This window comes from Mediterranea sp. ET5 (genome assembly GCF_023337025.1).
Lineage (GTDB): Bacteria > Bacteroidota > Bacteroidia > Bacteroidales > Bacteroidaceae > Phocaeicola_A.
The window spans coordinates 1-56,611 of sequence record NZ_JAMBLN010000005.1 but is presented as its reverse complement, the minus strand read 5'-3'; the positions used below and the strand labels follow the sequence as shown (position 1 = coordinate 56,611).

General features: G+C 48.9%; 60 protein-coding genes (1 of these 60 cut by a window edge). 38 read left to right on the top strand and 22 right to left on the bottom strand.

Features of this window, described 5'->3' with window-relative positions:
• The 6 genes from M3087_RS04700 to M3087_RS04675 form a co-directional block, all read right to left on the bottom strand.
• Positions 1–2,466: the 5' portion of a SusC/RagA family TonB-linked outer membrane protein gene (locus M3087_RS04700; RefSeq protein WP_249094062.1), read on the bottom strand. Its footprint begins 399 nt before the window's first position; the window shows 2,466 of its 2,865 coding nt (coding positions 1–2,466); its start codon is at positions 2,464–2,466; its stop codon lies beyond the left edge, outside the window.
• Positions 2,467–2,514: 48 nt separating this feature from the next.
• On the bottom strand, positions 2,515–4,458 hold the full coding sequence (locus M3087_RS04695) for a RagB/SusD family nutrient uptake outer membrane protein (RefSeq protein WP_106483697.1): 1,944 nt from the start codon (positions 4,456–4,458) through the stop codon (positions 2,515–2,517).
• 12 nt (positions 4,459–4,470) lie between these two features.
• Positions 4,471–7,635 (bottom strand): SusC/RagA family TonB-linked outer membrane protein, encoded by a 3,165-nt coding sequence (locus M3087_RS04690; protein ID WP_249094060.1) that lies wholly within the window; start codon positions 7,633–7,635, stop codon positions 4,471–4,473.
• Positions 7,636–7,790: 155 nt separating this feature from the next.
• Positions 7,791–8,432, bottom strand: a complete 642-nt coding sequence (locus tag M3087_RS04685) for a hypothetical protein (RefSeq protein ID WP_249094058.1) — start codon at positions 8,430–8,432, stop codon at positions 7,791–7,793.
• Between the two features lie 150 nt (positions 8,433–8,582).
• Positions 8,583–8,933, bottom strand: a complete 351-nt coding sequence (locus M3087_RS04680) for a hypothetical protein (protein ID WP_249094056.1) — start codon at positions 8,931–8,933, stop codon at positions 8,583–8,585.
• Between the two features lie 145 nt (positions 8,934–9,078).
• Positions 9,079–9,414, bottom strand: coding sequence for a hypothetical protein (locus M3087_RS04675; RefSeq protein ID WP_249094055.1), 336 nt, complete (start codon positions 9,412–9,414; stop codon positions 9,079–9,081).
• 477 nt (positions 9,415–9,891) lie between these two features.
• Between M3087_RS04675 and rpsL the strand changes: the two genes are divergently transcribed.
• The 36 genes from rpsL to M3087_RS04495 all read left to right on the top strand — a co-directional run bounded on the left by rpsL (position 9,892) and on the right by M3087_RS04495 (position 35,064).
• Entirely contained in the window at positions 9,892–10,296 is a 405-nt protein-coding gene (rpsL, locus tag M3087_RS04670) for a 30S ribosomal protein S12 (protein WP_022384885.1), read from the top strand.
• 70 nt (positions 10,297–10,366) lie between these two features.
• Positions 10,367–10,918, top strand: coding sequence for a 30S ribosomal protein S7 (gene rpsG, locus M3087_RS04665; RefSeq protein WP_249094053.1), 552 nt, complete (start codon positions 10,367–10,369; stop codon positions 10,916–10,918).
• 35 nt (positions 10,919–10,953) lie between these two features.
• Positions 10,954–13,071, top strand: a complete 2,118-nt coding sequence (gene fusA / locus M3087_RS04660; RefSeq protein ID WP_022384883.1) for an elongation factor G — start codon at positions 10,954–10,956, stop codon at positions 13,069–13,071.
• Positions 13,072–13,171: 100 nt separating this feature from the next.
• Positions 13,172–13,477: a 30S ribosomal protein S10 gene (gene rpsJ, locus M3087_RS04655; RefSeq protein WP_005941888.1), complete on the top strand. Its 306-nt coding sequence runs from the start codon at positions 13,172–13,174 to the stop codon at positions 13,475–13,477.
• Between the two features lie 24 nt (positions 13,478–13,501).
• Positions 13,502–14,119, top strand: coding sequence for a 50S ribosomal protein L3 (gene rplC / locus M3087_RS04650; RefSeq protein WP_022384882.1), 618 nt, complete (start codon positions 13,502–13,504; stop codon positions 14,117–14,119).
• Complete coding sequence (gene rplD, locus M3087_RS04645) at positions 14,119–14,745, top strand: 50S ribosomal protein L4 (protein ID WP_022384881.1); 627 nt, start codon at positions 14,119–14,121, stop codon at positions 14,743–14,745. Before rplC ends, rplD begins: the two co-directional genes overlap by 1 nt.
• 13 nt (positions 14,746–14,758) lie before the next feature.
• Positions 14,759–15,049, top strand: coding sequence for a 50S ribosomal protein L23 (gene rplW, locus M3087_RS04640; RefSeq protein WP_022384880.1), 291 nt, complete (start codon positions 14,759–14,761; stop codon positions 15,047–15,049).
• A 7-nt stretch (positions 15,050–15,056) separates the two neighbouring features.
• Positions 15,057–15,878, top strand: coding sequence for a 50S ribosomal protein L2 (gene rplB, locus M3087_RS04635; protein ID WP_022384879.1), 822 nt, complete (start codon positions 15,057–15,059; stop codon positions 15,876–15,878).
• A gap of 23 nt (positions 15,879–15,901) precedes the next feature.
• Positions 15,902–16,171: a 30S ribosomal protein S19 gene (rpsS, locus tag M3087_RS04630; RefSeq protein ID WP_013618002.1), complete on the top strand. Its 270-nt coding sequence runs from the start codon at positions 15,902–15,904 to the stop codon at positions 16,169–16,171.
• 38 nt (positions 16,172–16,209) lie between these two features.
• Positions 16,210–16,620, top strand: a complete 411-nt coding sequence (rplV, locus tag M3087_RS04625; protein WP_022384878.1) for a 50S ribosomal protein L22 — start codon at positions 16,210–16,212, stop codon at positions 16,618–16,620.
• 5 nt (positions 16,621–16,625) lie between these two features.
• Positions 16,626–17,357: a 30S ribosomal protein S3 gene (gene rpsC / locus M3087_RS04620; RefSeq protein ID WP_022384877.1), complete on the top strand. Its 732-nt coding sequence runs from the start codon at positions 16,626–16,628 to the stop codon at positions 17,355–17,357.
• A gap of 21 nt (positions 17,358–17,378) precedes the next feature.
• On the top strand, positions 17,379–17,813 hold the full coding sequence (gene rplP / locus M3087_RS04615) for a 50S ribosomal protein L16 (RefSeq protein ID WP_022384876.1): 435 nt from the start codon (positions 17,379–17,381) through the stop codon (positions 17,811–17,813).
• A gap of 2 nt (positions 17,814–17,815) precedes the next feature.
• On the top strand, positions 17,816–18,013 hold the full coding sequence (gene rpmC / locus M3087_RS04610; RefSeq protein ID WP_022384875.1) for a 50S ribosomal protein L29: 198 nt from the start codon (positions 17,816–17,818) through the stop codon (positions 18,011–18,013).
• 8 nt (positions 18,014–18,021) lie between these two features.
• A complete protein-coding gene (rpsQ, locus tag M3087_RS04605; RefSeq protein WP_022384874.1) occupies positions 18,022–18,279 on the top strand; it encodes a 30S ribosomal protein S17 in 258 nt (85 codons plus the stop codon).
• A gap of 2 nt (positions 18,280–18,281) precedes the next feature.
• The gene (rplN, locus tag M3087_RS04600; protein ID WP_022384873.1) at positions 18,282–18,647 is read left to right on the top strand and encodes a 50S ribosomal protein L14; all 366 of its coding nucleotides are present in this window, start codon (positions 18,282–18,284) and stop codon (positions 18,645–18,647) included.
• Between the two features lie 20 nt (positions 18,648–18,667).
• Entirely contained in the window at positions 18,668–18,991 is a 324-nt protein-coding gene (gene rplX / locus M3087_RS04595) for a 50S ribosomal protein L24 (RefSeq protein ID WP_022384872.1), read from the top strand.
• The gene (gene rplE / locus M3087_RS04590) at positions 18,991–19,548 is read left to right on the top strand and encodes a 50S ribosomal protein L5 (RefSeq protein WP_022384871.1); all 558 of its coding nucleotides are present in this window, start codon (positions 18,991–18,993) and stop codon (positions 19,546–19,548) included. The genes rplX and rplE overlap by 1 nt, the downstream gene beginning before the upstream one ends.
• A gap of 6 nt (positions 19,549–19,554) precedes the next feature.
• Positions 19,555–19,854, top strand: a complete 300-nt coding sequence (rpsN, locus tag M3087_RS04585) for a 30S ribosomal protein S14 (protein WP_022384870.1) — start codon at positions 19,555–19,557, stop codon at positions 19,852–19,854.
• A 59-nt stretch (positions 19,855–19,913) separates the two neighbouring features.
• The gene (rpsH, locus tag M3087_RS04580; RefSeq protein ID WP_022384869.1) at positions 19,914–20,309 is read left to right on the top strand and encodes a 30S ribosomal protein S8; all 396 of its coding nucleotides are present in this window, start codon (positions 19,914–19,916) and stop codon (positions 20,307–20,309) included.
• Between the two features lie 14 nt (positions 20,310–20,323).
• Positions 20,324–20,893, top strand: a complete 570-nt coding sequence (gene rplF / locus M3087_RS04575) for a 50S ribosomal protein L6 (RefSeq protein ID WP_022384868.1) — start codon at positions 20,324–20,326, stop codon at positions 20,891–20,893.
• 21 nt (positions 20,894–20,914) lie between these two features.
• On the top strand, positions 20,915–21,256 hold the full coding sequence (gene rplR, locus M3087_RS04570; RefSeq protein WP_022384867.1) for a 50S ribosomal protein L18: 342 nt from the start codon (positions 20,915–20,917) through the stop codon (positions 21,254–21,256).
• A gap of 5 nt (positions 21,257–21,261) precedes the next feature.
• Positions 21,262–21,777 (top strand): 30S ribosomal protein S5, encoded by a 516-nt coding sequence (gene rpsE, locus M3087_RS04565; RefSeq protein ID WP_022384866.1) that lies wholly within the window; start codon positions 21,262–21,264, stop codon positions 21,775–21,777.
• 10 nt (positions 21,778–21,787) lie between these two features.
• Positions 21,788–21,964 carry a 50S ribosomal protein L30 gene (rpmD, locus tag M3087_RS04560; protein ID WP_106483687.1) on the top strand — a complete coding sequence of 59 codons (177 nt, stop codon included), beginning with the start codon at positions 21,788–21,790 and terminating at the stop codon, positions 21,962–21,964.
• A 30-nt stretch (positions 21,965–21,994) separates the two neighbouring features.
• Complete coding sequence (gene rplO / locus M3087_RS04555) at positions 21,995–22,441, top strand: 50S ribosomal protein L15 (RefSeq protein WP_022384865.1); 447 nt, start codon at positions 21,995–21,997, stop codon at positions 22,439–22,441.
• Between the two features lie 4 nt (positions 22,442–22,445).
• Positions 22,446–23,795, top strand: a complete 1,350-nt coding sequence (gene secY, locus M3087_RS04550) for a preprotein translocase subunit SecY (protein ID WP_022384864.1) — start codon at positions 22,446–22,448, stop codon at positions 23,793–23,795.
• Positions 23,796–23,806: 11 nt separating this feature from the next.
• Positions 23,807–24,604, top strand: coding sequence for a type I methionyl aminopeptidase (gene map, locus M3087_RS04545; protein WP_022384863.1), 798 nt, complete (start codon positions 23,807–23,809; stop codon positions 24,602–24,604).
• 8 nt (positions 24,605–24,612) lie between these two features.
• Positions 24,613–24,831, top strand: coding sequence for a translation initiation factor IF-1 (infA, locus tag M3087_RS04540; protein WP_022384862.1), 219 nt, complete (start codon positions 24,613–24,615; stop codon positions 24,829–24,831).
• Between the two features lie 11 nt (positions 24,832–24,842).
• Positions 24,843–24,959, top strand: a complete 117-nt coding sequence (gene ykgO, locus M3087_RS04535) for a type B 50S ribosomal protein L36 (RefSeq protein ID WP_002558051.1) — start codon at positions 24,843–24,845, stop codon at positions 24,957–24,959.
• A 32-nt stretch (positions 24,960–24,991) separates the two neighbouring features.
• The gene (gene rpsM / locus M3087_RS04530) at positions 24,992–25,372 is read left to right on the top strand and encodes a 30S ribosomal protein S13 (protein ID WP_022384861.1); all 381 of its coding nucleotides are present in this window, start codon (positions 24,992–24,994) and stop codon (positions 25,370–25,372) included.
• 11 nt (positions 25,373–25,383) lie between these two features.
• Positions 25,384–25,773 (top strand): 30S ribosomal protein S11, encoded by a 390-nt coding sequence (rpsK, locus tag M3087_RS04525; RefSeq protein ID WP_007567382.1) that lies wholly within the window; start codon positions 25,384–25,386, stop codon positions 25,771–25,773.
• A 124-nt stretch (positions 25,774–25,897) separates the two neighbouring features.
• A complete protein-coding gene (gene rpsD, locus M3087_RS04520; RefSeq protein WP_022384860.1) occupies positions 25,898–26,503 on the top strand; it encodes a 30S ribosomal protein S4 in 606 nt (201 codons plus the stop codon).
• Positions 26,504–26,514: 11 nt separating this feature from the next.
• Positions 26,515–27,507: a DNA-directed RNA polymerase subunit alpha gene (locus M3087_RS04515; protein WP_022384859.1), complete on the top strand. Its 993-nt coding sequence runs from the start codon at positions 26,515–26,517 to the stop codon at positions 27,505–27,507.
• 3 nt (positions 27,508–27,510) lie between these two features.
• A complete protein-coding gene (gene rplQ / locus M3087_RS04510; protein WP_022384858.1) occupies positions 27,511–28,014 on the top strand; it encodes a 50S ribosomal protein L17 in 504 nt (167 codons plus the stop codon).
• Positions 28,015–28,999: 985 nt separating this feature from the next.
• Positions 29,000–30,232 carry a thioredoxin family protein gene (locus tag M3087_RS04505; RefSeq protein WP_249094050.1) on the top strand — a complete coding sequence of 411 codons (1,233 nt, stop codon included), beginning with the start codon at positions 29,000–29,002 and terminating at the stop codon, positions 30,230–30,232.
• 38 nt (positions 30,233–30,270) lie between these two features.
• On the top strand, positions 30,271–33,540 hold the full coding sequence (locus tag M3087_RS04500) for a SusC/RagA family TonB-linked outer membrane protein (RefSeq protein ID WP_249094048.1): 3,270 nt from the start codon (positions 30,271–30,273) through the stop codon (positions 33,538–33,540).
• Between the two features lie 12 nt (positions 33,541–33,552).
• A complete protein-coding gene (locus M3087_RS04495) occupies positions 33,553–35,064 on the top strand; it encodes a RagB/SusD family nutrient uptake outer membrane protein (RefSeq protein ID WP_249094046.1) in 1,512 nt (503 codons plus the stop codon).
• Between the two features lie 927 nt (positions 35,065–35,991).
• Here M3087_RS04495 and M3087_RS04490 read toward each other — a convergent pair.
• From M3087_RS04490 to M3087_RS04460, 7 genes are all read right to left on the bottom strand, one after another.
• Positions 35,992–37,332 (bottom strand): outer membrane insertion signal domain protein, encoded by a 1,341-nt coding sequence (locus M3087_RS04490; RefSeq protein ID WP_022384854.1) that lies wholly within the window; start codon positions 37,330–37,332, stop codon positions 35,992–35,994.
• A gap of 31 nt (positions 37,333–37,363) precedes the next feature.
• Positions 37,364–38,797, bottom strand: a complete 1,434-nt coding sequence (locus M3087_RS04485) for a glycerophosphodiester phosphodiesterase family protein (protein ID WP_249094043.1) — start codon at positions 38,795–38,797, stop codon at positions 37,364–37,366.
• Between the two features lie 90 nt (positions 38,798–38,887).
• Entirely contained in the window at positions 38,888–40,225 is a 1,338-nt protein-coding gene (gene glpT, locus M3087_RS04480) for a glycerol-3-phosphate transporter (RefSeq protein ID WP_249094041.1), read from the bottom strand.
• A 67-nt stretch (positions 40,226–40,292) separates the two neighbouring features.
• Complete coding sequence (gene glpC, locus M3087_RS04475) at positions 40,293–41,540, bottom strand: anaerobic glycerol-3-phosphate dehydrogenase subunit GlpC (RefSeq protein WP_249094040.1); 1,248 nt, start codon at positions 41,538–41,540, stop codon at positions 40,293–40,295.
• Between the two features lie 7 nt (positions 41,541–41,547).
• The gene (gene glpB, locus M3087_RS04470) at positions 41,548–42,798 is read right to left on the bottom strand and encodes a glycerol-3-phosphate dehydrogenase subunit GlpB (RefSeq protein ID WP_249094038.1); all 1,251 of its coding nucleotides are present in this window, start codon (positions 42,796–42,798) and stop codon (positions 41,548–41,550) included.
• Positions 42,795–44,417 (bottom strand): anaerobic glycerol-3-phosphate dehydrogenase subunit A, encoded by a 1,623-nt coding sequence (gene glpA / locus M3087_RS04465; protein ID WP_022384849.1) that lies wholly within the window; start codon positions 44,415–44,417, stop codon positions 42,795–42,797. The genes glpB and glpA overlap by 4 nt, the downstream gene beginning before the upstream one ends.
• 437 nt (positions 44,418–44,854) lie before the next feature.
• Positions 44,855–45,727 (bottom strand): Rpn family recombination-promoting nuclease/putative transposase, encoded by an 873-nt coding sequence (locus tag M3087_RS04460; protein WP_249094036.1) that lies wholly within the window; start codon positions 45,725–45,727, stop codon positions 44,855–44,857.
• Positions 45,728–46,054: 327 nt separating this feature from the next.
• Between M3087_RS04460 and M3087_RS04455 the strand changes: the two genes are divergently transcribed.
• Entirely contained in the window at positions 46,055–46,819 is a 765-nt protein-coding gene (locus M3087_RS04455) for a DeoR/GlpR family DNA-binding transcription regulator (RefSeq protein WP_022383603.1), read from the top strand.
• A 13-nt stretch (positions 46,820–46,832) separates the two neighbouring features.
• Here M3087_RS04455 and M3087_RS04450 read toward each other — a convergent pair whose 3' ends face one another.
• The 6 genes from M3087_RS04450 to rpmH form a co-directional block, all read right to left on the bottom strand.
• Entirely contained in the window at positions 46,833–47,495 is a 663-nt protein-coding gene (locus M3087_RS04450; RefSeq protein ID WP_249094034.1) for a hypothetical protein, read from the bottom strand.
• Positions 47,482–48,645 (bottom strand): 1-acyl-sn-glycerol-3-phosphate acyltransferase, encoded by a 1,164-nt coding sequence (locus M3087_RS04445; RefSeq protein WP_022383601.1) that lies wholly within the window; start codon positions 48,643–48,645, stop codon positions 47,482–47,484. The genes M3087_RS04450 and M3087_RS04445 overlap by 14 nt, the downstream gene beginning before the upstream one ends.
• A 183-nt stretch (positions 48,646–48,828) precedes the next feature.
• Complete coding sequence (locus M3087_RS04440; RefSeq protein ID WP_106483675.1) at positions 48,829–49,809, bottom strand: D-alanine--D-alanine ligase; 981 nt, start codon at positions 49,807–49,809, stop codon at positions 48,829–48,831.
• 27 nt (positions 49,810–49,836) lie between these two features.
• On the bottom strand, positions 49,837–50,907 hold the full coding sequence (locus M3087_RS04435) for an RluA family pseudouridine synthase (RefSeq protein ID WP_249094032.1): 1,071 nt from the start codon (positions 50,905–50,907) through the stop codon (positions 49,837–49,839).
• 6 nt (positions 50,908–50,913) lie between these two features.
• Positions 50,914–51,567, bottom strand: a complete 654-nt coding sequence (locus tag M3087_RS04430) for a PASTA domain-containing protein (protein WP_022383598.1) — start codon at positions 51,565–51,567, stop codon at positions 50,914–50,916.
• 159 nt (positions 51,568–51,726) lie between these two features.
• The gene (rpmH, locus tag M3087_RS04425; RefSeq protein ID WP_022383597.1) at positions 51,727–51,888 is read right to left on the bottom strand and encodes a 50S ribosomal protein L34; all 162 of its coding nucleotides are present in this window, start codon (positions 51,886–51,888) and stop codon (positions 51,727–51,729) included.
• Positions 51,889–52,147: 259 nt separating this feature from the next.
• Here rpmH and efp point away from each other — a divergent pair, with 259 nt between their 5' ends.
• The gene (gene efp / locus M3087_RS04420; protein ID WP_022383596.1) at positions 52,148–52,714 is read left to right on the top strand and encodes an elongation factor P; all 567 of its coding nucleotides are present in this window, start codon (positions 52,148–52,150) and stop codon (positions 52,712–52,714) included.
• Between the two features lie 113 nt (positions 52,715–52,827).
• Here efp and M3087_RS04415 read toward each other — a convergent pair whose 3' ends face one another.
• From M3087_RS04415 to M3087_RS04400, 3 genes are all read right to left on the bottom strand, one after another.
• Positions 52,828–53,505 carry an MIP family channel protein gene (locus M3087_RS04415; protein ID WP_106483673.1) on the bottom strand — a complete coding sequence of 226 codons (678 nt, stop codon included), beginning with the start codon at positions 53,503–53,505 and terminating at the stop codon, positions 52,828–52,830.
• 492 nt (positions 53,506–53,997) lie between these two features.
• A complete protein-coding gene (locus M3087_RS04405) occupies positions 53,998–56,187 on the bottom strand; it encodes a peptidase domain-containing ABC transporter (RefSeq protein WP_249094030.1) in 2,190 nt (729 codons plus the stop codon).
• Position 56,188: 1 nt separating this feature from the next.
• Positions 56,189–56,461 (bottom strand): hypothetical protein, encoded by a 273-nt coding sequence (locus M3087_RS04400; protein ID WP_249094029.1) that lies wholly within the window; start codon positions 56,459–56,461, stop codon positions 56,189–56,191.
• Positions 56,462–56,611: the final 150 nt, after the last annotated feature.

The window sequence follows — 56,611 nt, the reverse complement described above, 5'->3', positions numbered from 1 at the left end:
TGCAAAGAATGTGAAGTCCTTCCACTTGGCGGTGAGGTTGATGCCCAATGTAAAAGGTGAACCGTACCATCCTCCTTTACCCAGGTAGATTTCATCTTTGTCGTCAATTACGTTGTCACCGTTCTGATCTACGTATTTGATATCTCCCGGACGTACTGTGCTGCCCAACTTCTGTTCCGGAGAAGCGGCAATTTCTTCTTCATTGCGGAAGAGACCGTCGCTTTGGAGTCCCCAGATACCGTCGATGGGTTTGCCTTGACGATAACGGTATGCATTGTCGTAAATCTCATCGCGCTTGGTAATCTTGGTGTCGTAGTATGTACCGGATACACCCAAAGATAAGTCAACCTCGCCAAACCGCTTGTTGGCATTGATGCTGAAGTCAAAGCCGATGCGACGGTTGTTGTTGAAGTTCTGTACCGCCATGAACGAGGCGTCAGGATAACCGGTGCTCAGGTGCGATGGATAGAACGTCGGCTGGTCGATCAGGTAACCTTCCATCGAGTTGATAAAGAAAGAGGCGTCTACGGTGACCAGTTTTTGCCAAAGGGAAGCTCTCAGGTTGGCAGAGAACTCCTTCCGTTGGATGAAAGACAGGCCGTCATTCTCTCCGCGGGTTGAGATGGTGTATTTACCCGCAGGACCATCATACCAGGCATAACCGTCGTTTTGGGTCCATACAGCTTTGTAGAGGTAAAACTCGTTGTCTCCGACAGCCAGGTCAATGTCCTGGTTCAGGATACTTCCCGATACGCTGAGCATCAAGTCATCAATGACAGGAGAATCTTTCAGGAATCCTTCTTCACTCAACCGCCAGCCTAAGGTCAATGAAGGCGATAGGGCATTGCGGTGTCCTTCTGCAAGTTTGGCAGAGTGGACCAAGGCCGCATCGAAGTCTGCATAGTAGCGCTGACGGTAGTTGTAACCCAGTTGCAGGGCAAGGTTGGCATTACTGATGCGGTGGTATTGCTGTGAGATGGTCTGCTGATAGCCATTGGCTATAAGCATGCCTGAAACATTGTGTACACCGCCGAATGTATTCCGGTAGTTGAACTGCCCGCTGAAAGCAATGGTCTGCTTGTCACTGCTTCCACTGATGTTTTGTGTGCCGGGCTTTTCGTCGTTGCCTTCCTTGGAGAGAGCTACGATGACATCCTTGCCGTTGTAGTTGGCCCAGGTGGGAACGAATATCGCATACTTGTTGTCGAAAGACGTTGTGTATGACGTCGCATAATCGACTGCAAACAGGGCGCTGAATGAAAGTCCTTTCAGCACCTTATCCAGATTGATGTCGAGTCCGGCATCGAACTGGAACTGTCGGCTGGTCCATTTGCTACTGCCGGCTGCATAGTTGTCGGCAAACACGTTTGTCGGATTTGCCTGGCTGCCTGATAGGAAATATTTTCCGTCAATGATATTGGATGTTGTGCTCAGCAGTTCCAGCGCGCTTGTCGCATTCGGGTCGATAAGAGCTACCGGAATGAGCGGGGAGGCGTTTTGTGGAAAGTTCGGCCGTGCCGTAGCTGCGGCGTTCCAATAATCACCTTTGGCATTCTGTGCATTGTAAAAAGTGGCGTTGGCATTGATGTGGGTGCTGATGAAACGGTTGATGTCCACATCCACATTGCCGCGTACATTGAAGCGGTCGATCATGTTGTTCTTGGCTTCGCCGAAATTGAGCAGGTCCCCTGTACGGTAGTAGCTGACGTTGCTGTAGAAACGGGCACGCTGTCCGCCGCCTGAAATTTCGGCTGTCGCTTCCGAACGGTTGCAGGCCTTCTTCACATAGTCAGAAGAATAGTAGTTGATGTTCGGATAGCGGTATGGATTGATACCGGAACCGTGGTTGTATATCTGCTCGGCTGAATAGAGGGGCTTGGCAGACGGGTCGTCATTGAGCAACGCCTCGTTGTAGAGGGTCATGTATTCAGCAGAACCCAGATATTCGGGGAAGGCCTTAGCCACGTTGAAACCGGTATTGGCACGTAGGCTGACTCTCAGACCGCCCGCATGGCCGCGTTTGGTACTGATGAGTATTGCTCCCTTGGCAGCACGACTGCCATAGAGGACTACCGCTTGTGCTCCTTTCAGGAAGGTGATTTGTGCAATCTCTGAAGGCATGACATTGTTGGCTTCGCGGGGTACCCCGTCGACCAGAACCAGGTAGCCGGCATGGTCTCCGTCCATTCCCCACAGGGAATTACCGTTCCAACCTCCGATGTAACCTTGCATGTTGTCCAGGCTGTAGGTGTTGTAGTTCTTTTGGGTCAGTTCTTCGACATTGACCACAGAAACTCCTCCCAAGAGGTCCTTTTGTGCCATCTTACGGAAGGCGACTTGTACCTCCGGACTTTCCTTGCGAGCCAACGAATCGATTCCTTCTTCGTCGGGTGTTTGTGCATAGGTCAGGGCAGGTGCGGTGACCAGCATGCTGCAAAGAATGAATTTGGATTGTATATATTTCATTAGTTGTTCATTTATCGTTAAACATACGTTGATGGGATGTCTCTGCCATTACCAGCCCGGGTTCTGCCCGTAATCTCCATAAAGGTAGACATCATTGTCAGGCAAGGGGAACCAGTAATGTTTCGTCCCGAATACACGTTTTACAAGCAGACGCTTGTGCCAGTTTGCCACTTCTGCATCAGCCGGGTCATTTGTCTTATAGAAGTCGGGATTTTCAACGCGGTCGAATTCCACGGCATATTTTTCGGTATAGGGCGATTCGGTCAGCAGCAACCAACGTTGCAGGTCGTTGAAGCGGAATCCTTCCATAGCCAGCTCGACGGCGCGTTCACGACGTATTTCATCCATGAACTTATGGTTGTCTGCCAAGTATGCCGGTTGTACACCTTCGGCACCGCAACGGGTGCGGATTTTGTTGATGGCATCCAGAGCGGTCAGTTTGCAATTGTCGGCTTTGGCGGACGGACCTCCCAGTACTGCACAGCTTTCAGCATACATCAGGTAGATGTCGGCGAGGCGCATGTAGGGCAGGTAAGTGTGCAGGTTGCTTCCCCAGTCATATTCCTTGTCCCCTTCGTTACAGGTGTGGGGGACGAGCTTTTGGAAGAAATAGCCGGTACGGCTGCCCAGGTCGGCAGAGCGCATGTCTGAACCGGTCGAGAGATTGCAGTAAGCATAGGGCTTTTGGGCATCCGACAGTTTGTCTTCTGCCAGCACATAATGGAAACCGTCAAACACGATATCATGATAGAAGCGAGGATCACGGTTCTTGAACGGATGACGTTTGTCAAAACCGGAGTTTGGGTCGTCGATGGGAAGTCCGTTTGCCATTCCGTACATGTCTACCAGGTTCGCTGTCGGCAGGTGGATGATTTTGTCATGGGCGACCAGTCCTGCGACTTTGGGCCCCCACAGCTTTGTCATATTCCAGTTACTGCCGTTATAGTCCGAGGATGGTCCGCGGAAGATTGCTTCCACGGAACCCGGCATCAGCCAGTTCTGACGGACGGTGTAGAAGATGTCTGTGAAACAGCTTTTGGCTGATGTTGCCTTCTCGTGATTATAGATATTCTTGTAGTTGTATTCAGCCAGAGCGTACTGTGTCTGTCCACTTTCAACCAAAGAGAGCAGTTCGCCAAAGGCATTGGCTGCCTTTTTGCAGAACTCTGTGTCATAATCGTAGGTCTTGGTTCCGCCCAACTGTGCTCCGTTTTTCATGAGCGGACTGCCAGCCCACAGATAATTCTTGCCCAGATAGCCGAGTGCCATGATTTTGTTGATGCGGAGCTGGTTCTTTCCCTCCGTAGCTTTTCCCGGAGCCACGTTGTCCCAATTGACAGGGAGCAGGTCTGCTGCCCGTCGGAAGTCTTCGCCTGCTTTAGTTGCACACTCCTGATAGCTGAGGCGGGGCAGAGTCAGCTCTTTCGTTGCGTCGAGCACCTGGTCGATGTAGGGCATTCCACCCCAATACATCATGATTTGGAAGTGCCACCAGGCACGGAAGAAATAGAGTTGTCCGGCTATGAGATTCTTCTCTTCTTCTGTGCCGGTCATTTTGTCCAGGTTGGCAAGGCCGACGTTGGCTTTACGGATACAATACCAGGCGTGAGGCCAGAGGGAGTGTTGGAACTTATCGGTCGATGCCGGATTGCTTGGGTTACGGTACAGCCAGCATTGTCCGTTGGTCTGCCAGGCACGGAAGTTGCCAAGATCAGCTTGGTGGGTCATGTGTGCATCTCCCATGGAGTTGAACAGTTCGTCATCTCCCCAGTTCCAGGAAGTACAGTAATTGTTCTTCTCTTTGTCTGGAATACAGTTGTAGATTTCTTCTATGAAACCTTGGAAGTTGCGGAAGTTCTTGAAAGCGTCGTCTTCTGACACCGTCGATTCCGGGGCTTTGTCCAGGTAGTCTTCGCAGGAGGTCAGGGGAAGTCCTGCTGACACAGATAACAAGCCTGCACAGAAGAGCGTCTTGTATATAGAGTGTTTCATCGCGTACATATATTATAAAGTGAATTTGATTCCGAGGTTATAACGCTTCACCGTGGGGTAGGCGCCCAGATAACCGGCACCGGAGAGGTTGGCTTCACGGTCGTCAGGCATGCGTGTCCACAACCAGAGGTTGTTGCCATTGAGGTAGATTTTCAGGTTGTTTAACCCCAGTTTGTGAATCCATCCCCCGTTCCACGTATAGGCAATCTCAACATTCTTCAGACGGATGTATGAACCGTCATACAGGAATTGAGTACCTTCGTTGTAGTTGGGTGTAGAATTCCAGCGCGGAACGACCACATCAGCATTTGGGGCATCCTTGGACCACCAGGTGCCGTTGTCATATACCGTATTCAGCTTGCTGCCGAAGCTGGTCAGGGTCACGTCGCGGGTCACATTCGTTACTCCGTAGAACTGGGCAAAAGCACTGAAGCCTTTCCATTCGAAGCCGATGGTTGCGTTGTAAGTATTTTCCGGTTGGTTGGTATAACCATAGGGAGCAGAGTCTTTGTTATCCACTACACCGTCACCGTTGAAGTCTACGATATAGTGGTCTCCCACGAGGCGTTGGCTGTCGTTGGCATCGTGGGCCGGAGCAGCATACAGCTGGTCATAGGTCTGGATGAAGCCGTCGTCGATGTAAGAGTTGTATTGTCCCACACCGTGTCCAGCCGCCTTCTGGTAGGCAGGACGCAGTGCCTGGTCATCTTTCACCAATACGGTGTTTTTAGCATGGGTCATGCTGAAATTGCCCCACAGATGGAGACCGTTGGCATAAGTCTTGTTGAGGCGTACCTCCAGTTCATAACCGCTGGTGCGGATTTTTCCTTTGTTGACAGTCGGGGGAGTTCCTCCGAAATAGGAGGGGATGGAACGGTCCGTACCGAAGACGAAAATGTTGGAACGGATGTCTCGGAAGAATTCCAGGTTACCAGCAAGCAGACCGTCCAGGAACGAATAGTCAATGCCGACGTTCAGCTTGCGTACTACTTCCCAATGGATGTCCTCGTTGCTGATGGTGGCCTCCCTGTACCAGGTATAGATACTTCCCGGGGTTGAATGGTTGAGGTCCATGGTTGTCTGCCCTCCGTAAGTCCATTGGCTCATGTACAGCCAACGGCGGTTGGAGTCGAAGGGGTCGAAACCCAACTGGTCAGAACCAATCTCGCCGTAGGATACACGAATCTTCAGCATGTCGAGGATGTGCTTCTCGCGCAAGTAGTTCATGAAGCTCTCTTCGCTGACCATCCATCCCAGTGCGCCGGAGTTGAAGAAGGCAAAACGGTTTTTCGGGCTGAACTTCTCGGAACCGTTGTAGGCACCGTTGTATTCCACGAAGTAGCGGTCTGCCCAGTTGTAGGTTGTGCGGAATGCCCAGTCTTCACGATAGGCAGGCATTACGCTTCCCCGTGCATTCTCTTGACGGCTGAAGAGTCCCATGGCAGTCAGGTTGTGTTTGCCAAAGCTGCGTACCCAGTTCAGTTGTGCCTGGTAATAGAGGTTGCGAACGGTCTGCCGGTTGTCCACCTCACCTGGAGCCGTGCTCCAGTTGACGCCCTGATGCCAGTCAAAGCCATTGTTGGTGTCGTAGGATTGTTCGTAGCGTGCCTGACCAGTGTCCGGATCGATCCATTTGCGTTGTGCGTCGTTATAGAGGTCGTTGATACCGCGGTTGTTTTCTACAAACTCATTGTCCCAGGAGATGGTGGCACGGGCTGATAGACCCGGAGTGATGAATTTCAGGTCCTGCTCCAGTGTGAAATCCGTGTTGATGCGGGTTGTGGTGAGTCGCATGGTACCACCCAGTGAGATGTTTTCGGCAGAGTTCGTCGTATTCGATACCAGCGGGTACATACCCCAACTTCCATCGGAATATTGCGGGAGGAATACATCGGGGGCAATGTTATAGGCTCCCGACCACTGCTGGCCGATTTGCCATTCCGATTGCCCGGTGTTTTGCCAGGGCGCCTTGCGGATGCCGTTAGAACCGGCAAGATTGACCTTGAGGACTGTCGTCTTGGTCAAGTTGAAATCCAGGTTACTGCGCACGTTAAGTCGGTTGTATCCGTAGCCGGAATTATAGCCTCGTCCATTATCATAGATTTTGAAGAGGTCCCCTTCGTTCACATATTCGGCGGATGCAAAATATTTCACAAAGTTTGTACCGCCACTGATGCTCATGTTTGCACGGTAGGACATGGTGTTGTCCTTGAACAGGGCCTTCTGCCAGTCGACGTTCGGGTAGCGTTCGCGTTGCTCTAGAGTTGTCTGGTTGCGGTAGTTGTCGATGAATGATTGCGGACGCACATATTCCCAGGAGTCAGGACGGAGAGCCAGTTCGTGCTCGATGGCTGTGTTGCGGAGCATGAGTGCATCATACGAATCATATTTATTAGGCAGTTTGGACGGCGATTTCAGTGTTGCATTAAAACCGATGTCGATTTTTGCACTACCTTCCGCGCCGCGTTTGGTGGTGATGAGGATGACACCGTTGGCACCTTTCACACCATAGACAGCTGTCGCAGATGCGTCTTTCAGGACGGATACGGACTGCACGGAGTTGATATCTACTGAACTCATCGGACGTTCGATGCCGTCGACCAGAATCAGTGGAGCTTCATTGTCGTTCCAGGAACTGGCACCGCGGATAGTGATTTTCGGCTCTTCATCTCCCGGCATACCGCTGCCTGTCATGGTCACCACGCCAGGGAGGTTACCGGTCAGGGCTGCTCCGATGTCTGACACACCTGCTGCACGTTCCAGTACTTTTCCTGTAGTCTGTGTAATCGCCCCCACCACGGAAGCCTTTTTCTGTTGGCCGTAACCCACGACGACCACTTCGTCGAGTTGTTTGGCGTCATCTTCCAGGGTGATGCGCATCAAGGTGTTGGGGGTAGCCTTCACCTCTTTTGATTTCATGCCCACGAAGGACACTACCAGAACGGAGTTTGATGACGGTACGTTCAGCGAGAATTGGCCGTCGAGGTCGGAAATCGTACCGATTGATGTATTGCCTTTCACGACAATTGAGGCGCCGATGATGGTCTCCCCGTTGCTGTCGAAGATAATTCCTTTGACCGTCGGCCCCTTTTGGGCAAATGCTCCCAGGCAGCAGAACAGCAGGAGCAGGAACAGGCAAGGATAACGTTTTTGTATTCCTACATTTTTCATTTCCATTAGTTTAAGACGTTTGTTTTTTCACATTGTTTGCTAGTCATCAGCGGTTGGGGAGTTTGTCTAGCCGCTGTCGAATACATCCTTCTGTTTCATAGTTCAACATTCGTTAGTTAATACTTGCATGGTTTATTTCACGTGTACGGGGCGCTCCGGTCTCATGCGTAAAAATGACAAGATGGATTGCCCTCGGGAAGTAAGTCGGTAGTGTCTGAAAAAAGGATTAAAATGGTTATCGGATTATAAATCGTTCCCTGCTCGGCGGCTCTTCCGATGCGTTGCCTGTCCGGTTGCGCACACGGCGGAGGATTCTGCTTCTCGGGACGACCTCTTTGTGTTTTTTCCGACGGAAGGGATGCCGGACGTGCACTCGTTATTTTACCATCCTCATGCGTTTTCGTGGCGACCGCGCAGATGGTCATATTTCGAGACATTGCCTGGCCAGCGAATAAGGTGCAACGAGATGGATGCAGCAGATGGAGAGCGGCTGCATCGGTGAGGTGGGTAGTGGTAAAGAGCTGGTGGGGCGGACGAACGGAAACGTTGTCTGCCGGAGAGATATTGTAATTGTTGCCTAAATGCTCGTGGGAGGGGGTAAATGTTTGATTGAGAGATTGATGTCCTTCCAGGTGCCAATAGATGCCTGCCAGGCTATGTGCTGTACATACAGCAGGGACAACAGCCGGACGCTCCGCACCCTTATTGTAAGGAATGCTTGTCGGCCTTTGTCGGTTTTCATGGCTTGTCCTGCCTTTCTCACGGACGGACTTCAACAGGTTATGTCTAACACACATCTTCATAAGTATATTTATTAAGCGGACCTTCCTGCTGCTGGAGGTTATTATCCTTTTTGTTGACAGATGCAAACCTTCAACGAGGTCGGTTCTTTCATGGATTAGGTCTATTATTTTTATTGTTAGTGTTATGCTAACACTATAAAAGTAAGAGATTTACTTCATTTCTCCAAGGAATACGGGCAGATTTTTGAGGCTTTGTGTCGGATTGACAGTTAGATGCACTTGTGGCAGGTCCGGTTTCTTGTGAAAATTGTTCCTTTTCTTTATCTTTCTGCTTTCGCGGATTTCAAACCCTTCTGAGGTCTGTTTTCTGTTCGTAGAATATACAATAAGCTTTTTCTGTTTTGAGAAGAAAAGTTCCCGGGCTGTTTGTCGGGAGCAACTCGGAAGGACATCTTGGGTGAGAACAGTCTCCGCACATCGGCAGAACCAAAGGATGGATTGACATTTTGTGAGGTCAAAAGCCTTATTTACTTTCCCATTTTCCTGAAAAGCCATTTTCATCTAACGCACATTTTTGAAAAATCGACTGAACTAGCGATGAAAAGTTAAATTGCATTTGCACTTTCCTTCTGCAGGGCTCATTGTATTTTGATAAGTTAACAGCTAACACAAGTGTTTGACGTCCCAAACAATATAGTTTCGCATGTCAAACACTTGTGTTTGGTTCGTCAAACAATATTGTTTGAAGAGTGAAACAATATTGTTTGCTCTCTCGATGTAAAGAAAATGGAATTGCAATGAAAAAATACGGACGTTTGCTCTCTGGAAGAAGGGCAGAGCCATTCATTTTTGAACTGTTATAATGTGGAGTATTTTCTCCTGTGAGTACTCTGTGTGCTACCAATTGCTCTGCATGCAGGGCATAGGGAAAGGAAACGATTGGATTTGGTGTGAAAATGTATTTTGCAAATCGTCCGAGAATGCCCGCAAAATCATCGTCCCCGTCTTTAGCTCCAACGAAGGTCTCTGTGGGGTGATTCATTTGACATTTTGACAAAATGACAAAGTGATGGGTCACTGACGAGCGTAGGCAGGTGGTTTCTCTGTATGGATGGCGTGTGTGTATATATAATAAGGTGTAGGGGTGCTGTGAGTGGGGGATGAGGGCTGTGATGGGTGGCAAAAATATTGCCTTGTCAGACCGGGCGACCAGACCGGTTGCCTCTGCATTCCTTCGGAGAACTTAGGGTATTCGTGCTTTATTGTTCATGGCTCATGGTTCATTGTTCGGGCCTGTTTCTTCCAGAATCCTAAAAGACCCCCTCTGATTGTAGTCTGACTATTCCTTGTGAAGTGTCAAACTCCTATAAAAAATATAAAAACGGAAATCTCGGTTATTTTAAGATTACAAACCTATTGCTAATTAAAATGTTATTAGTAACTTTGCAGCCCGAAAAGTATATTTTCGCTTCAACAGAAAAGTAACAAAACAATATATAATAATTAAAATCGAACAGAAATGCCTACTATTCAACAACTAGTAAGAAAAGGAAGAAAGGTTCTGGTTGAGAAAAGTAAGTCTCCGGCATTGAACGCTTGTCCTCAAAGACGTGGCGTTTGCGTCAGAGTCTATACGACTACTCCGAAGAAACCGAATTCGGCAATGCGTAAGGTTGCCCGTGTGAAACTGACTAACCAGAAGGAGGTGAACTCCTACATTCCGGGTGAAGGTCACAACTTGCAGGAACACTCCATCGTCCTGGTACGTGGCGGTCGTGTGAAAGACCTTCCGGGTGTACGTTATCACATCGTTCGCGGTACTTTGGATACTGCCGGTGTGGCTAACCGTACCCAACGTCGTTCCAAATACGGTGCCAAGCGTCCGAAACCGGGTCAGGCTCCTGCAGGTAAGGGTAAGAAGTAATCAACCGACTTTTCTGGAAAGGAAATTTATTTATTAAAATCGTTTTGGTTTGGTGGAAAATGCTTAAAGGTTGAGTAAATGCTTCAGAGGAAGCGTTGAAGAAGACAAGATTGCAGCCTCAAACAAAACATTATGTTCAAACAAAATGAGAAAAGCAAAACCAAAAAAACGTGTGGTTCTTCCGGATCCCGTATTCGGCGACCAAAAAGTTTCTAAGTTTGTAAACCACTTGATGTACGACGGAAAGAAGAATACTTCTTATCACATCTTCTATACCGCCCTTGAGACCGTCAAGGCAAAGCTTCCCAACGAAGAGAAAACTCCGCTGGAAATCTGGAAGAAAGCCTTGGATAATGTAACTCCGCAAGTTGAGGTTAAGTCCCGCCGTATCGGAGGCGCGACTTTCCAAGTTCCTACTGAAATCCGTCCCGATCGTAAAGAATCGATCTCTATGAAAAACTTGATTGCATTTGCCCGTAAGCGTGGCGGTAAATCAATGGCTGACAAGTTGGCTGCCGAGATTATCGATGCGTTCAACGAGCAAGGTGGTGCCTTCAAGCGTAAGGAGGATATGCACCGTATGGCTGAAGCTAACCGTGCATTCGCTCACTTCAGATTCTAATCAAGTATTAATAAACTGAATATTAAGGAAGCAAAATGGCAAAACAAGACTTGCATTTGACCCGCAACATCGGTATCATGGCTCACATCGATGCCGGTAAGACAACGACTTCTGAACGTATCCTGTTCTACACCGGATTGACTCACAAGATTGGTGAGGTTCACGATGGTGCTGCAACAATGGACTGGATGGAGCAGGAGCAGGAGCGTGGTATCACCATCACCTCGGCTGCTACGACCACCCGTTGGAAGTATGCGGGCAATACTTATAAGATCAACTTGATTGACACTCCGGGACACGTTGACTTCACCGCTGAGGTAGAACGCTCACTGCGTGTGCTTGACGGTGCTGTGGCTACCTACTGTGCGGTAGGTGGTGTGGAACCCCAATCTGAAACCGTATGGCGTCAGGCTGATAAATATAATGTTCCCCGTATCGGTTATGTGAACAAGATGGACCGTTCGGGTGCCGACTTCTTTGAAGTTGTCCGTCAGATGAAGGACGTGCTGGGTGCAAACCCCTGTCCGATTGTCATCCCTATCGGCTCTGAAGAAAACTTCAAGGGTGTGGTTGACCTCATCAAGATGAAGGCCATCCTGTGGCACGACGAGACAATGGGTGCTGACTATGACGTAGAAGATATTCCCGCAAACCTGCAGGATGAAGCCAACGAATGGCGTGAAAAGATGCTGGAGAAGGTGGCTGAATTCGACGACGTGTTGATGGAGAAGTTCTTTGACGATCCCTCGACTATCACCGAAGACGAAATCCTCCGTGCACTGCGTGCTGCTACCCTGAAGATGGAGGTCGTTCCGATGACCTGCGGTTCTTCGTTCAAGAACAAGGGTGTGCAGACTTTGCTGGACTACGTTTGTGCCTTCTTGCCCTCTCCGCTGGATACTCCGAACATCGTGGGTACGAACCCGACGACCGGTGCTGAAGAAGACCGTGTACCGAGCGAAGACGAGAAGACTGCAGCTCTGGCATTCAAGATTGCGACCGACCCGTATGTAGGCCGTCTGACTTTCTTCCGTGTATATTCAGGTAAGATTGAGGCCGGTTCATACATCTACAACTCCCGTTCGGGCAAGAAGGAGCGTGTATCCCGTCTGTTCCAGATGCACTCCAACAAGCAGAACCCGGTTGAAGTGATCAGCGCCGGTGATATCGGTGCCGGTGTTGGTTTCAAGGATATCCGTACTGGTGATACGCTTTGCGACGAGACTGCTCCGATCGTGCTGGAGTCTATGGACTTCCCCGAACCGGTAATCGGTATCGCCGTTGAGCCGAAGACTCAGAAGGACCTCGACAAGCTGTCCAACGGTCTTGCCAAGTTGGCTGAAGAAGACCCGACCTTCACCGTACGTACTGACGAGCAGAGCGGCCAGACCGTCATCTCCGGTATGGGTGAGCTTCACCTGGACATCATCATCGACCGTCTGAAACGTGAGTTCAAGGTTGAGTGTAACCAGGGTCGTCCGCAGGTGAACTACAAGGAGGCCATCACCAAGACAGTGGAACTCCGCGAGGTTTACAAGAAGCAGTCCGGTGGTCGTGGTAAGTTCGCCGACATCATCGTAGCCGTTGGTCCGGTTGACGAAGACTGGAAGCAGGGCGGTCTGCAATTCATCGACGAGGTGAAGGGTGGTAATGTGCCCAAGGAATTCATTCCTTCCGTACAGAAAGGTTTCCAGACAGCCATGAAGAACGGTATCCTCGCCGGCTTCCCGCTCGACTCGCTGAAGGTGGTTTTGAAGGACGGTTCGTTCCACCCCGTGGACTCTGACCAGCTGTCGTTCGAAATCTGTGCCATCCAGGCTTACAAGAACGCTTGTGCCAAGGCAGGTCCCGTGCTGATGGAGCCCATCATGAAGCTGGAGGTTGTTACTCCGGAAGAGAACATGGGTGACGTAATCGGTGACTTGAACAAGCGTCGCGGTCAGGTGGAAGGTATGGAATCCAGCCGTTCAGGTGCCCGCATCGTGAAGGCAATGGTTCCCCTGGCAGAAATGTTCGGTTACGTGACAGCTCTGCGTACCATCACTTCCGGTCGTGCCACTTCATCCATGACCTACGACCACCACGCACAAGTTTCGGCATCGATTGCCAAGTCTGTGCTTGAAGAAGTCAAGGGTCGTGTAGACTTGATCTAAAACAAACAAAATAGCGCAAGCAAGGAGGCAGGTTAGCGAATGACTCTTAACCTGCCCACCTGCCTGCCTGATAAAAGAACAATAACAATTTATTCAAACAATGAGTCAAAAGATTAGAATTAAACTGAAATCCTACGATCACAACTTGGTAGACAAGTCTGCTGAGAAGATTGTAAAGACAGTGAAAGCAACCGGCGCCATCGTAAGCGGCCCGATTCCCTTGCCTACTCACAAGCGCATCTTCACTGTGAACCGTTCAACCTTCGTAAACAAGAAGTCTCGCGAGCAATTCGAGCTCTCTTCTTACAAGCGTCTGATTGACATTTACAGCTCCACAGCAAAGACTGTAGACGCACTGATGAAGTTGGAACTGCCGAGTGGGGTAGAAGTGGAAATTAAAGTTTAAACGAACCATTAAAAATTAACTGAAATGCCAGGATTATTAGGAAAGAAAATCGGAATGACATCCGTCTTCAGTGCTGATGGTAAAAACGTACCATGCACTGTTATCGAAGCTGGTCCTTGTGTAGTTACTCAGATTAAGAGTGTAGAAAAAGATGGCTATGCAGCTGTTCAGGTAGGCTTCCAGGAAGCAAAAGAGAAGAATACCAGCAAACCGCTGATGGGTCACTTTAAGAAAGCCGGAGTAACTCCGAAGCGCCACTTGGCCGAGTTCAAAGGATTTGAAAACGAGTTAAACTTGGGTGACGTAATCACCGTAGAACTGTTCAACGATGCTCCCTACGTGGACGTAATCGGCACTTCTAAGGGAAAAGGATTCCAGGGTGTTGTAAAAAGACATCACTTCGGTGGTGTAGGCCAGACTACTCACGGACAGCATAACCGTGCCCGCAAACCGGGTTCTATCGGTGCTTGTTCATATCCCGCACGTGTATTCAAGGGATTGCGCATGGCAGGTCAGATGGGTGGTGATCGTGTGACTACTCACAACTTGCAAGTATTAAAAGTGATTCCTGAGCACAACCTTCTGCTCATCAAAGGTTCTGTTCCGGGTTACAAAGGTTCAATCGTAATAATTGAGAAATAATGGAAGTTAGCGTATATAACATTAACGGTCAGGAGACCGGAAGAAAGGTAGCGTTAAACGAATCTATCTTCGGAATTGAACCCAATGATCACGCTATTTACTTGGCTGTGAAACAATACATGGCAAACCAACGCCAGGGAACTCACAAATCAAAAGAAAGAAGCGAAATCAGCGGTTCTACTCGTAAATTGGGTCGTCAGAAAGGTGGCGGCGGTGCTCGTCGCGGTGACATCAACTCACCGGTATTGGTAGGTGGTGGCCGCGTGTTCGGTCCCAAACCTCGTGACTATTGGTTCAAGCTGAACAAGAAAGTAAAAGATTTGGCACGTCGCTCAGCTCTGTCATACAAGGCACGTGAGAATGCCATCGTCGTAGTTGAGGACTTCACCTTCGAAGCTCCTAAGACTAAGGACTTTGTAGAAATGACAAATAATCTTAAAGTTTCTGATAAGAAGTTGCTTCTCGTTTTGCCGGAAAGTAATAAAAATGTATATTTGTCAGCTCGTAACATCAAGCGTGCAAACGTTATAATTGCTTCAGATCTGAATACTTACAAAGTTTTGGAGGCAGATACTCTCGTGATTACTGAAAGCTCGCTGAAGAGCATTGATAACTTTGCAAAATAAGGAGGCTTAGATAATGGGAATTATTGTAAAACCGTTAGTGACAGAGAAGATGACCGCAATATCCGAAAAGAGCAATCGTTTCGGATTTATTGTGCGTCCTGAGGCTAACAAACTTGAGATTAAGAGTGCAGTAGAAGCGATGTATAACGTGACCGTGGAGAGTGTCAACACGATGAACTATTCCGGTAAGAACAAGACTCGTTATACGAAAGCCGGACTTGTGAAAGGTCGTAGAAATGCTTATAAGAAAGCAATTGTGACTTTGAAAGAGGGCGATACTATTGATTTTTATAGCAATATTTAAATAGAAGATGGCAGTACGTAAATTTAAGCCCACAACACCGGGGCAGAGACATAAGATTATTGGTACTTTTGAAGAGATTACTGCATCGGTACCAGAAAAATCTCTTGTAAGTGGAAAACGTTCTTCAGGTGGTCGTAACAATGTAGGTAAGATGACTGTCCGCTACATTGGTGGTGGCCACAAGAGAAAATTCAGATTCATTGACTTCAAGAGAAACAAAGACGGTGTTCCCGCAGTGGTTAAGACAATTGAATACGATCCGAACCGTTCGGCTCGTATCGCTTTGTTGTTTTACGCTGATGGTGAAAAACGCTATATCATTGCTCCTAATGGATTGCAGGTAGGCAGCACTTTGATGTCCGGTGAGAATGCAGCGCCTGAGATTGGTAATGCACTTCCCCTCCAGAACATCCCCGTTGGTACCGTGATTCACAACATCGAATTGCGTCCGGGTCAGGGTGCTGTGTTGGTAAGATCAGCTGGTAACTTTGCTCAATTGACTTCAAGAGAAGGTAAGTATTGCGTCATCAAATTGCCTTCAGGTGAGGTTCGTCAGATCCTCAGCGCTTGTAAAGCTACCATTGGTAGCGTAGGTAACTCAGACCACGCATTGGAAAGCTCCGGTAAGGCCGGTCGCTCTCGTTGGCTGGGTCGCCGTCCTCACAACCGTGGTGTTGTAATGAACCCTGTTGATCACCCGATGGGTGGTGGTGAAGGACGCGCTTCTGGAGGTCATCCGAGATCACGTAAGGGATTGTATGCTAAGGGCTTGAAGACAAGAGCTCCGAAGAAACAATCTTCTAAGTACATTATCGAAAGAAGAAAGTAATAACAAGGTTAATTGAGTAAATTATGAGTCGTTCATTAAAAAAAGGTCCATATATTAACGTCAAACTTGAAAAGAAGGTGCTCGCCATGAATGAGAGCGGCAAGAAGTCTGTTGTTAAGACTTGGGCCAGAGCTTCAATGATTTCCCCTGATTTTGTAGGGCATACTATTGCAGTTCATAACGGAAATAAATTCATCCCTGTTTATGTTACAGAAAACATGGTAGGTCACAAGCTGGGCGAGTTCGCTCCGACACGTACCTTCCGTGGACACGCTGGCAACAAGAAAAAATAAACAGGCATTTATCTGAAATAATAAAGAAAAGCTAAATAATGGGAGCAAGAAAAAGAATTTCGGCTGAAAAAAGAAAAGAAGCCCTTAAGACCATGTATTTTGCAAAGTTGCAAAATGTTCCTACCTCTCCGCGTAAGATGCGTTTGGTTGCAGATATGATTCGTGGTATGGAAGTGAACAGAGCACTTGGTGTCTTGAAGTTTTCTTCTAAAGAAGCTTCTGCCAGAGTGGAACAGCTGTTGCGCTCTGCTATTGCTAACTGGGAACAGAAAAACGATCGCAAGGCTGAAGACGGCGAATTGTTTGTAACGAAGATTTTTGTTGATTGCGGTCCGACGCTGAAGCGCATGAGACCGGCTCCGCAGGGTAGAGGTTACAGAATCCGCAAACGTTCGAACCACGTGACTTTGTTCGTTGATACGATTAATACTAATGATAATCAAAACTAAGAGTAATGGGACAGAAAGTTAATCCGATAAGCAATCGTCTGGGTATTATCAGAGGATGGGATTCAAATTGGTACGGTGGCAAAGACTTTGGTGATGCTTTGCTGGAGGATAGCAAGATCCGTAAATATTTGAACGCCAGACTTGCTAAAGCTAGTGTTTCGAGAATTGTAATCGAACGTACACTGAAACTTATCACAATTACTGTTTGTACCGCTCGTCCGGGTATTATCATTGGTAAAGGTGGCCAGGAAGTCGATAAGTTGAAAGAGGAGTTGAAGAAGATCACCGACAAGGATATCCAGATCAATATCTTTGAGATCAAACGTCCTGAGCTCGACGCCGTAATCGTGGCAAACAACATCGCACGCCAGGTAGAAGGCAAGATCGCATACCGTCGTGCCATCAAGATGGCTATCGCCAACACGATGCGCATGGGTGCCGAGGGTATCAAGATCCAGATTGCCGGCCGTTTGAACGGTGCTGAAATGGCTCGTTCTGAAATGTACAAAGAAGGTAGAACTCCGTTGCATACGTTCCGTGCAGACATCGACTACTGTCATGCTGAAGCATTGACCAAGGTAGGTCTGCTGGGTATCAAGGTATGGATTTGCCGCGGTGAAGTTTACGGTAAGAGAGAACTCGCTCCGAACTTCGTGCAGAGCAAGGAAAATGGTCGTGGTGGAAATGGCGGCAACAATGGAGGCAAGAACTTCAAAAGAAAGAAAAACAATCGCTAACGAATTTGAATTTTAGGAACTATGTTACAACCGAAAAAGACAAAATTCAGAAGACAGCAGAAAGGCCGTCAAAAAGGAAATGCCCAAAGAGGTAACCAGCTTGCCTTTGGCTCTTTCGGCATCAAGTCCTTGGGTACTAAGTGGATCACAGGACGCCAGATTGAGGCTGCCCGTATTGCTGTAACCAGATATATGCAACGTCAGGGTCAGATTTGGATCCGTATCTTCCCGGATAAACCTATTACTCGCAAGCCGGCTGATGTACGTATGGGTAAAGGTAAAGGTAACCCCGAAGGCTTTGTAGCCCCTGTTACTCCGGGTCGCATCCTCATTGAAGTGGAAGGTGTTTCTTACGAAGTCGCAAAAGAAGCTTTGCGCCTGGCTGCACAGAAACTTCCGATTACTACTAAGTTTATTGTTAGACGTGATTACGACTTCCAAAATCAAAACGCATAATTATGAAGATTGCAGAAATTAGAGAAATAGCTACCAATGAACTGGCAGAAAGAATCGAAGCTGAAGTAGCCAAGTACAATCAGATGGTTTTGAATCATTCTATCTCTCCGTTGGAGAATCCTGCACAAATCAAGAGCTTGCGTCGTACTATTGCACGCATGAAGACGGAGTTGCGCCAGAGAGAACTTAATAATAAATAATGATCCTGATGGAAGCTAGAAATTTAAGAAAAGAAAGAATGGGTGTTGTCATCAGCAACAAAATGGACAAGACGATCACCGTTGCTGCCAAGTTTAAGGAAAAACACCCGATTTACGGTAAGTTCGTCAGCAAGACGAAGAAATATCACGCTCACGATGAGAAGAACGAATGCAATATTGGTGATACCGTACGCATCATGGAGACTCGTCCCTTGAGCAAAACTAAAAGATGGAGATTAGTTGAAATAATCGAAAGAGCTAAGTAATTATGATACAAGCAGAATCCAGACTTACGGTATGTGATAACAGTGGCGCAAAGGAAGCTCTCTGCATCCGCGTTTTGGGCGGTACCAGAAAGCGTTACGCTACTGTGGGAGATGTGATTGTCGTTTCTGTAAAGAGCGTCATCCCCTCAAGTGATATTAAAAAAGGTGCAGTGTCTAAGGCTTTGATCGTACGTACTAAGAAAGAAATTCGTCGTGCTGACGGTTCTTATATTCGTTTTGATGACAATGCTTGTGTGTTGCTGAACAATGCAGGCGAAATTAGAGGTAGTCGTATTTTCGGTCCGGTAGCCCGTGAACTTCGTGCTGTAAACATGAAAGTTGTATCATTGGCACCTGAAGTACTTTAATTTTGTAAAGGATTTAAGTAATGAGCAAATTACATATTAAAAAGGGCGATACAGTTTACGTTAACTCTGGTGAAGATAAGGGTAAAACCGGCACTGTGTTGAAAGTTCTTGTGAAAGAAGGACGTGCTGTGGTTGAAGGTGTGAACATCGTAAAGAAGAGCACCAAACCGAGCGCAAAGAATCCTCAAGGTGGTATAGTAAGCAAGGAAGCTCCTATCCACATCTCAAACTTGAATGTCGTTGACCCCAAGACGGGCAAACCGACACGCGTGGGAAGAAGAAAGAACTCAGAAGGAACTAAATTAGTGCGTTATTCTAAAAAATCAGGAGAGGAGATCAAGTAATGAGTAATACTGCTAGCCTTAAGAAAGAATATGCAGAGCGCATCGCTCCTGCATTGAAGAGCCAATTCCAGTATACTTCTTCTATGCAAATCCCCGTGCTCAAGAAGATTGTCATCAATCAGGGCTTGGGCATGGCTGTTGCCGACAAGAAGATTATTGATGTGGCCATTAACGAGATGACTGCCATTACCGGTCAGAAAGCCGTTGCAACTGTTTCGCGCAAGGATATTGCAAACTTCAAGTTGCGTAAGAAAATGCCGATCGGTGTGATGGTAACGCTGCGTCGCGAGAGAATGTACGAATTCCTGGAGAAGCTCGTCCGTGTGGCTCTCCCCCGTATCCGTGACTTCAAAGGTATCGAAAGCAAGTTCGACGGAAGAGGTAACTACACGCTGGGTATCCAAGAGCAAATCATTTTCCCTGAAATAAATATTGATAGTATTACTAAAATATTGGGAATGAATATTACCTTTGTAACCTCTGCCAAAACAGACGAAGAAGGTTATGCTTTGTTAAAGGAATTTGGTTTACCGTTTAAAAACGCTAAAAAAGACTGATAGATTATGGCAAAAGAATCAATGAAGGCTCGTGAAGTAAAAAGAGCCAAACTTGTAGCCAAATATGCTGAAAAACGTGCCGCTCTGAAGAAGATTGTCAACACGGGTGATCCTGTTGCCGCTTATGAGGCTGCTCAGAAGCTCCAGGCAATTCCCAAGAATGCCAACCCGATTCGTTTGCACAACCGTTGCAAGTTGACCGGTCGTCCTAGAGGTTATATCCGTCAATTCGGTATCTCCAGAATCCAGTTCCGTGAGATGGCTTCCAATGGATTGATCCCGGGCGTTAAGAAAGCAAGCTGGTAAAGAAGTTTTTATTTTTAAATATTGTCAGGAGAGTCCTGATTAATTTAAATTTTTATTATATGACAGATCCAATAGCAGATTATCTGACGAGGTTGAGAAATGCCATCAGCGCAAAACACAGAGTTGTTGAAGTTCCTGCCTCAAACTTGAAAAAGGAAATCACTAAGATCCTTTTTGAAAAAGGTTACATCTTGAACTACAAGTTCGTAGAAGATGGTCCTCAGGGTACTATTAAGGTAGCTTTGAAGTATGATTCGGTTAACAAGGTTAACGCAATCAAGAAGTTGATCAGGGTGTCTACCCCGGGTTTGCGTAAGTACACCGGCTACAAAGACATGCCGAGAGTAATTAACGGTTTGGGTATTGCGATTATATCCACTTCCAAAGGTGTAATGACAGACAAAGAGGCCGCTGCCCTGAAGATTGGTGGTGAAGTGCTTTGCTACGTATATTAATAGGAGGATTATCTATGTCAAGAATAGGAAAATTACCCATTAGTATTCCTGCCGGAGTGACAGTTACTCTGAAGGATGATGTGGTCACTGTGAAAGGACCCAAAGGCGAGTTGAGCCAATATGTAAATCCAGCTATTACTGTTTCTATCGAAGATGGTCATGTACACTTTGTAGAAAATGAAGATATGATGCAGGATGATCCCAAGCAAAGACATGCTTACCACGGATTGTATCGTGCATTGGTACATAATATGGTTGTTGGTGTTTCTGAAGGTTACAAGAAAGAGTTGGAATTGGTGGGTGTAGGTTACCGTGCATCCAACAACGGCAATATTATGGAACTCTCATTAGGCTATACACACAACATCTTTATCCAAATGCCTCCTGAGATCAAGGTTGAAACAAAATCAGAAAGAAATAAGAACCCTCTTATTATATTGGAATCTTGTGACAAACAATTGCTTGGTCAAGTTTGCTCAAAAATACGTTCTTTCCGTAAACCTGAACCCTACAAAGGTAAAGGTATTAAGTTTGTTGGCGAAGAAATTCGTAGAAAGTCGGGTAAATCAGCCGGTGCTAAGTAATTTACATAAAATCGTATTATTATGACAACAAAAATAGAAAGACGAATCAAGATTAAATATAGAGTACGGAACAAGATTTCCGGAACGACTGCACGTCCTCGTATGACGGTCTTCAGAAGCAACAAGCAGATCTATGTTCAGCTTGTGGATGACCTGTCGGGCAGAACCTTGGCTGCCGCTTCTTCTTTGGGCATGGAAGCCATGCCTAAGAAAGAGCAAGCTGCAAAGGTCGGCGAGTTGATAGCAAAGAAAGCACAAGAGGCTGGTATTACGACTGTCGTATTCGACCGTAACGGCTATTTGTATCACGGGAGAGTTAAGGAAGTGGCAGATGCTGCTCGTAACGGTGGACTTAAATTTTAAAGATCATGGCAGTTAATAACAGAGTTAAGATAACGAACGATATCGAGTTGAAAGATAGACTTGTTGCTATCAATCGTGTTACCAAGGTGACCAAGGGTGGTAGAACGTTTACCTTCTCTGCCATTGTGGTAGTTGGTAATGAAGATGGTATTATCGGCTGGGGCCTTGGTAAGGCTGGTGAAGTGACTGCTGCCATCGCCAAAGGTGTAGAGGCAGCCAAGAAGAACCTTACTCGTGTCCCGGTATTGAAAGGTACTGTTCCTCATGAACAAACTGCTAAGTTCGGCGGTGCAGAGGTTTTCATCAAACCGGCTTCTACCGGTACCGGTGTGGTTGCCGGTGGCGCTATGCGTGCCGTACTTGAGAGTGTTGGTATTACTGACGTTTTGGCTAAGTCGAAGGGTTCTTCCAATCCTCACAACCTCGTGAAGGCTACTATCCAGGCTTTGAGCGAGATGAGAGATGCTAGAACTGTCGCTCAGAACAGAGGTGTAAGTATGGAAAAAGTATTTAGAGGATAAGGAGGAAATTATGTCAACTATTAAGATCAAGCAAGTAAAAAGTAGAATTGGTGCTCCGGTTGATCAGAAGAGAACTCTCGATGCACTGGGACTCCGTAAAATGAATCGTGTGGTTGAACACGAAGCTACTCCTTCAATTCTTGGAATGGTGGAAAAGGTAAAGCACCTCGTTGCCATCGTTAAGTAATGTATTGTTGAACAATAATTAAGTTTCGATATGAAATTGAATAACTTGAAACCCGCAGCCGGCTCAACTACCTCTAGAAAAAGAGTTGGTCGTGGTCCCGGTTCTGGCTTGGGTGGAACTTCTACAAGAGGACATAAAGGAGCAAAACAAAGATCTGGTTATTCCCGTAAGATCGGTTTCGAGGGTGGACAGATGCCGCTTCAGCGTCGTGCTCCGAAATTTGGTTTTAAGAACATAAACAGAGTAGAATATAAAGCTATCAACCTGAGCACTATCCAGGCTCTGGTTGATGCCAAGAACTTGACCAAAGTTGGTATCGAGGAATTGATTGCTGCTGGTTTTATTTCTTCAAAACAATTGGTTAAAGTGTTAGGTAACGGCACATTGACGACAAAAGTTGATGTAGAGGCACATGCTTTTTCTAAGAGTGCAGTCGCCGCTATTGAAGCTGTTGGTGGTAACGCTGTAAAACTCTGATTCAATGAGACGATCTATTGAAACATTAAAGAATATATGGAAGATTGAGGATCTGAGAAAACGGATCCTCATCACTGTATTGTTTGTTGCTATCTATCGCTTTGGTTCATACATTGTCCTTCCGGGTATTGACCCGAACATGTTGACCAAGCTCCATGAACAAACAAGCGAAGGTCTGTTGGCTTTGTTAAACATGTTTTCTGGTGGTGCATTTTCTAATGCTTCTATCTTTGCGTTGGGAATCATGCCGTACATCTCGGCTTCCATCGTCATCCAGCTTTTGGCCGTTGCAGTTCCTTATTTCCAGAAAATGCAACGCGAAGGCGAAAGCGGCAGAAGAAAGATAAATCAATATACCCGCTATCTAACGATAGCCATTTTATTGTTCCAGGCACCTTCCTATTTGTTGAATTTGAAGTCACAGGCCGGAGGTTCATTAAATGCTTCATTAGATTGGACGTTATTTATGATTTCATCTACCATCATCCTGGCTGCGGGAAGTATGTTCATCCTGTGGTTGGGTGAGAGAATCACTGACAAGGGCGTGGGTAATGGTATCTCGCTGATCATCATGATCGGTATCATTGCCCGCTTGCCGCAGGCTCTCTTCCAGGAAGTCGTTTCGAGAATGGCTTCTCCGGGTGCTGGTGGTTTGATTATGTTCTTGTTTGAAATCGTATTCCTGTTGCTGGTTATCGCTGCGGCCATCCTGTTGGTACAGGGCACACGCCGGATTCCGGTGCAGTATGCCAAGCGTATCGTCGGCAACAAGCAATATGGTGGCGCAAGACAATACATTCCTTTGAAAGTGAATGCAGCCAATGTGATGCCGATCATCTTTGCACAAGCAATCATGTTTATTCCGGCTGCACTTGCCAATTATTCCGGTGCACAAGGTGAGGTCAGCAGTCTTGCTGTTGCTCTGAGCGATTATACCGGGTTCTGGTACAATCTGACATTTGCCGTACTGATTATTCTTTTCACGTACTTCTATACGGCAATCACGATTAACCCGAATCAGATGGCAGAGGACATGAAGCGCAACAATGGTTTTATTCCGGGCATCAAGCCGGGTAAGAATACAGCAGAGTATATCGATACCATTATGTCGCGCATCACTTTGCCGGGCTCTCTGTTCCTTGCAATTGTTGCCATCCTTCCTGCATTTGCCGGTATCTTTGGTGTGAAGACTGAATTTGCTCACTTCTTTGGAGGAACGTCTCTCTTGATTCTTGTCGGTGTTGTTCTGGACACCTTACAGCAAGTTGAAAGTCATTTGTTGATGAGACATTATGATGGTTTACTGAAGTCTGGACGAATCAAGGGTCGTTCGGCTAATGTTTCGGCCTATTAAGTTTTCATTAGATGATATTTCTTAAGACTGATGATGAAATAGAGTTACTTCGTCAAAGCAATCTCCTTGTGGGGAGAGCTTTGGCAGAAGTAGCTAAACTTATAAAACCGGGTGTTACAACACTGGAACTTGATCGGGTCGCCGAAGAGTTCATTCGTGACAATGGGGCTATCCCGACATTCAAGGGATTCCCGAATCAATATGGACAACCCTTCCCCGGCTCTATTTGTGCCTCTGTCAATGACCAGGTGGTTCATGGCATTCCCAATGACAAGCCTCTGCAGGAGGGTGATATTGTTTCGGTTGATTGCGGGACTTACATGAATGGTTTCTGTGGCGACTCAGCCTACACCTTCTGTGTAGGTGAGGTAGCTCCTGAAGTAAGGGAGTTGCTCAAGGTTACCAAGGAAGCCCTGTATAAGGGAATTGAGAATGCAGTCCATGGAAAACGTCTGGGAGACATCGGTTCGGCGGTTCAGGATCATTGTGAAAAGCATGCCTATGGAGTTGTCCGTGAGTTTGTCGGACATGGAATCGGCAAGGAAATGCACGAAGAACCGCCTGTCCCCAATTACGGGAAGAGAGGTTCGGGTGTGCTGTTGAAGAGCGGCATGTGCATTGCAATCGAGCCGATGATTACCTTGGGTTCCCCACAAATCTATATGGAACCCGACCGTTGGACGATCCGTACACGGGATGGCAAGTGGGCGGCTCACTTTGAGCACACGTTGGCTGTGCGTAAGGGAAAAGCCGAAGTATTGTCAACATTTGATTTTATAGAAGAAGTTTTGGGAGATAACGCAATTTAAAAATTTATATGGCAAAACAAGCAGCAATAGAACAAGAAGGAGTGATTGTTGAAGCATTGTCAAACGCAATGTTTCGTGTAGAGTTGGAAAATGGGCATGAGATTACGGCTCATATTTCCGGCAAAATGAGAATGCATTACATTAAAATCCTGCCCGGAGATAAGGTAAGAGTGGAGATGTCACCTTACGATTTGTCAAAAGGTAGAATCGTTTTCAGATATAAATAACAAATAAAGATATGAAAGTAAGAGCATCATTGAAAAAACGTACGCCAGAATGTAAGATCGTAAGACGTAATGGCCGTTTGTATGTTATTAACAAGAAAAATCCTAAGTATAAACAACGTCAAGGATAATTTATTATTTTTGCAGAAAAAATAATTAGTATATGGCTATAAGAATAGTTGGTGTAGATTTGCCTCAAAACAAAAGAGGTGAGATTGCGTTGACCTATGTATACGGTATAGGTCGCAGTAGTTCAGCAAAAATCTTGGACAAGGCAGGTGTTGATAGAGATATCAAGGTGAAGGATTGGACTGATGACCAAGCCGCCAAGATTCGTGAAATCATTGGTGCTGAATATAAGGTGGAAGGTGATCTTCGTTCCGAAGTACAATTGAACATTAAGCGATTAATGGATATTGGTTGTTACCGTGGTGTGCGCCACCGTCTCGGTTTGCCCGTAAGAGGACAAAGCACAAAGAACAATGCACGTACTCGTAAGGGAAGAAAGAAAACAGTTGCAAACAAGAAAAAAGCTACTAAATAATAATTGTTGATATGGCAAAAAAAACAGTCGCAGCTAAGAAGAGAAATGTGAAAGTGGATGCTAATGGACAATTGCACGTTCATTCTTCATTCAACAATATCATTGTCTCTCTTGCAAACAGTGAAGGTCAGATCATCTCTTGGTCTTCAGCAGGTAAGATGGGATTCAGAGGTTCGAAGAAGAACACCCCGTATGCAGCACAGATGGCAGCACAAGACTGCGCCAAGGTTGCGTATGACCTGGGTCTTAGAAAGGTAAAAGCTTATGTGAAAGGTCCTGGTAATGGCCGTGAGTCCGCTATCAGAACCGTGCATGGTGCTGGTATTGAAGTTACTGAAATCATTGACGTAACACCGCTTCCGCACAACGGTTGTCGTCCTCCCAAAAGAAGAAGAGTATAATACAGATAACCTAATAGAATGATGTAACTTGAATTGGTTAATAATGGATTGCATTTCCTTTCTGTAATTCGCGGCTGCTACAATTTAAGTTCATTAGTAAACCAATTAAATCAAAGAAGTAAAAATGGCTAGATATACTGGACCAAAATCAAGAATTGCACGTAAATTCGGTGAGGCTATTTTCGGTGCTGATAAAGTTTTGTCTAAGAGAAACTATCCTCCCGGACAGCATGGTAACTCCAGAAGAAGAAAGACTTCTGAGTATGGTGTCATGTTGGCTGAAAAGCAAAAGGCCAAATACACTTACGGTGTGTTGGAAAGACAATTTAGAAACTTGTTCGAGAAAGCCGCCAGTGCCAACGGTATTACCGGTGAGATCCTCTTGCAGTCTCTCGAATCTCGTCTCGACAATATCGTCTATCGTTTGGGTATCGCTCCTAGCCGTGCCGCAGCACGTCAGCTGGTAGGTCACAGACACATTGTGGTAGACGGTGAAGTTGTTAATATCCCTTCGTACGCCGTTAAACCGGGTCAAATTGTAGGTGTTCGCGAGAAATCTAAATCTTTGGAAGTGATTGCCAACTCTCTGGCTGGCTTCAACCACAGCAAGTATCCCTGGTTGGAGTGGGACGAAAACACAAAGGCTGGCAGATATTTGCACATCCCTGAAAGAGCAGATATTCCCGAAAACATTAAAGAACAATTGATCGTTGAGTTGTACTCTAAATAATAATTAGTTTCATGGCGATATTAGCATTTCAAAAACCTGATAAAGTATTAATGTTGGAGGCGGATTCCAAATATGGAAAATTTGAGTTTCGTCCGCTTGAGCCCGGCTTTGGTATTACCGTCGGTAATGCCTTGCGCCGTATCCTCCTTTCCTCTCTCGAGGGGTTTGCCATCAATACCATCCGCATTGCGGGGGTTGAGCATGAGTTTGCAGCCGTTCCGGGAGTGAAAGAGGATGTGACCAATATTATCCTGAATCTGAAGCAAGTCAGATTTAAACAAATAGTAGAGGAATTCGAGAACGAAAAAGTAAGTATTACTATCGAGAATTCAAATGAATTTAAGGCAGGTGATATAGGTAAGTATTTGACTGGATTTGAAGTGTTAAATCCTGAATTAGTTATTTGCCATTTAGATTCAAAAGCAACCATGCAGATCGATTTGACCATTAACAAAGGTCGTGGATACGTCCCCGCTGACGAAAACCGCGAATACTGCACCGATGTTAATGTAATTCCTATCGATTCAATTTATACTCCGATCCGTAATGTCAAATATCAGATTGAGCCTTTCCGCGTTGAGCAGAAGACTGACTATGACAAGCTGATTCTTGAAATTACGACGGACGGTTCCATTCACCCGAAGGATGCACTGAAAGAAGCTGCAAAAATCTTGATCTACCACTTCATGCTCTTCTCCGATGAGAAGATTACGTTGGAGAACTCCGACGCCGATGGCAATGAAGAGTTTGATGAGGAGGTATTGCACATGCGTCAGCTGTTGAAGACCAAACTTGTTGACATGGATCTCTCTGTCCGCGCCTTGAACTGTTTGAAGGCTGCCGATGTGGAGACCCTGGGTGACCTGGTTCAATTCAACAAGACTGACCTCTTGAAGTTCAGAAACTTTGGTAAGAAATCGCTTACGGAGCTTGATGATTTGCTCGAAAGTCTGAATCTGTCGTTTGGAACTGACATTTCTAAATATAAATTAGACAAAGAATAAACAATGAGACACAATAAGAAATTCAACCATTTGGGTCGTACTGCTTCTCACAGAAGCGCAATGTTGTCAAACATGGCCATTTCTCTGATCAAGCACAAAAGAATCACTACGACTCTTGCAAAGGCTAAAGCGCTGAAGAAGTACGTTGAGCCTTTGATCACCAAGTCTAAGAACGATACGACCAACTCTCGCCGTGTCGTATTTAGCTACTTGCAAGATAAATATGCCGTAACAGAGTTGTTCAAGGAAATCTCTGTGAAAGTGGCTGACCGTCCGGGTGGTTACACCCGCATTATCAAGTTGGGTCGTCGTGCCGGTGACAATGCAGAAATCTGCTTCATCGAACTGGTTGACTACAACGAGAACATGGCAAAAGACAAGGCTGCCAAGAAGACGCGTACCCGTCGTTCGAAGAAGGGTGGTGCTGCTGCAGCTGCTGAAGCCCCTGCAACTGAAGCAACAGCTACCGTGGAAACTCCGGCTGAAGAAGCCCCGAAAGCTGAATAATATAGATACACTATATATGAAGAGAGGACAGTCTCCTGGTGAGGCTGTCCTTTTTTCATAGGCATCTCTGGAATATCGTCCGGACAGTCTCTGCAGGGACGTGTATGATTCCTGTTTCCCCTGTCCGTGTGTACAAGTCTGATGGGTAAAATGCAAAGAGGATGCGCCACTGCTGTGACCCATCCTCTTGCTTATTTCAATGAATGCTGTAATTTCTAAAGAAAGCAGGCTTGCTCTGGCATTTTAAGAGCTTCCTGTCCTTACACTATTCCCAGTGAGAAAATTCTCACTAGGAAAACTTTGAATCTCGTTTACTTCTTAACGTTCGTTTGTACCACTGCGATAACGCTCAATACAGCGAACACGGCTACAATAGCAACCAAAATAGAAAGTTGTGCTGTCATAATTAAAATAATTAAATCTTTTTACCTTTACTAATTATCCTATCTACTTGTTATCCTTCGTAACTCATTTCTGAATTACGCTGCAAAGATAGGGGCTTTTTTGCTCGTGTCAAGGGAAAACATGCTTTAAAACATAAAAACAGCCTTTTTCTTGATGTAGGTCAATGAAGCCCCCGTTTTTGTAATGAGCATGAAATGTAAGGATAATTGTAGATTATGGGACCGGCTCTGTGACACTGAATGCTTGCCTGATGTGGCAGGTCGGCAGGGGGATATATACCTTATTATGCGCGATGGCAGGGAGGACGTAAGTTGAAAAACGTGCGCCGCAGGGATGCCCCGATGCGAGGAGGCTCGTAACTGTTTTTGTGACAGCTGAATGTTTTTTAGGGTAAATAATCTTCCGAATAGGAAAAAATGTTACTTTTGCACCCACAACATAAATGTTAAACAGACGGATTATCTTTGAATCTGTCAGATTTTAGCCTCGGAAAGAAGATACCTGAAAGCGATGCAGGATATAAATAGGCTAAACGATAAATATACGAAGAAAAAGAACCTACTATAAAATTTGTACATTGATGAAAAGAATGTTATGCTCAAAGGCTTGCATGCTTTTGACTGTAGCGGCATTGGCTTCCGGCGTTAGGGGCGCCGAGACCACATTAGGGGTGCCGGCTGACATCATGCAGGTGAGCGAAGAACAGGAACCGGGCATCCGGTTCACCCATCAGTCATGGGCAGAGATTGTTGCAAAGGCGAAAGCCGAGAACAAGCTTATCTTTATTGATTTCTACACGCAATGGTGTGGTCCCTGCCTGAACATGGCACAGACCGTGTTTACATTGCCGGACGTCGGTGCGTTCTACAACGAGCACTTTGTCTGCGCGAAGATTGACGCGGAGCACGGGGAAGGAGTCGAACTTGCCCGAAAGTATGGCGTAAGGAGCTATCCGACCTATGCCTTCGTGGATCCTGCTACCGGGGAGATGGTACACCGGAGCAGCAGCCGTCAGACGGGGGAGCAGTTCATCCGCACGGGACGTAGCGCGTTGACGCCCGAATTGCGCTCTTTCTACCTGGAAGAACAGTATGCTGCAGGCAACCGTGAACGGGCTTTCCTGCTTGACTACATCCGTTACGAACACTCCATCTATGCGCACAGGAATGTGACGGCTGCCTTTGACGAACTGATGAAGGGGGAAGCCAAGCTGTCGGATGACGATGTATGGCCCGTCTTTGTGGAGGTCATCACAGGCATGACGCCTTACCTGAAAGACCTGTCGGACCATTATGCTGATTACTGTGCCTTGCTCGGCAAGGAGGCAGTCGATGCCAAACTGGCGAAAGAGACGACCTACGGTGACCTTGCCGTCATTGAGGCATTGTGCGACTTCGAAGGGAAGGCATTCAATTGCGAACTGATTCGCGTCAACGATGCCATCCGTCAGAAGAACTATGACGACGCCATCCGGCGCATCGATGCACTGATAGCGGATCCGCAGGTCGACCAGCAGACGCTGATCGGGCGGTTGAAGTACATGGTGCGCTTGAGCTACGGTAGCGAGGAACTGCCTGACGTGTGGTTCAACAAGTGTGTGGAATACCTCCGCTACATCGCCTACAACCAGAGTGACCGCGACGATGCCTTCATCCATCAGGAATATGCCGACGCCCTGGAGAAGCTCCTGAAGCGTCTGCCGGCAGGAGCCAATGTGCCGTCTGCCTTGCTGGCTGAACCTGCACAAGGCAAGAAGACCTACTCGATGCGCCCCGATGCGCTGAAGCCGAAGCCTGCGGCAAAGCGGAAATGAATCAAGGAAAACAATCATAATCAAAAACAAGAACCTGTATGAACAGCTTTAGAAAACCCGTGGGGGGGGGTAAGATTTTTGCGCTCTTCTCCATGTTGGCACTGACAGTGCCGATGCCGGGTGAAGCGTCTCTGCATGAGCCTGTAGCGGCAGGCATGGAGGCGACCCAGCAGACGATGACCCTCACTGGAGTGGTCCGTGATGAAAATGGTGACCCGGTGCCCGGGGCCAGTGTTTATGTGAAAGGAAACAATAAGATAGGAACGGTGACCGACATCGACGGACGCTTCTCGTTGAAGGTGGCTCCGGGGCAAATCCTGGTGGTGTCGTTCATCGGCTATGAAACCATCGAGGAACCGGTCAGACCGGGACGTACCTTCCTGGAACTCTCCCTGCATGCCGACGACACCCAGCTGAGCGAAGTCGTGGTGACCGGTTACCAGACCATCTCCAAGGAGCGTGCCGCCGGTTCATTCTCTGTCATTACTCCCGAAGACATGCAGGGGAAACTGCAGACCAACATCCTGGACCGTATGGAAGGTATGGTGGCAGGTTTGCAGCATACGCCCGGCAGCACGCCGCAGATCCGTGGTGTCTCTACCCTCAGAGGAGAGAAGACTCCGCTTTATGTGGTCGACGGCATTCCCTTTGAAGGCGACATCGAAGCCCTCAACCCATCAGACATTGTCAATGTGACCGTCCTGAAGGATGCGACCGCAGCCTCCATCTACGGTGCCCGTTCGGCAAACGGCGTCATCGTCATCACGACCCGCTTGGGACAAGACGGACGCACCCGTGTCAGCTACAACGGAAGCATCAAGTTCGAGCCGTTGCCCGACCGCGACTACCTGAATCTCACGTCGAGTGCCGAGCTGGTCGACCTGCAGGAGACCCTCTTCGGACTCAAGCACAACAGTGTGAACGACATCCTGACGGAGCGCAGCTCGTACAACGAGGTCTATACGTTGCTCTATAAGAAGGAGCAGGGCGTCATCAGCGAGGCGGACTTCAATGCCGAGATGGACCGTTACCGCAGCCTCGACCGCTATGGTCAGCTGAAGAGCCTGCTGCGCAAGGCGGACATCACCCACCAGCACAACCTGTCCTTCAGCGGAGGGTCGGACATCTACAAGTATGCCTTCTCCGCCAACTACGAGGAGAACCTGCCTTACGAGAAGGAACAGTCGACCCAGCGCATCGGCGTCAACCTGAAGAACCAGTTCGACTTTTTCAAGTGGATGCGTGTGAACGTCGGCCTGCTCACCAGCAATGTGGACCGGAGCTATGACAACGGCTTCTCGGCGTACAGCAACCTCTATTCCGGTCCTTCCTACCGCATGCTGTACAACGAGGACGGCACCCCGGCGCAATGGTACATGGGCAAGAGCCAGTATGAGCTGGACCGCCTGAACGAGCTGGGCCTGCAGGACGAGACCTACATCCCCGTCAACGAGATGGACAAGGCACACTATAACTATGAGTCCAAGTACTACAACATCAACCTCGGCATGAAGCTCACGTTCATGGAGGGACTGGACCTCGACGTGCTCTACCAGACGGAGAACACCAGCGTCTATAACAAGCAGTACTACTCGAAGGACTACTACGATGTGAAGTCGGAAATCAACGATGCCACCGTCATCGAGGACAACGGGGCCATCACCCACTACTTCCCTGTCGGCGGACGGATGAACGAGAATTGGCAGAAGAAGAAGTCATACACCTTCCGTATGCAGCTCAACTTCAACAAGGACTTCACCGGCGGACGCCACAGCGTACAGGCGTTGCTCGGTGCGGAGCGGCGGAAAGTCGTGACGCAGGCGACGTCGCTCAACAAGGTGGGCTATGACGACATGACCCTGGCTTATACGCTGATGGACGAGATCGAGGCGGCAAACGGCATCAATGGGACGCAGTCGGTGTCAGGCAACTACTATTACTATGACTCGGCGAGCGACTCGTTCTCTTACGTGGACCGCCGTTACGTCTCCTTCTATGCCAATGCCTCCTACACCTTTGACCGTCGGCTGACAGGAACGGCGAGCGTCCGCATCGACCAGTCGAACCTCTTCGGCATGGACCCGAAGTACAAGTACCGTCCCTTGTGGTCGGCAGGTGCACAGTATGTGGCACTGGAGGACTGGAACGTGATTGACCGACTGGCGCTGCGTGCGACTTACGGTATCAATGGAAACACCACCACCGTGACCAGTCCCTATATGATTGCTTCGGTCAGCAGCCGTCCGAACTCCTACACCAACGAGACATACGCCGTCATCAGCACACCGCCCAACCCGAACCTGCGCTGGGAGAAGACCAAGGTGTTCAACCTGGCAGTGGACTTCAGCCTGTTCAAACACCGGTTGAACGGTACGTTGGAGTTCTACAACAAGAAGACTTCCGACCTGCTCGGCAACCGGCAGACCGACCCCACCACCGGATGGCCGTCGCTGCTGCTCAACTACGGCGAGATGTACAACCGCGGTGTGGAACTGACCCTGGAAAGCAGAAACTTCGTCGGGCGCGACTTCTCCTGGACCACCAACTTCACCTTCAGCTACAACAAGAACAAGCTGACCCGTGTGGAGGCGAGCGGTTCCTCGGCCATGGACTACTATTACAGCCTGCAGAACCGCGAAGGCAAGCCGATGAATGCCATGTGGGTCATCCGTTATGCCGGACTGGACGAAGAGGGATACCCGACAGCCTACAAGGCAGACGGCACCATCGTGAAGTCCTACAGCGAGCTGGAACCGGAAGACCTGAAGTATGCCGGAACGGCAGACCCTCCCTACTCGGCAGCCTTGCAGAACCGCCTGTCGTATAAAGGCTTTGACCTTGACTTCATGTTTGTCTACTATGGCGGACATGTCCTGCGTGACGTGGCAGCCGGCTACCTGTGGAACCGTTACCCCGTGCTGAACTATGCAGGCGTGGTGGACCGCGGAAGGCTGAAGTTCTGGCAACAGCCGGGCGACGAGAAGGACCCCGACATGGCTCCGGCATTCCTCTATGGCACGAGCCACACCTACTCGGAGTACCTGTGGTCGGCTGCCGACAAGCATGTGCAGAAAGGCGACTACATCAAGCTCCGCGACGTGACCCTCTCATACACCTTCCCCAAGGTGCTCGTCAACAAGTTCTATGCCGAGAACCTGCGTGTGAGCCTCCAGGTGCAGAACCTCTTCTACTGGGCTGCCAACAAGCGCCACCTCGACCCCGAGGTGTGGAGCGGACGGACACTGTCGCCCTCGCGCGGCTACCGCATCCCGCCGACATGGACCCTCGGTTTATCGCTAAACTTCTAAACGAACAGACAAATGATGAAACAGACTATAATGAAATATCTGGCATGTGCCGGCATGGTGTGCTCGCTGGCGGCATGCGACGACTGGCTGGGCAACCAGCCCAAGGGCGAGATGATCCCCGAGACACTCAGTGACTATCAGATGTTGCTCAACGGTCAGTCTCTTTACCGTTCGCTCGACGTGTATCCCTTGTTCTTCACCGACGACATCCGTCTCACCGGACGGGGCGAGATCCAGAATACGAACGCTTCGACCGGGGCGGTGACCAACTATACTTCTTTCGACTACATGGACAAGAGCCAGGAGATGCGCAACGCCTATTCGTTTGCCGAGGGCGACATCTTCCTGCCCAGCGACGACGACGCCATCTGGAACGACGGTTATGAACACATCTTCACCTACAATGCCATCATCAACAACGTGCTTGCCACGACCGACGGCAAGGATACGGACCGGAAGCGCGTGTGGGGCGAGGCGATCGTAGGACGTGCCTTCGAATACCTGAACCTGGTCAATCTCTACGGCAATCATTATGACGCCGAGACTGCCGACACGGACTATGGCGTGCCTCTGGTGCTGAGCGAGGTGATGACGGGTGAACAATATCCGCGTGCCAGCGTGGCGGAGGTCTACCGTCAGATAGAGGAAGACCTGAATGAGGCGGTGCCCTGTCTCGCCAAGGTGGTGAACCATCCGTTCGCTCCCAGCCAGAGTGTAGGCCAGGCGTTCCTCTCACGGATGTACCTCTACATGGGCCGCTATGAGGAGGCACTGACGAATGCCAATGCCGCACTGGAGTCCAACTCTTACCTCATCGACCTGACGGAATATGAGGTGCTCGACCACGGCACGTTCGGCCGTATCGTCCGCAGCGACAACGGCGAGGAGTATCCCGACCCGCAGGACAATGAAGAGAACATCTATACCCGTACGCCGAACAACACTTCCTACCTCTTCGCTGTAGTGGCGGCTTCCGACGACTTGTTGGAGACCTTCCGCAAGGACCTGACGGAGGGGCAGGCAGACATGCGTAAGGAGCTGTACTACTGTACCGACTCGTGCGACCGTACCATCAACGGAGGACGTCCTGACTACTTCCGCGGCTTTACGACCTACATGCCGTATGTCGACATGAACGTGGGTCTGGGGACGCCGGAAATCTACCTCATCGCAGCCGAATGTGAAGCCCGTGTAGGCGATGTCGACCGTGCCCTGGAGCGTCTGAACACCCTGCGTGACAAGCGTATCCGCAACAATGTGCACTATGCCACACCGACGTCGCTGTCGCGTGAAGAGGTGCTCCGCCTGGTCATCGACGAGCGCCGTCGTGAGTTCGCTTTCGTAGGCCTCTACCGTCTCATCGACCTGAAGCGGATGAACCGCGAGTCCTGGTTTGCGAAGACCATCACCCACACTGCTGGAAACGATGGTTCCTGGACGCTTCCGCCCAATGACCCGCGTTACATCTTCCCCGTACCGGAACGCGTCATCAGCTTCAACCCCATGCCGGAGTATGACCGCTGACGTCTGAGGAAGACCGAAGGCGATTGATGCACAAAGGCGTAAAGTCACCGGACCGGATGTATGTCCGTTCCGTGTCTTTACGCCTTTGGTATGTTTCAAAGCCTCTGACTGTCGAGTTCCCTTCCGTTTTCCAGACTTTATCGCGGCAAACACAAGTGTTCGATTCACCAAACACATTAGTTTGACTCACCAAACACAAGTGTTTGACTTGACAAACATAGTAGTTTGATGGACCAAAGTATTATACTTAGGCACCCTAAGTATAATACTTAGGTGGTCTAAGTATAATACCTTTCTAAGCTAAGTATGATACTTTGATAGGCTGAGTATGATATTTACCTATATCAAACCAATTAGTTTGTCAGGTCAAACGCTTGTGTTTGTCCGTTCGAAGGCTTGTGTTTGCTTGGTCAAACGCAAATGTTCGGAGGGTGTGGCAGAATTATGGTACAGCTTCATCTCGGAAGAAGGAGATGGGCAAGGAGTATTTGGCAGAACGCCTTGCTGTGGCTACCATAGCTCTGGTTCTGTCAATAACTGCGACAGCTTGTCGCAGAATTCTATCATACTCTGATACTTGTATTTATATCATGATTTCAGGAATAGATGAAATAATCGTCAATAAATAGAGGTATTCGGTAAATGTTCAAAAATATAAGATGGCATGTGTAGCTGAAGCTTTTCCTTTCATAAGACAAGCAGATGCCAGTCTGTTTGTTCCAAAGAAAAGGGATACGTTGTCTGGCGACTGGACGTATCCCTTTTCAACTCATGACCTAAAAGATTTACGGAAGTGAGAATAGAAAGTGTGCTAAAAAAGTAGTATGAGTGGTTGGAGAGATATATCTATTAGCTTCTTATTCTCACTTGTCTTATTGGTTGGATTACCTATTGAAAACTGTTGCCTCGCGGCAAGAGATTGTCTCTTTAGAACGAGAAGAGCAAACGTGCCTGAACGGTATGGATGTTCTTGTCGTATTGATATTTATCACGATCGAGGCGATTGTAGGTGTATTCCAATAACACTTGTGCGTATTTGTTGAATGAATAGTTGGCGCCAAGTGTTACGGAGTGCATGTTGCCACCACCGATGCTGGTAGATTTGGCAGGATAATCCTGTACTTCACCCGTCGGATAATACTGGTCACGTCCCGGTAAATAGAACTCACCGTCCTTAATGTCATTCATTCCAAGGTAATTGTAACGGGCAACGATTTCCAGTGAGCGGCCATCCCAACCTTTCAGCAAAGCTTCTCCATTGTCATACTTGTAGCCATTGCCGAAGATTTGGTAACCCATTTCTACGTATCCACCGTGGAAGCTGTTTGAAGCCAGGGGATTGCCTGCTTGCCATGATTCCAAGGTAGTCCATGACTGGCTGCCACCGAGCTGGTTCATGAAGAGAGTCATGTCGTCACGGTCTTTGGTGACGTGCTTGTACATGTATTCGCCCCGTGCAAAGAATTTGGGTGTACGGTAGAGTGCTTCAGCACCGGCATCAAACACATTCTTTGCCCAAGGAATTTCAGCACTTGCAAAGTGGAAGTCGTCTACGTAAGTCTGCATGGTAGAACCGAACTTCAGGTTGGTCTTCAATACATTGCCATCTTCTTCACCTGTATTGATACGTGCATAGCGGAAGGTCGCACCAACGTGGAATGTCTGGTCTTCGTCGTTCACCGGACGCCATAACCAACGGCCGCCGAAAGTCACTCCTTGATAGCCGTCCACTTGGTCATTGTACTTGTTTTCGGCAAAGACTCCCTGATTGAAGAAGAAGTTGTTGTTGTATGCTTTGTAGCTGACACCCAGTTCACGTCCGGCTGAAAGAGCATTTGAAGAGGCGGCACGTGAAATGAAGTGCAGACTGCCACGGCTGGTGTTGTTTGCCATGGTTGAAGGATTGTTGTAGTAACCAGCTTTGAACGAGTGGTTCCACATGTCTGTATCCTTCAACGTATATTGCAGGAAGATGTTCTTTTGGGAGAACTTACCCTTGGAAAAATCGAAATCTGCATAGAAGTACCAGTTGTCGTATGTCATGGAGGTACGGATACGCGAGTCGGTGATGGCTACACCTGATTTCAACGGTGTGAAGTCCGTGTGGTAATAAGCGGCATCAGCCATGAAACGGGCACCGACGGTGAATTTCACCTTCTGTTCCTTGTTCTCGTATTTGATGACGGGGTTGGTATCGAAGTCTTGTGCTACGGCTGTGCCGGCAAGAGTCATAGCAACCAGGGTCGAGAATAATATATGTCTTTTCATTGTTTTTTGTCGTTTAAGAGGTTAGTATTCGTTACTTCACATATCCCAGTTTGTCCAAGAGCTGACGAGGATCGGGCACTGTCTGTACGGCGTTTTTGTTGCGTACGCCTTTGTCGATGAAATATTGCAGAGTCAACTCTGTACGGTTGGTGAATGCGCCGTCGAGATAAGGAGGTTCAAAGAGAGAGCCGCCTTCGTTGCCCCAGTTGTATTCACCGAAATACTTGCCCATCTGTTCGCGGGAGTCGAATGAATACGGGTGGTTCAGCATGCCGGACTTCTTGATAAGATAAGCTTGCCACGGAGCGTTCATTTCAGGATAATTATTGGGAGCACCGGCGATACTCGGACCGATGATGTGAGCTTTGTGCTGTAATCCCAAGTTTATGAAGGATGCATAACCTGACGGGGTGTCATAGATAAGGTCTGTTGCAGCCGTGCCTTCCCAGAAGAGGAAGCACATGGGAATTTTGCCTTGGAACACATCTCCTGTACGACGGAGACTTTCCAGCGAGAAGGTTTGCAGGATAACGCGACCGTTGGTATTACCTACATTCACTTTACCATCCTTATAGAAAGCTGTTTCAGTCGAGGGCTTTTCGATGATGTTATAGTCATACTTTGCCAATTCCTGATAAACGTCTTTTTCAAAAGTTGTCGGGTTCAGCCATGATTCCTTGAACTCGATGTAGATACCCGGGCGGTTACCGCTGTCCACGTCATCATTGACATAGCTGAATGTATAGACCAGTTTGTCTCCTTCCGTGTAAGAGTTCGGGTCTCCGGTCTTTGTGATTGTATAAATACGTTCACCTGTACCATTCTCACGGTCCAGCTTTTTGCCTTTTGCATAGTTGATCAAGTCAACCAGGGCCGAGATGTATTGGTGTACACCGCCACGTGCGGAGAAACCTGTACGGCCCTGTTCGGGAGAAGCATCATTGAACCATGTGCCGGCATCCAGTGCCAACAGTTCTTCGTACATATATGATTTGGCGTAGTAAGGAACAAATGCAGCTTTATCCTTTTCGATCTGAGCGTCTGCCTGTGCATCAGTCATTTTGTAGTGCTTTTTATAGAATGCACGCCGTACTTCGGTCGGGAAACTCTCGCCGTATACGTCTTCAATGTCTGTTGTACGGCTGAGGTTGTCGTCATGAAGTGCCAGTACGACTCCGTCTTTTGAGCATTGCAAGTCTGCTTCCAGATAGTCGGCGCCCATTTCACGAGCCCAACGATAAGCAGCCTCAGTTTCTTCAGGAGTCCAGAATGTAGAGCCACGGTGGGCGATGACTGCCATGCGAGGGACATAGTCTCTCACTTTGGCCATTTCGTCGGAGATGTGATTCACTTGCACGCGGTCAACATCTTCGTAGGTGTTAGTAAAGTCTTGGTGTTCACAGGACGCGAACATAGCCATGGCAACACTGCAAGTGAGGCCTAAACGGATCAGATTTCCAAACATAGTTGTTGATATTAGATTGAATTAGTAATGCGTTTTTGGGGAGGGAGGGGGGACGACGGTTGTCAGAATGCCGTCGTCCCGATTTGAGATTTATTTACCTTTAACCAGATATTGTTCTTCTTTATAGGTGAAACTGATAAAGAGGAAGGCGAGGGTACAAGCTGCCAGCATCAGGATGAAATACCAGTTCCATCCGAAGTGGTCGACAACGAAGCCGACGCAGATGTTTGCCAGGAGAGCTGTTCCGAAGAAGTAGCCGAAGAAACCGGTCAGACCGGCTGCTGTTCCTGCTGCATTCTTCGGAGCCAGGTCAAGCGCATGTACGCCGATGAGCATCACCGGACCGTAAATCAGGAAGCCGATGGCAATCAGACAGATGGTGTCGAGCATCGGGTGACCTGCCGGGGTGAACCAGTAGATGAGGATGAAGGCGGCTACCAGCACCATGTAAATCATCGTGGTGATGGCGCGGCGTCCCTTGAAGACCTTGTCGCTCAACCAGCCGCAGAGAATCGTACCCGGGATGGCAGCAAACTCATAGGCAAAGTAAGCCCAACCGATGTCTTTCAGATTATAGCCTTTGACGTTCTGCAGGTAGGTCGGTGCCCAGTCCAGACAGCCATAGCGCACCATGTAGATGAAAGCGTTGGCAAAGGCGATGAACCAGAGTGTCTTGTTGTTCAGCACGTACTTGAAGAAGATTTCCTTCGTGGTGAGCACTTCCTCGCTCTTGGCGCTGTAGTTCTTCGGGTAGTCGTTGCGGTACTTCTCGATGGAGGGCAATCCGCATGACTGCGGCGTGTCACGAATCAGTGCATACGCGATGAGGGCGATGATGATGGCAACGATTCCGGGGAACCAGAACGTGCCTTCCTGCCAGCCGCCGAACCAGATGAGTCCGTAGGCAGCCATCGGGCCGACCAAGGCTCCGCCGACGTTGTGTGCACAGTTCCAGATGGACATCTTCGTGCCGCGCTCCTTGATGGAGAACCAGTGGGTCATGACGCGTCCGCAGGGAGGCCAGCCCATGCCTTGGAACCAGCCGATGCAGAATTGGAGGATGAACATCATGGCGAGTGAGGAGACACCGAGGGTGGTGCCCATCAGCAGGGTAGCACCGGCAGAGAGGAGCAGTCCCAACGGAAGGAACTTGCGTGCATCGCTACGGTCGGACACACTGCCCATGAGGAACTTGGAGAACGCATAGGCGATGGCGTTGGCTGAAATGGCGATGCCGAGGGCGGCATGTTCGTAGCCCATTTCTTCCAATTGGGGCATAGCCATCGTGAAGTTCTTGCGTACGAGGTAGTAGCCGGCATAGCCGACGAAGATTCCGATGAATACTTGCCATCGCAGTGCCTTGTAAGTCGAGTCGATTTGCTCTTTGGGCAACTCGGGCTTGTGAGGAGGAGGAGTTAGAAATGACATGGTATTAATGAGTTTATAGAGTATTGAATGAATATTCGTCTGATGGTTCTTGTGTCGGGAAAGCATCTTACCGGTTTGCTTGAAACGTGGCTTCCACATCGAGTGCCTCGGCCAGGATGGACACCGGGTTCATCACCGGGACGGAAGTCGACATCTCGATCTGCCACTTGCACGTCTCGCAGTCTGTTGCCACGTAGTCGAGTCCCAGCGATTCGATTTGGCGGAAGAGTGGGGCACCGATGCCTTGCGACGTTCGGTAGTTCTCTTTCTTGAATCCATAGGTCCCGGCAATACCGCAGCACTGTGAGTCGAGCATCACGAAGTCGAGTCCCGGAATCATCCGCAGCAGCGACGTTGAGTAGATGGCCCATCCCAGCTTCTCCATGTGGCAGGCGGTGTGGTAGGCAACGCGCTTCTTGTAGTCCTTGCGGAAGACCAGCTTGAGCTTGCCCTCGTCGATGAGGCGGAAGAGGAAGCGGGTCGCCAGCTCCACACGGTTGCGCACGTCGGCATTGTCGATGTGGAGCAGATGGGGATATTCGTCGCGCAGCGTGAAGATGCATGTCGAGGAGGTCCCGATGACGGGCATGTCCTGTTCCACTACCGAGCGGCGGATGGAGGCTATGTTGTGTTTGCCCTGACGGGTTGCCTGGTTGATGAGGCCGTTCGATATCAGTGCCACGCCGCAGCACTTCTCTTTCTCCAGCAGGTGTACGCCGTATCCGGCGGCATTCATGACCTTCACCAGGTCTTTGCCCAACTGTGGGTAGTTGTAGTTGGCATAGCAGCCGTGGAAGTAGCTCACGTGCTTGCGGAAGTTCTGCTGTTGTTCGGCAGCATGCTTGCGGTACCAGCTCTCGAACGTCTGCCGGGCATAGCTCGGGAACACGCGCCGGTGGTCAATCTTCAGGACAGAGTCCATCACTGCCTTTACCGGTTTCAGCTTCAGTGTCATGTTCACCAGCGGAGCCAGCGGGGTCGACATGCGGCCCACGAAGTCGGTGTTGGCAAGCAGCATGTCCCGCAGCTTGGGTGTGTCGGTGTTGTGCTTGATGCGTGCCGACTGGATGATGTCGCCGATGCGTACGCCCGACGGGCATGCCACCTCGCAGCGTTTGCAGTTCAGGCAGTATTTCAGTGACTTCTCGAAGAAGTCGGGGTCCTTCAGGCGAAGCCGTTCTCCATCCGGTCCGGCATGTTTGGGACCGGGGAAGTCTTCATTGAGCGGTACGACCGGGCAATAGACGGTGCACACGGTACACTTGATGCACTGCTCGAAGTTGTTTTCGCTGATGTTATATTGTTGCAAGTTCATGTCTTCCTCATTTATCGTTCAGTAAACTGTCTGCCACATGCAGGGCGCTCATGATGGATACGCCTCCGCCACAGCCTTCGTGCAGGGCGTTGTGACCCGAGAGCACGGACCCCACGGCATGCAGGTTCGTCAGTTCGACCCCCTTGCGCAGGGCACGGAAGCTGTCGGTGGTCATCACACCGAAAGTCATGTAACGCTGCGGAGCGAACACGTCGGCGTCGTACCATTTCGAACGGTCGGCATCATAGAAGACGTCCAGGTCGAAAATCGGTTCGTAGACAGAGTCGGGGCGTGCGATGATGCCGCGGCTGAAGAAGCTGCCCGTGGCAAGGATATAGTGGTCGGCAGTAAGCCGTATGTCGGCGTGGTTGGTGGTGTAGACGGCTTTGACCTCGTTGTTTTCGATGTCGGCGCGGTCTACCGTGTCTCCCAGCATGAATGTTCCTCCCAGATGGACGAAGTGCTTCGTCAGCTGTTGTTGCATCCGGATGCCCGGCACCGAGGGAGGCATGGTGGCAAGCGGACACAGCGGTTTGCCCAGTTGTTCCTTGAGGTACTCCAGCGGAGCGGGGGATGAGAGTCCGAAGACTGCCGGCATCACCACGGCATCAGCCTCTCCGCAATGCGGTTTCAGTTCACGGAGCAGCTCGTCGATGTGTCCGGTGGAGTCGAATGTGCGTGCAATGTTGGCAGAGCGCATTTCCGTCGGGTTGGAACGCAGCTTCTCGATGAAGGGTAGCGTCACTTGTACCGGAGTACAGGACACACCTGCTTTCTCAAATTCATCGGCAATGAACTTCGTGTAGAAGTCCAGGAAACCGGGGAAGTTGACGAGGACCACCCTGTGCCACGGCAAGCGCGAAGGTTCGTCGAAGGTGACGAATTCATCCAGCGTGAGCCAGGTCTTTTTCATCGTCCCCATGGGGGTGAAGTGGTAGTGGTTGCGTGTGGCAGAGCCTGTGAGACCGATGCCGGCACGCTTCATTATTTCCGGAAATTCCCGGTCATAACGGGCTATGTTGTCCGCGCCGATGCGTGCGTAGGGGTGTGGTGATTCCAGGCGGCTCATGGCTTCCAGCGGATGTTCCACCGGAGTTCCGTCAGGCAGTGTCGCGAGCAGGTCGAACGAGCCGGATGAGAAATGCAGGGCACTTTGTCCCGTAGACACCATGGCACATTTGTGTCCCCCTTCTTGCAGGCGGATGCCACAGACCAGTCCGGCGAGTCCGCCACCTATGATGATAGTATCGAACTTCATGGTTTTACCTCCTTCTTATTGTTTCCCAACTGACAATTCCCTTCGTAGACCCATGCCGAGAACTGACTTTCGCGCAGGCTTTCACCCCATGCGACCGGTGACATGCCTTTCCAGCGTTCATTGAGGAAGTCCACCAGTTCGTGCTTGGCCTTTTCGGTACAATTGTGCGCCTTAGCCAACAGTCCGGCAGCCCGGCAGGCACAGAGTTCGCCTTGGCATGTTCCCATGCCGATGCGGGTACGGCGGCGCAACGAAGCCAGGTCGGTTGCATCCAGTGCGCGGAGTGCATAGTTGGCTTCACCCACGCTGACGCCTTCGCATTCACACACGAGGCTGTTGTCGTAGGCATCATGCAGGTCCATTTGTCCGGCGAGTTCTCCGTGACGGCTTTCGGCGGCACGGTAGACGTTTCCGGCAGGGTAGCGTTTCTCTTCTTCCTTCGTGAGGCGGGAGCCGGGCAACGCTTCGTCAGCAGTCCGGCAGACGGCATTCACGCCCAGTTTCTTGCATACGAGGTCTGTCGCCCATTCAGCCATCAGACGGTAGGTGACCAGTTTGCCTCCGGTGATGGTCAGGAAGCCTTCCAGCCCGTCGCGTGAAGCGTGGTCGAGCAAGACGATGCCCCGGCTGATGTTTCGTCCCGTAGGGTCATTGTCAGCAGCGACCAACGGACGGACGCCGGCATAGGCACGCAGGATGCGTGTATCTGCAAGGGCAGGTGCAAGCTTCTCGCCTTCGGTCAGCAGAAGGTCTACCTCGTCGGCGGTGACATGCATGTGGTCTATTTCTTCGTAGGGTATGCGGGTTGAGGTTGTTCCGATGACGGTGATGGTGTCACCCGGAACGAGGATGTCGGCATCGGCAGCCTTGCGGCAACGGTTCAGCACCATGTTGTTCACGCGGTGTCCGAAGATGAGCAAGGCACCTTTGGCAGGATACATGTTCACGGTTACTCCTGCCAGTCCGGCGATGTGGTGCCCCCAGATTCCGGAGGCATTGACCACGATGGCTGCACGGAATTCCGCGCGCTCTTTTGTCTTGGAATTATAGGTCTGCACGCCGACGATGCGGTCCTGTTCGCGGATGAAGCCGGTCACTTCCTGATAGGTCAGGGTGACGGCACCGTGTGCACGTGCATCCAGGATGTTGGCAATGGTCAGGCGGAAAGGGTCAATGGAGCCGTCGGGTACCTTGACAGCACCGGTCAGCGACGGGTTGACCGACGGTTCGAGACGAATCGCCTCTTTCGGGTCGATTGCTTCGGCTTCAATGCCCGCCTTACGGCAACTCTCCACGAATTTGTCCTGATAGGAGAGGTCGTCTTCGGGAAGGGAAATGAACAGTCCGCCGTTTTCCTCCACACAGTGGGAGGCAATGCGGCGTAAGATTCTGTTTTCACGGATGCACTCGGCAGCCGACTCTCCGTCGTTCACCGCATAGCGTGCTCCGCTGTGCAGCAGTCCGTGGTTGCGTCCCGTGGCTCCGTTGGTGTAGTCAAATCGTTCCAGCAACAGGACACGGAGGCCGCGCATCGCACAGTCACGTGCCGTTCCTGCTCCGGTGGCACCACCGCCAATCACGATGACATCGAATTCTGTTCCATTACCTGTTTTTCCCATAATCATTGCTTTCTATGATTTGTTGATTCCTGTTTGTTTCTTGTCTTGTCTTGTTTCTATTTCGAAAGCAAAAGTAGAGATTATTTCTTTAAAACAAAACTTTCTACCTTCTTTTTCGAAAGTGTATATTTTACAAATATTTTCTTTTTTATTGGCGAATATGTGAGGTAATTTATTGTTTAATAATGGAATAAGTAGAAATTGGTTAAAGCAGAATATGTTTTAAAACATAATTTCACAAGTGATATTTCGAAATGTTTTTTCTTTCGTTGTTTTGCTAGGATGCTCTTTCGAGCTTTTATGAAAGTAAGGTTGCGAAACGGGGAAGCTGTTTGGGGATGGGTGCATGCAAAAAACAGAAGGTGTGCCAACAATCCATTTCCGGGAACAGATTGTTGGCACACCTTTTCAATGTGTCTGGGTTTAAAAGTTGGAAGTTAGAGTTGTTCGATGTCTTCTTTGCTAAGTTGGGTATATTTCATAATAACTTCAGTAGGTACTCCATCGGCCTTCATTTGGCGGGCTATGGAAATCTTCTCTTCAGCTCTACCTTCGGCTCTACCCTCGGCTTTACCTTCGGCTCTACCTTTCTCCCTTCCGTTTGCTTCCGCAAAGCTCATGACGGCAAGATTGTCCCGGTAAATCTTGATGCTCTCGTCGTACTTCATGCGGTCCTCTTTGGACAATGAGGCGATGTCGACAATCTGTTCCAGTTTGTCGAAGACGGCTTGACGGGCTTTAAACGGCAATCTTTGTAAGGTCTCCATATTCTTTAATACATATATCCAACGTTCGAAATCGGTCTCACATTCATTCTCCTCCTTGGTAAAGGACGGCAGTTCTAGGAAAATCATGCGCATCCTGTCGCTGAACTGTTCATGGGTGTCGCGGTCGGAGAGGATGACGTCGGTCCGTAGTTTATGGGTGGAGCCTTTCAAAACGAAGTTCATGAAAAAGACTCCATAGACGGCCTTGAGGTCAAACTGCCAGTGTATCCCGCGTTCTCCCTGGCGGGAGATGGTTCGTGACACATAATACAGGGCGCGTTCACGGAAGTAGGTCTGTTCGCGGTTCTGCATTTCCACAATGAACTGTTCCCCGTTCGTATCGGTACAATAGATGTCGTAGATGACGCCGCGTTGCTCCAGCATTTCCGGCAATACCTCCTTGTCAAGGAAGGTGATGTCCTCGATGTGACGTTCGCCGACTAGCAGAGAGTTCAGAAAATCGATGAGGAGGTCTTTGTTGATTTCCTGACCGAAGATGCGTTTGAATCCGACATCTGTAAAGGGGTTGATGAATCTTCCCATGGCTTGTTAAGGTTTAGAAGTTATTGGTTTGTATGCAAAAATAGGGATTTTAAGTTCATCTGCAAATTAAGAGCCTGTTTAAAATACAAAGTTGTTTCTGGGTCTGATATGCCGGAGCATGTCTTTTCGGTCTCTTCCATCCGTTTTTATCCGGCAGGAAGGGGACAGATGAGATATTGCCGTTAGGGTTAATTAGCTAAAAATAGAAGAGCTTTCATTTGAAGGAGTCGGGAAAATGATTTTTCTTTGCAATGAAAGTATACCGTATTCGGGATGTTGCTATGAAAAACATAAGTCCTCATCCTTACTAATTTAGAGATAGTACCTATGACAAAAGAAGAACGACATAATTTGATAGTGGACTATTTGTTACAGCATAACTCTGTATTGGTGAGCGAACTGGCCACGAAGCTGAATGTCTCGTCCGTCACCATCCGGAAAGACTTGACAGAGCTGGAGAAGGAGAAGAAGCTGTATCGGAATCATGGAAAGGCCATTTTAATCAATCCGTATATCAATGACCGGAACGTAAACGAAAAGGAAAAGTTTTATGTCGAAGAGAAAAGACTCATAGGTATTTGCGCCGCGAAACTGATTACGGCAAAGGACTCCATCCTCATTGCTTCAGGAACGACCATGCACTATTTCGCGCGTCAGATTCATGCGCTGGAGCATCTGACAGTCATTACGGCTTCGCTTCAGGTTTCGGAGATTCTTTCGCAGGACCCCGATATCGACATCATCCAACTGGGCGGACTGTTGCGCCACAGCAGTCTTTCGGTCGTTTCGAAATACGCGGAAATGATGCTTTCCAATTTTTCGTGCAGTAAGTTGTATATGGGAGTTGATGGTATCGACCTGGACTATGGCATCACTACGACGGACATGATGGAGGCAAACCTGAACCGCGTGATGATGCAGACGGCGCAGAAGACCATCGTGCTTGCGGACTCGTCGAAGTTCGGCAGACGGGGCTTCAGCAAAATCGGCGATATGGAGGAGGTGGACCACATCATCACCGACAGCCGCATCCCTGACGCAACGGCCAAGCGCATCGAGGAGATGGGCATCGAGCTGACCATTGCCGAGTGAGGCATGGAGCGGGTCAATAGGCTACCCGCCACTCTTTGACGCCTTTGTCATACACATTGACGCGGAGGCTGATGGAGTCTCCCTCCGTGAAACCATAAGATTTTAAGGGTGCTGAAAGATAGACGCGCCGCGGGAATGATTCGCGGTCGCCATTCTGGTTGTGTGCCAGGGTGAGGTAGAGCATCTTGTGTCCGTTGATATTCACCACGCTGTCTTCCACAAAAGCATAGCTGTGCGGTTTGGTCTGCATCATGGGTTGCACCACGATGTTCAGGTAGTTTCCGCCCCGGCTGACACTCTCCAGGTAGAGTGGGTCGGTCACCACCTTCATGCCTTCGTGAGGCTTGAAGGGTGGTTCGGCGTAGATGAGTGTGACGGAATAGACGGCTGTTTCCCCTTTCTCGTCAGGCAGACGGTACATCCCTACAGCCCGGTAGGTTGTGTCCGGTTGCAGTCCTTCGCCGGACAGACGGTTGAGCAGCGTAAGGGGAGATGAAGATGCATCCGGGTGTATGCGGTCAACAGTTGATTCCCCGTTGGTGTAGAGGTCCATGAAGTCGGTCAGGACATTCGGGTAAACAGAGTCGTCATCCTTGTCGCATCCGGAAAAGAGGCATGCAGCAAGGATGACGGCGAATGTGCGGAACGCGCTGCCGAAGTGGTTACTCAGCTTCATGGCTGACGGCGTTCAAATGGTTGATTAACGGGTTGGCATACATGGCCAGGATGCGGTCGCGCAGGAAGGCTTCGTCCTTGTTCGGCAACTCGATTTTTGCCAGCTGTCTGTTGATGTAGTGTTCGAATGTCTGTTTCTCTTCCGGCGTGTAACGGTCGGTGAAACGGGATTCGTTCTTCCACAGGTCGTAGGCGACGTAGTTGCCCGGATAGAAGCGGTAGTTGAGATGGATGCTGCGGTCGATATAGTTGGACACTTGTGTGAAGAGTTCGCATTTGGGGCGGGAGGTATCCAGCGTGTCGAGGAAGTCGTTCAGGTAACCCGTCATCTGGAAGTGGACGCGTCCCTTGTAGCCGAAGATGCCCGTCTGCATGTTGACCAGGTCATCTTGCGGTGTTTTCTTGTATTCCGGGTTATCGCGTTTGATTTGGAATTCCTGTGCTTTCAGGAAGTCGCAGGGGTCATATTCATAGGAGATGGAGGTCGGGACGATGTGCAGCTGTTTCAACCGGTCGATGAAGCTGCCTTCACCTCCCATCGACAACATCTTCAGTACGCTGTCCTGGGTGCGGTCGTTGGAGTCCTTGGCTCTGCCTTCCCGTTGGGCAATCCATACATTTTCATGTTTTTCAGAGATGGCATAGTGGATGTAGCGTGACATGCGCTGCGAAGATTCAAGCATCTGCCGCATGGTGAGCGCACGTTGCACGATGAACGATTTGTTGATGCGTACGATCTTTTTTATCCACGGATAGACCAGCAGGTTGTCTCCGATGGCAATCTCCACGGTGTTCATGCCGTTGTCAATGAGGAGCACCGAGAGGAAGGCTGCGTCGAGCACGATGTCGCGGTGGTTGGATACGTACGTATAAGATAATTTCTTATCAGGAAGTGACGAACAGTCTATGGTCAGGCTGTCGCAGTATTTATCGGCGATGCCTTTCACGAAGTCATAGCCGAAAGCCATCTGGAAGTCCAGGTTGGTCTTGCACTGCCGCATCTTGGCGGCAATCAAGTCAAACGGTGTGTCGGGATACAGATAGTTGACCACCATTTGAAATGCGGGATCAGCGATGAGCTCTTCAAATACCTGCGGAAGCTCTTCCGGCGCATACGGGCGGATTTCGTCAAATTCTGTAGGAATGTTCATAGTATAATCAAGTTTTGTGACAAGAGAAGAAGCTGCAAAGTGTCAGCTTCTTCTCAATGTCATGAGTCTATGTGCAAATTACGTAAATCTTTTTGTTATAGACAAGCGGGGGTTACATGTTATGGAATATAAATTGGGGTGTTTAGAATATATTAGGTCATGAGGAGGCTGACAGACGTTCCGTCAGCTGATGAACTTGTTCTCGATAATGTCTGTCAACACGTCTTTCATGTCAAGCCCGGCGGCACGCACCTGCTGGGGGATGAAGCTGGTAGCTGTCATGCCCGGTGTGGTGTTGACTTCGAGCAGGTTGATTTTGCCTCCTTCGGTGATGATGTAGTCCACGCGGATGATACCTTCGCAGCCCAAGATGTCATAGATGGCGGATGTGAGTGTCTTTACGCGTCGGGTGGTGTCGTCGTCAAGTCGTGCAGGGGTAATCTCCTGCGATTCGCCGTCATACTTGGCTGCATAGTCGAAGAACTCGTTTTTCGAAACCACTTCGGTGATGGGGAACACGACTTCTTTCGTCCGTGTCTTGTAGCAGCCGCAGGTAATCTCTGTTCCTGCCATGAAGGCTTCCACCATCACTTCGTCCGATTCGTGCATGGCTTTTTCGATGGCAGGACGGATTTGTTCGGCTGTCTTCACCTTGGTCACACCGAAGCTGGAGCCGCCCTCGTTGGGCTTGATGAAGCAGGGAAGTCCGATTTTTTCGATGACGTCCTGGTCGCTGATGTCAGACCCTTTGCGCACGAGCAGTGAGTCCGAGATGCGGATACCGAAGCCTTGCAGGTAGTGGTTCAAGGCGAACTTGTTGAACGTGAGTGCCGATGCCAGTACGTCGCAGGTGGAGTAGGGGATGTGGAGCAGGTCGAAGTAGCCTTGCAGCAGTCCGTTCTCGCCCGGTGTGCCGTGGATGATGATGTAAGCGAAATCGAAGGTTATCTTTTCTCCGTTCAGGAGGAAGCTGAAGTCATTGCGGTCGACGGCTGTCTTGTTGCCATCAGGAAGCACGGCTTCCCAACACAGTCCTTTCATTTCGACGATATAGACCGTGTATTTCTCTTTGTCCATAAAAGAGTAAAGTCCCTGCGCACTGCGGAGAGACACGGGGAACTCTGAGGAGTCGCCCCCTGCAACAATTGCAATTGTACGTTTCATAATGATGTGGTAGGATTGAAAGTCGGATTAAAGTTCCCGGTTGCCGATGTAGGCACGCCACTTCTCCAGCAGGAGGGTCATGTCGTCGGGCAACTCGGAAGTGAAGAACATCTGTTCGCCGGTACGCGGATGGACGAAGCCCAGGGTCTTGGCATGCAATGCCTGACGGGGACAGGTCTCGAAGCAGTTGGCGACGAACTGTTTGTATTTGCTGAAATGAGTCCCCTTCAGAATCTCGTTGCCGCCGTAGCGCTCGTCATTGAAGAGCGGATGCCCGATGTGTTTCATGTGGACACGTATCTGGTGGGTACGTCCCGTCTCGAGGACGCACTCGACGAAGGTGACATAGCCCAGGCGTTCCAGCACGTGGTAGTGTGTCACGGCATGCTTGCCGATGGCAGGGTCCGTTGAGACAGCCATCTGCAGGCGGTCCTTCGGGTTGCGTGTGATGTTGCCTTCGATGGTTCCGTTGTCGGTATCGAGGAGTCCCCACACCAGGGCATTGTATTTCCGTTGGGTGGTCTTGTTGTAGAACTGGAGGCCGAGGTGTGTCTTGGCGTCCGGGGTCTTTGCCACGACAAGCAGACCCGAGGTATCCTTGTCGATGCGGTGTACCAGACCGACAGCAGGGTCATTGGGGTCATAGTCAGGATTGTCGCGCAGATGCCAGGCGATGGCATTGACCAGGGTGCCGTGATAGTTGCCGCAGCCGGGGTGTACGACCAGTCCTGCCGGCTTGTTCACCACCAGCAGGTCATCGTCTTCATATACAATGTCAAGGGGAATCTCTTCGGGGATGATGTCGTTGTTGTAGCGCGGACGGTCCATCATGACGGTGAGCACATCGAGTGGCTTCACCTTGTAATTGCTCTTCACGGGCTTGCCGTTCGCCATCATATAGCCGGCCTCGGCAGCCTGTTGGATGCGATTGCGGGAGGAGTTCACCAGCCGTTCGAACAGGTATTTGTCGATGCGTACGGGCGACTGCCCTTTGTCCACGACGACCCTGAAATGTTCGTAGAGCTCTTGCGGACCGTCACCCACCGGCTCGATGTCATCGAGCGAGTCCTCCAGTTCGTCTATATATTCTTCTGCCATAGCTGATTAAAACCAAGACTCATCCTCGCGTGCAGGAGCGTCAGCCTCTGCCGGTGTGTTTCCGTTCTCGTTCATGTCCACATCGAGCGAGTCGCTGACGGCGACTTCAGCATGTCCGCCGACGACCAGTGTCAGCGCGGCACCGACGGGGACTTTGTCTCCCGGACGGAGGTTGGCTCCCCGGTAACGGACGCCATACACCCAATCCTTCTCACCGGATATATAGGCGTTTTCCGTCAGTTGGAAACCGGCAGCCAGGATGCGTGCCTGAGCCTCGCGGAGCGAACTGTTGTCGATGACATCCGGGATGACCCGTGTGGGAGTCCGGTGCGTACAGATGGTCAGGTAGACCTGTCGTCCCTGCTTGACCCGCGCACCCGGTATGGGCTTCTGGTCCACCACCGAGCCTTGAGGCATGTCGGGGGCATAGCAGGAATCTACGATGGCAGGCTCCAGCTGGCTTGCCGTCAGTGTCTGCACGGCTTTCTGGGAAGTCATGCCCTGTACGTTGGGCACACTGATGCTTTCGCCGTGATGGGTATAGAGGTCGATTCCTTTCAGCGCACCATAGATGACCACCAGCACGAACACCACCATGCCGAGGATGTTGAGCCAGAAGATGCGGTTCTTCTTGAAAGAAAAGAATTCTTTGATTGTCATAAATTCAATGAATTGGGTATTTGTCGGCAAAGATAGGACAAAAAACACAAGCAACGTCTATCCGTCCTCTACATTTTATATATAAGGTAAGGATATACAAAAAGAGCATCCGGACGCAGAGTCCAAATGCTCTCTTGTAAGTCTTTAAGCGAAGAACGGTTAGCGCTTGCAGCCGTTGTATTCGTCAGATACGGTCAGTTTCTTGCGACCTTTTGCACGACGTGCAGCCAACACGCGACGGCCGTTAGCCGTAGCCATTCTCTCACGGAAGCCGTGTTTGTTCTTTCTTTTTCTGTTAGAAGGTTGGAATGTTCTTTTCATTGCTATATTCTTTTATTGTTATTATTCAAGTCCTAACGATTCGGGCTGCAAAAATAGAGACTTTTTTTAAATAAACCAAGCCGATAAGTCATTTTTGCTCAAATCTTTTGCGCTTTCTCCCGATTTAGCTTACTTTTGCAGCCGAAACATGTAGCGACTGTCCGGTTCCGTGGAATGGAATCTTCTGACAGTACCTGACGGACATCGACCAGGACCGTGCAAAAACTATCCATAACATAAACATAACTCATTATAACGTATGATTAACGCGCAAGACATCAAAATCGGAACCGCTATCCGCATGGACGGCAAACTCTATTTCTGCATCGACTTCCTTCACGTAAAACCCGGAAAGGGCAACACCTTCATGCGTACGAAACTGAAAGACGTAGTTGACGGTTACGTATTGGAGCGCCGCTTCAACATCGGTGAGAAGCTGGAAGACGTACGCGTGGAGCGTCGTCCCTACCAATATCTTTATAAAGAAGGTGAGGATTACATCTTCATGAACCAGGAGACTTTCGAGCAGGTGCCCATCGCACACGACCTGATCGAGGGTGTGGACTTCCTGAAGGAGGAAATGGTGATTGACGTGGTTTCGGATGCTTCGACCGATACCATCCTGTTTGCTGAGCTTCCGGTGAAAGTACAGTTGAAGATCACTTACACCGAACCGGGTCTGAAAGGCGATACTGCTACCAACACCCTGAAGCCTGCGACGGTTGAGACCGGTGCCACCGTACGTGTACCGTTGTTCATCAACCAGGGTGAGACCATCGAAATCGATACTCGCGACGGTTCGTATGTAGGTCGTGTGAAAGCATAATATACTCATCACTGTGGCAGGACAATCGTCCTGTCCCGATGACGACAGAGCCGTTCCGGTTTGCTTCAGGCGCCGGAACGGCTCTGTTCTTCTTATGACTGACGGACGTCCCCTCAGGCACTTTTCAACACGCGCCATACTGCAGCACTCAGACTGCCGCCCAGCATGGGTGCCACTATGAAGAGCCACAACTGGGCACATGCCTGACCTCCGTCAAGCAGAGCCGGACCGATGCTTCGTGCCGGATTGACCGAAGTCCCGGTGATGGGGATGCAGACGATGTGGATGAGCACCAGCGTAAGACCGATGGCAAGGCCTGCCAGATTGCCTGCCCCTTTCTTTTCGTCGGTAGATGCCAGCACCACCAGCACAAAGATGAACGTGAAGACGGTCTCGGCAATGAATGCCTGCCAGCCTTCACCCGAATCGAAGGTGTTGGCTCCGGTCAGTGTCGGGCCTCCGTGACCGCCGGTGGAGGTCAGGATGGCGAGGATGAGCGCTCCCAGGATGCCGCCGACAACCTGGAAGAACATGTAGAACATGGCACTCTTGCTGCCGATGCGGCGTGACAGCCACATGGCAAGGGTGATGGCGGGGTTGATGTGGCACCCCGAAATGTTGCCGATGGTGTATGCCATGGCGACGACCGAAAGGCCGAATGCCAATGCCACACCCAAGGTACCGGTGCCGGCACCTACTGTCTCTGCGACTCCCCCGGCAAACACGGCGCTGCCGCATCCCATGAGTACCAGAATCATGGTCCCGATCATTTCAGCTAAGTACTTTTTCATAGGCATTGTGTTTTAAAGGTCTCGGAAAGTTACTTAAAAAAAAGCGGACATGCAAACGGACGTGCCGGAAAATTGCGTCCGATGAGAAAAAAGGCGGGGAAATACTAAATACCGTCCAAAATAAAATTAGGCAATGATGTAACTTACGGCATTGCAGAATGTCGCAAATTTGCGATGTGTTTTGAGGCAATATAAAAGCAACATGCTTGTTAAGGCTATCCAGATCTATGTTTCCACGTCATTGTGTGATGTCCCGATGCAACTTTTTTCACTTGCTTGAGACTTCGGAAGAAAATCTCAATCTTCTGCTGTTCTTTATAGAGCGCGACGATTGTCGATGCGGTTAACGAAAAATTGCTGGAGAGCGTCTCCATTACGTGTAGATGTTTCTCATTCCATACAGCAATGCAGCGTAGCTTTTTCGGGTATTTTCCTTTGTTGTGGGAAACCTTAGTTCAACGGTCTTTCGAAATATGGCATGAAGAAAGAGGTCTATACATCCAGTTGCTTATTGACTAGTTCATAGTAAAGTCCATGACGGATAATCAGCTGCTCGTGCCGTCCACATTCTGCCACCCGTCCACCATCCAGCACAAGAATATTGTCAGCATTACGAATAGTGCTTAGACGATGTGCTATCACGACAACAGTTTTTCCTTGATAGAATGCTTGCAGATTTTTCAATATGGTTTGTTCGTTATTGGAGTCTAACGAATTGGTGGCTTCATCCAATAATATATAGGACGGTGCCTTGTATACCGCACGTGCAATCAGAATTCGTTGCCTTTGCCCCGAACTAATACCATTGCCCTCCATGCCAATCTTGGTGTCGTAGCCTAAAGGAAGCGAATGAACAAAGTCCTCAATATTTGCCACATGAGCTGCATAGACCAAACGTTCGTGGTCAACCTTGCCTTGCAAACAAATGTTTCGTGCGATTGTGTCTGAAAAGATAAAGCCATCCTGCATGACGGTTCCACACGCCTGCCTCCATGCCCGGCAGCTGTAATCGTGTAGATCTTTTCCATCCAAAAGAATTCGACCGGAAGTGGGTCTATAATATCCTAAAAGCAATTTCAATATCGTTGTTTTTCCGCTGCCGCTGGCGCCTACAATAGCATTCACCTTCCCGGGAAGAATCGTGAAATTCAATTTGTTGAGCACTTTAGGGGAAGCTGGACCTTCATATTGGAAGGACACATCCCGAAACTCTATCGTCCCAGCTTGAGGTATCTGCCGGATGTGATTGGAATCATCTGGCTCTTCTTCTTCCATATTATACATTTCACCCATGCGCTCTAAACTAATGGAAGCATCTTGCGCACTTTGCACAAAGCCGATGAATTGCCCTATAGGCGCATTAAGTTGACCGATGACATATTGCATAGCCATCATCATGCCCAACGTCATCTCTCCTTCCACTACCATACGAGCAGCCCAATATGAGACTAAAATGTTTTTTACCTGATCAATGAATGTGCCACCAATATTTTGCATTTGTCCCAACAACATGGAACGGACTGAAATGTCATACAAATCAATCTGCACACGTTTCCATTCCTCCAATTTGCTCTGCTCACAGTTGTTCAGTTTGATTTCCTGCATTCCTGTAACCATCTGCACTAACCCGCTTTGATTTTCGGACACTTTCGTAAAATTCAGGCTATCTAATTCTTTCCTCTTTTTCAAGAATAAAAATACCCATCCAACGTAAACAGCACTACCCAACAGGAATATTGACAGAATACTCCAATCATATCCGGCCATCACCACGGAATATACTACAAAAGTAATTCCGGCTATGATGATACTAATTAGCGCTTGTGTTAGAAAGGATTGGATACGCCCGTTGTCATTAATGCGTTGCAAGATGTCTCCTACTCGCTTCATATCAAAAAAGGAAATCGGCAACCGCATCATTTTATATAAGAAATCATAAATGAAAGAAATACTCATCCGCATGGTGATGTGCAACATAATCCATGAACGAAGCATGCTATTGCCTACTTGCCCCAATGTAAGTAACAACTGTGCTATCAGCAATAACAAGATGAGATGCAGATTTTTACCATTGATACCTTGATCGACCACTGCTTGTGTAAGGAACGGGAATGCCAAACTAATTAAACTTCCCAATAGCATTAGGAAAAAGAACTTTAAAATTGAAATACGAAAAGGCTTCAAATAGCTCAACATATAAGTAAATGTCAAGCGTGTTTCTTTTTCTTCCTGCTGTTGATAAAATCTCTCGGTTGGTTCCAATGCTAACACAAAACCCTTACTTTCCTTTTCATCTATGAGCCACCCGGACAAGAAGTCTTCTTCTCTTAGTTGAAAAAGTCCTCTTGCCGGGTCAGCTACATAAATTGTCGTTTTCTTTGTAAAGCGATGTTGCTTTATCCTGTAAACAACCACAAAGTGGTTTTTATTCCAGTGCACGATGCATGGAGATGTAATAAGCTTAAATAAGGTATTACGGTCTAATTTCAAAGCAAAAGTCTCCATTCCCAAACTCTCTGCTGCCTGTTTCAAACCAAGAAAAGATGTCCCTTCGGACGAAATATACGTTTTCGCCCGGATCGTTTCGGATGTGAAGTGTTTACCGTGATACTTGGCAATCATCCGCAAACAGGCTGCCCCGCAATCGGAGCTGTCAAGTTGTTTGTAGAATGGGAACTGCATTTTATACTATACCCATAAGTTTTAGCCAACCTTCCGGAGCTTTTCCATGATTTATTATCGTGATTTCACCGTCATTTAAAAACACCTGAAATGTACAATAACATCTCAAGCATACATAATATGGCGGAAATATTCTCAGTGGTCCTGTGGCTATCCTAGAACTTTCGCCACAATCAGGACATACAAATGCTACCCCGCTATTCATACCACCTTGAATCTTAGATAAGTAGTCATTAGGTATTACATAACCTTTAAATTCACTTTTTGTTTTCATGGCCTAATCATTTTTAAAAGTTATACATATATCTTTCCTTGGTCCTATTTCAATCTTCCACCATCTCCCGCACCGACAGCTTTCCGCACTTTTGCCCATTGGTTTCCCCATTTGAGGACATAGCGCAGGCTGATGCCTATCTTGTGAGGA

What these genes read in the sequence shown, in the direction of transcription:
- rpmD (WP_106483687.1), top strand. Translation starts at nt 21,788, where the DNA reads ATGTCAACTATTAAGATCAAGCAAGTAAAAAGTAGAATTGGTGCTCCG.
- M3087_RS04685 (WP_249094058.1), bottom strand. Translation starts at nt 8,432, where the DNA reads ATGAAGATGTGTGTTAGACATAACCTGTTGAAGTCCGTCCGTGAGAAA.
- rpmC (WP_022384875.1), top strand. Translation starts at nt 17,816, where the DNA reads ATGAAGATTGCAGAAATTAGAGAAATAGCTACCAATGAACTGGCAGAA.
- M3087_RS04695 (WP_106483697.1), bottom strand. Translation starts at nt 4,458, where the DNA reads ATGAAACACTCTATATACAAGACGCTCTTCTGTGCAGGCTTGTTATCT.
- rpsH (WP_022384869.1), top strand. Translation starts at nt 19,914, where the DNA reads ATGACAGATCCAATAGCAGATTATCTGACGAGGTTGAGAAATGCCATC.
- glpA (WP_022384849.1), bottom strand. Translation starts at nt 44,417, where the DNA reads ATGGGAAAAACAGGTAATGGAACAGAATTCGATGTCATCGTGATTGGC.
- M3087_RS04405 (WP_249094030.1), bottom strand. Translation starts at nt 56,187, where the DNA reads ATGCAGTTCCCATTCTACAAACAACTTGACAGCTCCGATTGCGGGGCA.
- secY (WP_022384864.1), top strand. Translation starts at nt 22,446, where the DNA reads ATGAGACGATCTATTGAAACATTAAAGAATATATGGAAGATTGAGGAT.
- rplV (WP_022384878.1), top strand. Translation starts at nt 16,210, where the DNA reads ATGGGAGCAAGAAAAAGAATTTCGGCTGAAAAAAGAAAAGAAGCCCTT.
- M3087_RS04515 (WP_022384859.1), top strand. Translation starts at nt 26,515, where the DNA reads ATGGCGATATTAGCATTTCAAAAACCTGATAAAGTATTAATGTTGGAG.
- M3087_RS04485 (WP_249094043.1), bottom strand. Translation starts at nt 38,797, where the DNA reads ATGTTTGGAAATCTGATCCGTTTAGGCCTCACTTGCAGTGTTGCCATG.
- glpT (WP_249094041.1), bottom strand. Translation starts at nt 40,225, where the DNA reads ATGTCATTTCTAACTCCTCCTCCTCACAAGCCCGAGTTGCCCAAAGAG.
- rplD (WP_022384881.1), top strand. Translation starts at nt 14,119, where the DNA reads ATGGAAGTTAGCGTATATAACATTAACGGTCAGGAGACCGGAAGAAAG.
- M3087_RS04450 (WP_249094034.1), bottom strand. Translation starts at nt 47,495, where the DNA reads ATGAAGCTGAGTAACCACTTCGGCAGCGCGTTCCGCACATTCGCCGTC.
- M3087_RS04690 (WP_249094060.1), bottom strand. Translation starts at nt 7,635, where the DNA reads ATGGAAATGAAAAATGTAGGAATACAAAAACGTTATCCTTGCCTGTTC.
- M3087_RS04505 (WP_249094050.1), top strand. Translation starts at nt 29,000, where the DNA reads ATGAAAAGAATGTTATGCTCAAAGGCTTGCATGCTTTTGACTGTAGCG.
- rpsM (WP_022384861.1), top strand. Translation starts at nt 24,992, where the DNA reads ATGGCTATAAGAATAGTTGGTGTAGATTTGCCTCAAAACAAAAGAGGT.
- rpsK (WP_007567382.1), top strand. Translation starts at nt 25,384, where the DNA reads ATGGCAAAAAAAACAGTCGCAGCTAAGAAGAGAAATGTGAAAGTGGAT.
- rpsJ (WP_005941888.1), top strand. Translation starts at nt 13,172, where the DNA reads ATGAGTCAAAAGATTAGAATTAAACTGAAATCCTACGATCACAACTTG.
- rplW (WP_022384880.1), top strand. Translation starts at nt 14,759, where the DNA reads ATGGGAATTATTGTAAAACCGTTAGTGACAGAGAAGATGACCGCAATA.
- ykgO (WP_002558051.1), top strand. Translation starts at nt 24,843, where the DNA reads ATGAAAGTAAGAGCATCATTGAAAAAACGTACGCCAGAATGTAAGATC.
- rplR (WP_022384867.1), top strand. Translation starts at nt 20,915, where the DNA reads ATGACAACAAAAATAGAAAGACGAATCAAGATTAAATATAGAGTACGG.
- rplQ (WP_022384858.1), top strand. Translation starts at nt 27,511, where the DNA reads ATGAGACACAATAAGAAATTCAACCATTTGGGTCGTACTGCTTCTCAC.
- map (WP_022384863.1), top strand. Translation starts at nt 23,807, where the DNA reads ATGATATTTCTTAAGACTGATGATGAAATAGAGTTACTTCGTCAAAGC.
- M3087_RS04490 (WP_022384854.1), bottom strand. Translation starts at nt 37,332, where the DNA reads ATGAAAAGACATATATTATTCTCGACCCTGGTTGCTATGACTCTTGCC.
- rplB (WP_022384879.1), top strand. Translation starts at nt 15,057, where the DNA reads ATGGCAGTACGTAAATTTAAGCCCACAACACCGGGGCAGAGACATAAG.
- M3087_RS04430 (WP_022383598.1), bottom strand. Translation starts at nt 51,567, where the DNA reads ATGACAATCAAAGAATTCTTTTCTTTCAAGAAGAACCGCATCTTCTGG.
- glpC (WP_249094040.1), bottom strand. Translation starts at nt 41,540, where the DNA reads ATGAACTTGCAACAATATAACATCAGCGAAAACAACTTCGAGCAGTGC.
- rplF (WP_022384868.1), top strand. Translation starts at nt 20,324, where the DNA reads ATGTCAAGAATAGGAAAATTACCCATTAGTATTCCTGCCGGAGTGACA.
- rpsS (WP_013618002.1), top strand. Translation starts at nt 15,902, where the DNA reads ATGAGTCGTTCATTAAAAAAAGGTCCATATATTAACGTCAAACTTGAA.
- M3087_RS04445 (WP_022383601.1), bottom strand. Translation starts at nt 48,645, where the DNA reads ATGAACATTCCTACAGAATTTGACGAAATCCGCCCGTATGCGCCGGAA.
- M3087_RS04455 (WP_022383603.1), top strand. Translation starts at nt 46,055, where the DNA reads ATGACAAAAGAAGAACGACATAATTTGATAGTGGACTATTTGTTACAG.
- rpmH (WP_022383597.1), bottom strand. Translation starts at nt 51,888, where the DNA reads ATGAAAAGAACATTCCAACCTTCTAACAGAAAAAGAAAGAACAAACAC.
- rpsL (WP_022384885.1), top strand. Translation starts at nt 9,892, where the DNA reads ATGCCTACTATTCAACAACTAGTAAGAAAAGGAAGAAAGGTTCTGGTT.
- M3087_RS04500 (WP_249094048.1), top strand. Translation starts at nt 30,271, where the DNA reads ATGAACAGCTTTAGAAAACCCGTGGGGGGGGGTAAGATTTTTGCGCTC.
- M3087_RS04675 (WP_249094055.1), bottom strand. Translation starts at nt 9,414, where the DNA reads ATGAATCACCCCACAGAGACCTTCGTTGGAGCTAAAGACGGGGACGAT.
- M3087_RS04415 (WP_106483673.1), bottom strand. Translation starts at nt 53,505, where the DNA reads ATGAAAAAGTACTTAGCTGAAATGATCGGGACCATGATTCTGGTACTC.
- glpB (WP_249094038.1), bottom strand. Translation starts at nt 42,798, where the DNA reads ATGAAGTTCGATACTATCATCATAGGTGGCGGACTCGCCGGACTGGTC.
- rpsN (WP_022384870.1), top strand. Translation starts at nt 19,555, where the DNA reads ATGGCAAAAGAATCAATGAAGGCTCGTGAAGTAAAAAGAGCCAAACTT.
- fusA (WP_022384883.1), top strand. Translation starts at nt 10,954, where the DNA reads ATGGCAAAACAAGACTTGCATTTGACCCGCAACATCGGTATCATGGCT.
- rplN (WP_022384873.1), top strand. Translation starts at nt 18,282, where the DNA reads ATGATACAAGCAGAATCCAGACTTACGGTATGTGATAACAGTGGCGCA.
- M3087_RS04440 (WP_106483675.1), bottom strand. Translation starts at nt 49,809, where the DNA reads ATGAAACGTACAATTGCAATTGTTGCAGGGGGCGACTCCTCAGAGTTC.
- rplX (WP_022384872.1), top strand. Translation starts at nt 18,668, where the DNA reads ATGAGCAAATTACATATTAAAAAGGGCGATACAGTTTACGTTAACTCT.
- rplP (WP_022384876.1), top strand. Translation starts at nt 17,379, where the DNA reads ATGTTACAACCGAAAAAGACAAAATTCAGAAGACAGCAGAAAGGCCGT.
- M3087_RS04495 (WP_249094046.1), top strand. Translation starts at nt 33,553, where the DNA reads ATGATGAAACAGACTATAATGAAATATCTGGCATGTGCCGGCATGGTG.
- rpsD (WP_022384860.1), top strand. Translation starts at nt 25,898, where the DNA reads ATGGCTAGATATACTGGACCAAAATCAAGAATTGCACGTAAATTCGGT.
- M3087_RS04435 (WP_249094032.1), bottom strand. Translation starts at nt 50,907, where the DNA reads ATGGCAGAAGAATATATAGACGAACTGGAGGACTCGCTCGATGACATC.
- rpsQ (WP_022384874.1), top strand. Translation starts at nt 18,022, where the DNA reads ATGGAAGCTAGAAATTTAAGAAAAGAAAGAATGGGTGTTGTCATCAGC.
- rplO (WP_022384865.1), top strand. Translation starts at nt 21,995, where the DNA reads ATGAAATTGAATAACTTGAAACCCGCAGCCGGCTCAACTACCTCTAGA.
- rpsE (WP_022384866.1), top strand. Translation starts at nt 21,262, where the DNA reads ATGGCAGTTAATAACAGAGTTAAGATAACGAACGATATCGAGTTGAAA.
- efp (WP_022383596.1), top strand. Translation starts at nt 52,148, where the DNA reads ATGATTAACGCGCAAGACATCAAAATCGGAACCGCTATCCGCATGGAC.
- rplC (WP_022384882.1), top strand. Translation starts at nt 13,502, where the DNA reads ATGCCAGGATTATTAGGAAAGAAAATCGGAATGACATCCGTCTTCAGT.
- infA (WP_022384862.1), top strand. Translation starts at nt 24,613, where the DNA reads ATGGCAAAACAAGCAGCAATAGAACAAGAAGGAGTGATTGTTGAAGCA.
- M3087_RS04680 (WP_249094056.1), bottom strand. Translation starts at nt 8,933, where the DNA reads ATGAAAATGGCTTTTCAGGAAAATGGGAAAGTAAATAAGGCTTTTGAC.
- M3087_RS04460 (WP_249094036.1), bottom strand. Translation starts at nt 45,727, where the DNA reads ATGGGAAGATTCATCAACCCCTTTACAGATGTCGGATTCAAACGCATC.
- rpsC (WP_022384877.1), top strand. Translation starts at nt 16,626, where the DNA reads ATGGGACAGAAAGTTAATCCGATAAGCAATCGTCTGGGTATTATCAGA.
- rplE (WP_022384871.1), top strand. Translation starts at nt 18,991, where the DNA reads ATGAGTAATACTGCTAGCCTTAAGAAAGAATATGCAGAGCGCATCGCT.
- M3087_RS04400 (WP_249094029.1), bottom strand. Translation starts at nt 56,461, where the DNA reads ATGAAAACAAAAAGTGAATTTAAAGGTTATGTAATACCTAATGACTAC.